Raw genomic sequence first — 44,375 nt, forward strand, 5'->3', positions numbered from 1 at the left:
ATCCGTAGCATCATCGTGCGGGCGTGGAAGCACTACCGGTGGGACACCCGACCCCGCAGCCCTCGCATCCGATGACCTACTGGCGGACGCTCTAACGATGAAGTCGTCCACGATTCGTTGATCCTCGGGCGCGAACGCCGCCCGCGGCACCGGAATTTGGCTCATGCCGTACTTCAGCAGCCAGGTGTGGCGTCGCCGCCGAATCCGGGTGATGCCGGACCAGTCGATCTGTGTCCGGCTGCTCGCGGTCTGGATGTCGACGCCCGACGTGCTCACCTCGTACCGGAACGGCTCGACGAAGAGGCTGCGCTGCAGCAACCAACTCAGTACCGGAAGGAGTTCGGTCACGGCGAACGCGGCACACAACATCAGCACGACGTAGAGCAGCCGACCGTTGAACCCCGTCAGTGTCGCGAGCAGCGTGGCCAACAGCACAGCCAGTGCCGCGAGGGCGAGCAGGAGCGTCCGCATAACCCGTTGCCAGCGGCCCAGTGCGTCTTGGCTCATCCGCCGCAGCAGGCCGTACGTCATCTGCACTTCCCCGGTCACGTGCACGTGCCGCAGTATGGCACGGCATCGCCGCAAGCCGCCGTCGCCCAAGCGTGACAGCGATGGCCGCCCAAAGCGTCGGGAACCTGCCGAGTGAACACCATGGTCCACCACGTCAGACAGCTATCCGCCATCTGGGTTGCACCCGCGGAGTAGACAGGCTTCCTGCCCCTACTACGGCGACTCAATATCCGGATCTGCCGCGATCAGAGCGTCGACCTCCGTCCGCGCGACGACCGGATCTGCCGATGTGCGTACGTCGGATTCTGGTTTCATGGCTCACATTGGGTGGCGTGTCACCTTAGACTGGAGCACCGGTCTGTCGGTCAGCTCAGGCAGGGTGATCAACGCTGCCGTCGCAGAGTGGGTCATCATCCGCCGCCCCGGAGTGCGACCGGCACGGCGAGCAGAAGCCGCGGGGGTGAGGTCCTGACCATGCCGAACGACGCCCATGCACCCTTGCGCTACGAGCTCCGTATCCACGGACACCTCGACCAGCACTGGTCGACCTGGTTCGGCGGCCTCGCCCTCACCCACGAGGACGACGCCACTACACTTCGCGGCGCCGTGACGGACCAAGCCGAGCTGCACGGCCTGCTCACCAAGGTCCGCGACCTCGGCGTCACCCTCATCTCCCTCACCTCCATCGACGCCGCGCACGACCCTGATTCCCAGGAACAGCAACACCAGTAGACCCCCTGGGTTCACGCGACGAGGCTGACCCACACGCCCCGAACACGTACTGCCGCACGACCGCCACCATCCCATCTCGACCAGGAGTAAATCCCATGTCCACTACCACTGTCGCCGCACCCACTATCCATTCCGATCTGTCCCTGACCCGCCTGCACCTGATGCGCGCCGGCTACCTCCTGATGGGTGTCGGACTGGCCCTGGTGAAGTGGCCGCTCCTGCCCGACGTCGCCACCCTGCCGCTCTACGAGGGCGTGACGCTCTGCATGCTCACCGCCATGTCCCTCTTGGCGTTCCTCGGCCTGCGATACCCGGTCAAGCTGCTTCCCGTGCTGCTGTTCGAGTCGCTCTGGAAGCTCCTCTGGCTCGCACTGGTCGCCCTCCCCGGAGCCACCACCGGTGACCTCGACGCGGCCATGACCGAGACCGTGGTCAGTTGCTCCCTGGTTGTCGTCATCCTCGCCGTCACCCCATGGCGGTACGTGTGGCGGAACTACGTACGCGCCACCGGAAACCGGTGGCGGTGAGCAGCCCGATGTCCCTGAGCTCTCCGCTCGAACTCATCGCTTAGTACCTGACCGTGTACATCGATGTGCGGCCGCGATCGGGGGAGCAGGTTGGGAGCAGTTGGGTGCACTGAACGGCGTTGAACCGCATCCAACGGCACCGAGCGGCGCTGAACGGCACCCGCCTCGACGTGTAGTCTTCCGTTTCCGCAGGTCAGAGTCGGTTCAGCGTCCTGCTTCACACGGAGTGCTCAGCCATATTGAGCAGCAGTTGACAGCACTCTATGTCGCCTGGTAGCGGAGTATCCGCAGGTCAGGGCGGTAAGGAGCTGCTGGATGGCCTGGCCTTGGAGGTGGGCGCAGGTTGGCGAAGTGGTCACCGCGCCCGACGTGCTCACCGCAGCCGGACGCGGAACAGTGCGCTGACCGCGGTGATGCGGGGCGAGCGGGCCGACGTGACCTCCCAGAGAACACCGAAGTGGTCACGCTTCGCTGCTCCCCGCCTGGCTGGTGCCGGCTGTCGTCCCAGGCCCGCTGCCTCCAATCACGAAAGGCACGCTGCATCGGCGTATGGCTCTGGGTCTCACCGTGGTGGCGTCCTTATGGATCCCGGGTCCTGAGACTCGAATCCCACCGGTAACCCTCTGACCAGGGCCTTCTACTCGGTGACCTCTTCGGCGGATCCGAAGGTGTCGACCACGCGCGTGGAAAGATGATCATGTGCCGAGTACCAACCCCCCGGCCGGTTGCACCCGCGACGCTCGTGTTCGAAGGGGCTTGGGACATCACCGGCCGGCTCGGACCCCTCCATGAAGTCATGGAAATCGCCGATGTTCACCGGCTTGATCCGCCGGACAGCAACCCCGAGCCGTTGTGGCAAATCGAAGGCCAAAACTTCGAGTTCCGCCTTCGGGCCTCCGGCTACACCCAGTATCTCCGGTTGCCGCCGCAACTCGTCGCCCGGCAGATGCTCACATCGGCCCAGCGCGCCGGGATCAGCTTCGCTGAGCGATCCTTCGGATGACGAGGGTGCACGGATCTGCCGCGAACAGGGCGTCGACCTTGGCGGGTGGCAACGACCGGATCTGCCGAAAGTAGTGCGTCTGCGTTGCGGAGCACCGACGAGCTGGGTGGTGCGCGAGGCGAGTTCGTGATTCGCCAGTATGGTCGGGAGGTGACGACCGACCAGCCGGAGCAGCAGCGGTGGACGTGGAATCGGCGGGTCTCGCCGCGTTGGCTGCTTCGCGGACCCGCAGTTCCCGACGACGGGGATGTCCTAGCGTTGTGCGTCAACGTCGACGGGTTGTTCGTCGATCTGCCACCCCGGCCGCGGGAACGCTTCACCCTCCTGGGCTGCGTACCGGACGGGGCCGTCGCCTCGAGCCTCGACAGTGGCCCCGCTGCGATTGCCGTCGACGGCGGCCGCGACTGGTTGGGCAACCTGTGGGTGTCGGCGATGCCCGACGACCGAGCGACACGGGACGGCTGGTTCGGCGTGTATCTGCTCGACGTGACCGTCCTGGGCCAACGGCCGTCGACGACCTCGCCAGGGCGTGTCGACGTCGACCTGGAAGGCCTCGTCCACGTGGACGATCGCACGGACGCCGTCGACCACCCCGGCGACGTAACCGGGTTCGTGCTGCGCGGTACGGACGACACACCGTACGGTGCCTGCGCCGACATCACGGGCGTCTTCCGGGACCAGGCCGCGCCACCGGTACCGAACGTCGTCCTGGTCGGGTGCCAACCCGAGCCGCTACTGCAGGCCGCGATCGCCGCCATGCCGAAGTCGACAAAGACCGGCCTACGCCGTCGCCAGGTAACAGCCGACGAGGAAGCCATCGCCGCCGATGGCTCGGCGTCACCCCTGATAGGCGGCCTCGTGTACGGCACGATCGTGTCGAGCGTGCCGTCCTTGCTCGGTGACGGCCTCCTTGACGTCACCGTCGCCAGCGAGGGACACCAGCCGCACTCGACGGGAAAACGTCCATTCTGGAGCAGTGGCTTGCTGGCCGACCCGCTGAGCGCAACCTGTGGGCCGGCTACGACCGGACGCTACGGCACGAATGGTCCGGCATGGCACTGGCCTATCGCCGCTCCGATCTCCTGGACCAGTCGGCAGGGATCGTGTTTGACCTCGACGGCCGCTTCGTCACCGACATCGAGGGCTTCTACTGCGCCATCGGCGAGGCCATCAACGGCCCGGGCGGCTACTTCGGTTGGAACCTCGACGCCCTTAGCGACTGCCTGCATTCGAGGTGGGGTGCCCGCACACCGTTCCGGCTGGTCTGGCACAACTCGGCGGTAGCCCGCGAACACCTCGTCGCCGGCTACAACCGGCGTCGGTACGAGCCAGCGGTCACCCTCGACTACCTCCTGCAGATGCTCACCGAACACGGCGTCGAGGTCGAACTGCGCTGAGCACCTCGCCTCGCCCCCTCCTCCAGTCCGCACGTGCGCCGAAGATGCATCCTGTAATGCCGCCGAGCGCAGGCGGTGGTCAGCTGGCCGCGCGTTTCCATGGACGCTCGATCCACGGATTGTTGTCGAGGTAGGCCGTGAGCTTGGGGAAACGCTGCCTCGTACGGGTCTCGTCGCGCAGATCGGCCGGCGTTCCGGAGGGCGTGTCGGGCCCGGTGGGGCCTCACCACCGCCGACGAGGACGCCGTGATCGACGCGATCGTCGCCGAGGTCGAGGAGAACGTCCGGCACGACATGATCGAGAGCGGCCTCAACGAGCGCTTCGACCTGCGGATCCGCAACAGCCGCGACCACGCCGACCCGTTCGGCGAGCCGAACGTGAGCCGGGTGATCGTCGGCGGCACGATCGCCGAGTCCGGGATCCCCACGATCGGCATCGCCCAATACATCAACCCCGGCAACTTCGGCACCGAGGACAGCGCCCTGGTGCTGCTCGACGTGCTGAGCGACCCGTCCGGCGAGGCCTCGCTAAACACGTACATGACGGCGGCCAGTGACCGGATCGCCTTCGTCGGGCAGGCGGTCGGCAACGTCACCGCGCACGAGGCGGGTCACTTCTTCGGCAACTGGCACGTCGACCAGTTCAACGAACAGGCCAACATCATGGACCAGGGCGGCAACCCTGCGCTCATGTTCGGCGTCGGCGCCGACAACATCGGCGGCACCGCCGACGATCCCGACGTCGACTTCGGCGAGGACCTGCTCAACCCCGGTGAGGGCTTCACCGGCATCGAGGACACCGCGACCCGGATCGAGTTCGCGGTAACCCGGTAACGGTCGCGGACCGGGGGCCTGCCACGGCGGGCTCCCGGGTCCCGCTACGGCCGTCTGTCCCGTGGTGCGGCTGGCGGGTGCTTTCGCGCGTCCCGCGCATCGGAGAGGACGACGGCGGCGAGGACCGCGGCGATGGCGACAGCGGCCAGCAGCGGTGGGGCGAGCAGCAGCGGTGCCGCCAGCGCGAGCAGGGTGAGCAGGGCGATCAGTCGGTCTGGCGAAACCCGACCGAAGACCGTGTGTTCCAGGAGGGCCCGTCCCACGATGAACAGCGCGGGTCCGCCGACGAGGACGGCGACCCACGCCGGGTGACTGTGGCCGAACGGTTGGGCGATGACGAGTTCGTCGCCGACCGCGGTGACGACCACGCCGGCCACCATTGTCAGGTGGGCGAGTGCCATGGGGCGGGCCAGCCGTATCGGATCGGCGGCGGCGTCGATGGCTTCGGCAAGTAGTTCTCCGGCGCGGAAGACGTAGATCCTCCAGAGGAGCACGGTGGTGAGGATCGAGGCCGCGAAGGCGCCGGTCCGGTCGGCGGTGAAGTCCGTCCGGGTGAAGGTGAGCCCCGTGACGAGGATCAGTTCGCCGAGGGCGATGATGAAGAGTTGGCGGTGCCGCTCCGCCATATGCTCGGCGGCGACGGGCCACTCGGGTGCGGTTATCCGCCCGAGCCGTGGGGTGGGAAACCGGAGGGTGAACGCGGCGTAGTTGATCGCCGCGCCGAGGGTCCAGAGCACGGCGCGTGCGGCATCGCCGGTGACACTGCCCGCGATCCAGAGCACGCCGGTGCCGGTGGACCAGACGAGTAGCCGCCAGCCGGTGCGCCTTTCCGGTTGGGGCAGGGCGACGGCGAAGAAGAGCGCCATCGCGATCTGGAGTACGGCGTAAACGCTCGCGAATACAACGCTGCGCTCGTCGAAGGCGTCGGCCAGAACGGCTGCCATCGCGATACTGGCGATCATGGTGCCCAGGACAACCACCTGGACCGTGGTGCGGCGAGGGTCCAACCGGTTCGTCAGCCACGCCGTAAGGCTCCAGATCCACCACACCGAGAGGAGCAGCACGAGGGTCTGGTACGCCCCCGTCCAGGTCAGCTCCGAGATCAGCTTTCGGGAGAGTTGAGTGAAGGCGAAGACGAACGCCAGGTCGAAGAAAAGCTCCAGGAGCGCCACCGGCTGCCGTTCCCGGGGCGCCCTGAGTAGCCCGCCTGGCTGTTCGTCCCCCATTACCTGCGTCCTACCGATCCGGACTCCGCACCAAGGTCGAAACTCGGCAAACCACCCAAACGGGTGGAGCCGCACGTGCACCGGTCGACGAGTCGTCGCCGCACCCGCACCGTGGCCAGCCGGTTGAGATCGTTGGCGGGTGGTGGAGTCACTCGACCTGTATCTGGAGTTCGATCCGGGTGCGGGTTTTCCGGGCCGAATGCTGGAGAACGCGTTACGGGAGAGCATTCGGACCGGCCGGTTGCCGGCCGGGTCGCGCTTGCCCGGGAGCCGGAGCCACCGACCTGGGCCGGTCCCGGGGCACGGTGGTGCAGGCGTACGCGCAACTGGTGGCGGAAGGGTGGCTGGTGTCGGCGCCCGGCTCGGGCACCCGGGTCGCGGACGTACCTCACGAACCGCCCGACTCGCGCGAGAAGCCGCGGCCCGCGACGGCGACCGGGCCGGTGATCGAGCTGCGGCCGGGGATTCCCGATCTCGGTTCGTTCCCGCGTACGGTCTGGGCCGGCAGTGTTCGCCGCGTGCTGGCGACGGCGTCGCACGGCACGTTCGACCATCCCGACCCGACGGGACTGCCCGCGTTGCGGGCGGCGGTGGCCGTCTATCTCGCGCGTGCCCGTGGGGTGCGCTGCGACCCGGACGCGGTGGTGATCACCGCGGGCTTCACCCAAGGAAGGCCCATCGATAGCGAGGGGAGCCCCGGTTGCGGCGATGTGCGCCTCGAGTGGGAGGCCGCAGAACCAGTCAATCCGAGCGTTGCGCCGGTCACGCGCCAGCTCGACCGTCCTGGACACGCTGCATGGTTGGCCGCCCGTGCGACACGATCCAGTCCTGCACGCGGGAAAGTCATCCTCGCTCAAGGGACCAAGCAGCAGCGTCGCGGCGTCCCGGATTGACCAGTTGTAGAGCTTGTCCTGTGCCTGGAACCAAAGCTCCTCAAACTGTTCAATCTCGCTTGGGGCCAACGCGCGAAGGCGACGGAGGAGCGCCTGGGCGACGCGTTCGGTGTCACTACCCACCTCAGCCCGGGCACCTTCGACGATGCGCCAGAAGACCGCCCACTCCACTGCCAGACCGTACCAAGTCGGTCCTGTGCCGTCGGTCGGCGCGACGATCCTCGCCACCCCTTGTCGGTAGGTCTGAGCCGGCGTGATTCAAGATCGGGCACCCGGATCTGCCGCCGATCGTGCGCGTCGGCGTCGGAGCGCCCCGTCACCCTAGGTAGCCGCCAGAGGTGGTACGTCCGGGTGCGAGGACGTCCGGTCGTGCCGATGGGCGGGCGTCGGGTGATTGACCGACTACACCTCTGGTACCGGACGTCTCAGTAGTTGGTGTCTGGCGGGCCGATTTTTGGAGCTCCAAGGCCGCTGTGACGTGCCTAAACTTCCAAGATTTCGGGATGGGCCCCGGGCTTGCCCTTGGGTGCCGCTGACCAAACAAACGTACGTGATCATGGAAGTGGGCGGTCGGTGGGCCGTGATCACGTGAGTTCTGTGCGGCTGGGGCGCACTCTTTTATGGGATTTCATGGAGTGTGCCTGGGCAGGCGGCGTGATCACATGGAGTTGTTGCTCGCGGAGTCTGTCGCGTACGTCATCGGCCTCGTCGCCGAGTTGGAGATCTTTGTGCCGCCGTGGAGAAAGCTCGGATGCGCGCTGCCCCGGCGGCGCTGGTCGCCGCGGTTGAGCGAGTCACCGGCGTACTCAGTCGCCGCCGATCTGGCCCGCGCCGTTGAGGTAGGTGAGAACGGCGAGGACGCGGCGGTGGCCGCTGTCGGTGACGGCGAGGCCGAGCTTGTTGAAGATGTTGCCGATGTGCTTGTGCACGGCGTTGTCGGTGATGAAAAGCCGGTCAGCGATGGTGTTGTTGTCGTGTCCCTGTGCCATCAGCGCGAGTACCTCGCGTTCGCGAGGGGTGAGGACGGCGATCGGGTCGCCGCGGTTGGTGAGGAGTTGGGCGATGACTTCGGTGTCCATGGCGGTGCCACCGGCGGCCACTCGGCGCAGCGCGTCGACGAACTCATCCACCCGGCTGACGCGATCCTTGAGGAGGTAGCCGACGCCGCCGCCGGTGGTGGAGAGGAGTTCGGCGGCGTACTGCTGCTCGACGTACTGCGACAGCACCAGGACCGGCAGGCCAGGGTGCTCTCGACGGGCCTGCAGGGCGGCTCGGATGCCCTCGTCGCGAAATGACGGCGGCAGCCGGACGTCGACGATGGTGACGTCGGGCCGATGGTCCCGCACGGCGGTGAGGAAGCCCGTCGCGTCGCCCGCGATGGCGGCGATGTCGAACCCCACGCTGTTGAGCAGCAGTTCCAGTCCGGTGGCCAGCAGCACGTTGTCTTCGGCGATTACAACCCGCACGGCAGCTCCATGGTGATCGTCGTCGGCCCGCCGGCCGGACTATCGACGTCGACGGTGCCGTCGAGAGCGAGCACCCGGCGACGGATCCCGGCCAGGCCGGTGCCCAGCCGATCGTCGGCGCCGCCAGCGCCGTTGTCGGTGATCACCACCGATAACCGGTCTGCCGTGCGGCTCACCCGTACGCCGGCCGTAGTCGCTTGGCTGTGCTTGGCGACGTTGGTGAGTGCCTCGGCGACGGCGAAGTAGACGATAGACTCCACGGCCGCCGGTACCGTTTCGAGGTTGTCGATGTCCAGCCGGGTTGGCACGCCGCAGCGAGCCGTCACTGCGGTCAGTGCACCGGTGAGGCCGCGGTCGGCGAGGATCGGCGGGTAGACGGTTCGGATCACGTCGCGGAGTTCGGTCATCGCCTCCTCGGTTCCTTCGTGTGCGTCCCGAAGGAGTCCTTCCAGGAACTGCTCGTTTCGTGGATTGTTGGACAGTGCCCGCCGGGCCACGGCCAGCCGCATCGCGATGGCCACCAGCCGCGCCTGGGTGCCGTCGTGCAGGTCGCGCTCGATCCGGCGCAGCTCTGCGCCGTGTGCGTCGAGCACGTCTGCCCGGGTGCGGGTCAACACGGCGACCCGGTCGGCGAGCTGTTCGGCTGCCGAGTGCGACAGCACTACCAGGCAGATCCGGGCGTGTGCGCGAGCGATCGGCGCGAAGGCCAGGTACGCCAGCGCGGTGAGCAGGAGGATCTGCAGTGGACCGAGTGTGAGGGCTGTCGCCCAGCCGGTCACCGGAATATCGATGAACAGCCGTGGTCGATCCTGCGGTGCGAACGCCCACCACAGTGGTGTGGCGACCGCGGCGGTCAGGATGTTGCCGACGCACAGCAGCGCGAGCAGGCCGAGCGGCACTGCGGTGATGGCGTTCACCGGCAGCCAGAGCAGGTCGCGGGGCGTCGCCGGATCGGCCCATGCCCGGCGTGCCGTCGCGCGCAGGGCAGGACGCGATGCCAACGGCGTCTCGAGCAGTCGGCCGGCGCGGTCACGGTGCCAATTCGCCCATCGCCGGGCGAGCCTCGGATGGCACAGCAGCGGCAGCGCGAGCAGCGTGGCGATCCCAGTGGCCAGTGATTTCAGGAGGTAGGCCCCGCCACGCCACGCCTGCACCCACCGTCGACCCGACGTCACAGGATGCCCTTTCTGCGTACCCTCCTTGGGGCAGCGTCCCTTCGCGTTCCCGACACGGCGCCAAGTCTGCCCCGTGGCCGCCGCCCGCAGCACTACAGCCAGCTGTACCTCACATCGGGTGGTACGGGATATCGGTATCCGACGGCGCGGAATCTAGCGTCGGAACGCATGAGGTTCAACAGCAGAAACCTATCGAGACGACGCGGGGCGCTGGTCGAGGCCACCGCGATCCACTCGCTATACCCGGATGCAATGCCGACATTTGCGACACATCCGTACGCAGTGCAATTGGATTCGGTGTCAAAGGTATACGGGTCGGGGAGGAATGAGGTACGCGCTCTCGACGGGGTGACAGTCGGATTCCCGCGCGGTACGTTCACCGCCGTCATGGGCCCGTCCGGGTCCGGCAAGAGCACGTTTTTGAACTGTGCGGCCGGCCTGGACCGCCCGACATCGGGCCGGGTCGTGCTGGGTGACACGGAGCTGTCCGGCCGGTCGGAGACCGAGTTGACGGAGCTGCGCCGGGACCGGATCGGGTTCGTCTTTCAGGCGTACAACCTGCTCGGTGCGCTGAGCGTGGCGGACAACGTCACGTTGCCCGTCCGGTTGGCCGAGAAACCGGTCGATCCCGAGCAACTAGCGAGTGTCCTCGCCGCGGTCGGGCTCGCCGAGCATCACGACCGGCGCCCGAGCCAGCTCTCCGGTGGCCAGCGACAGCGGGTGGCGATCGCCAGAGCGCTCGTCAACCGGCCCGACCTGGTGTGCGCCGACGAGCCGACGGGCGCGCTGGACAGCGGCACCGGCCGCCAGGTCCTGGCACTGCTCAGGAAGATCGTCGACGACCTGGGGCAGACCGTGCTGATGGTCACGCACGATCCGGTGGCGGCCGCGCAGGCTGACACCGTGGTGTTCCTCGCAGACGGCCGGTTGGCCGGCGAGATGCCCCGGCCGTCCGCCGAGCAGATCGCCGAGCGGATGACTCACCTAGGCGAGCCGTGGGCCGCCGCGTGATGTCCAAGCGCATGCTGGCGTTGGCCTGGAGCACGGTCAAGGGACGAAAGGGCGGGTTCGTCGCGGCATTCGTGGCGGTGCTGTTCGGCTCGGCGGTGATCACGGCCTGCGGGATCCTGCTGGAGAGCAGCGAACGCTCGGGCGTGCCGACCGAGCGCTATCAGGCTGCCGACCTGGTGGTGGGCGCCCCGCAGGCACTGCTGGTGGCCGACGACGTGGATCCCAGGTTCGGCGAGCGGGCCACCCTGCCGGCCGACCGGGTCGGCGATATCGCGCGAGTGCCTGGCGTCCGGGCGGCGATCGCCGAGGTCAACGTCCCGGTCAGCCTCGTGATGGCCGACGCCGAGGTGCTCGCCGGGCCGGACGGCACCCCCGCGTTCGGGCATGGCTGGCAGTCGGCCACGCTCGGCCGGTTCACCACGAGCGCCGGCCGGGCCCCGACCGGGCCGGACGACGTGGTGCTGGACTCCGCGCTGGCCGAGCGGGCCGGCGTCACTGTCGGCGCGTCGGTTCGGCTCGTGGTCGGCTCGAACACGTCGACTTTCCGGGTGACGGGCATCGCGGGTCTGCCTGGAGGCAGTCTCGTCCGGCAGTCCGCACTGTTCTTCACCGATGACCGGGCCCGGGAACTGACCGGCCAACCAGACCGGGTGGACGCGATCGGCGTGCTGGCCGCGCCCGGTGTCGATGCCGACGAGTTGGCAAGCGCCATCAAGGCGGCGGCCTCCGATGTGGTCGTCTACACCGGCAGTGACCGCAGCGAGGTCGAGTTCCTCGACATCGGCAGCACGCGTTCGTTCATCAGCGAGCTGTCGCTGGCGTTCGGCGGCAGCATGGTCTTGGTGATCATGATCGTCGTGGCGAGCACACTCGCCCTGTCCGTTCGGCAGCGGCTGCGGGAACTGGCGCTGCTGAGGGCGATCGGCGCGACCCCGAAGCAGGTGCTCGGCATGATTGCCGCCGAGACCATGGTGGTGGGCACGCTCGGGGCAGTGCTCGGCGTGATTCCGGGCATCGGGCTGAGTTTCCTCTTCCACGAAGCCTTCACCCTGGTCGGCGCGGTACCGGACGACTTCGAACTGTCGATCAGCCCGCTTCCGGTACTCGTGGCGATGGTGCTGTGCCTGGTCGGCGCCCGTCTGGGCGGCTGGATAGCCGCCCGGCGAGCGGCCAAGCTCAGGCCGGTGGACGCGCTCGGCGAGGCCTCGGTGGAGCCGCCCAAACTCGGATGGCTTCGGTTGACCATCGGCTTGCTGCTGGTCCCCGTCGGTCTCGCCACCGCGGCCGTGCTGCCGCTGGTGCTACCCGGTGAAGGGGCCGTTGAAAGCGCGGCCTTCTCGGCGTTCCTGCTCGTCTTCGCTGTCGCGCTGCTGGGGCCGCGGTTGCTCGGCGGTGCCGTCACCGTGCTGGGCCCCTGGCTGAACCGCAGGTCGGGCGTCAGCGGGTTCCTCGCGACCGCGAACGCGCACGCCAACTCCCGGCGGCTCGCCGCGGCGACCACTCCTGTGATCATGGGCATCACCCTGGCCGCCGCGCAGCTCTTCAGCGCGACGACCTCGAGCTCGGCCGCGCAGGATCAGGCCGCGGACGGACTGCGCGCGGACTACGTCGTCACGTCCACGTCCGCTGGCGTCTCGCCCGAGGTCGCGGACGTGCTCCGGGACGTGCCCGGCGTCTCGGCGGTGACCCCGGTCGTCCGCACGCGGACGCTGGCGTTCACCTCGGGAGATGACCCTCAGATCAGGACCTACCCGGCGCAGGGGATCATCGGCGACCGGCTCGCCGAGACCATGGATCTCGCCGTTCTCCAAGGCGATGTCGCGGATGTGCGGGACAACGCGGTCGCGTTGAGCCGGATCGCGGCGGGCACCCTCGGCGCTGCTCTCGGCGACACCGTGGACCTACGTCTCGGTGACGGCACGCCGATCAGACCCACGGTGGTGGCGCTCTACGAGAGAGGACTCGGCTTCGGTGACGTCACGCTGCCGCACGACCTCGTCCTGGAGCACACCACCGACCGCCTGGACTTCGCGGTGCTGATCGCGGCGGCCACGGGAACCGACGTCGGGGCACTCGGCGATGCGTTGCGATCGGCCGTCCAACACCTCCCGAGCGTCCAGGTCAACAACCGCGAGTCGTTCGTCGCCGCGCAGCGCGATGCCGCCGCCGGCGAGTCTGCGGTCGGCCTCATCCTCAACGCGGTCATGCTCGGCTACCTCGCGATCGCCGTGGTGAACACCCTGGTGATGGCGACCGCCGCACGCTTTCGCGAATTCGCCCTGCTCCAACTGGTCGGCGCCACCCGTCGCCAGGTGTTCGCGATGATGCGCAGCGAGACGAGGATCGTCGTCGTCGCAGCCGTTCTTATCGGTACCCTGGCCGCGATCCCGTCGTTGATCGGCACGAGCATCGGGCTGACCAGGACGCTGATCCCGTCCATCCCACCGCTCATCTACCTGGGAATCGTCGCGGTCGCCGCGCTGCTCGGCTGGGCCGCCATCATGACCTCGACCCGGATCGCCATGCGGTCGCAGCCGGTCGACGCGATTGGCGTTCGCGAGTGACGCCGGCGACGCTACAGCGAGCTGTACCGCATCGGGTGGGACGAGGTATCGGTCCGCGTCAACGCCGCTCCTAACGTCAGTGCCATGAGACTGAACAGCAGAAACCGAGGCAGCGGGTCGCGCTGGGTGCGGCGGCGCAGCTTGTCGCCCTCACGTTCACGGCCACCGGGCTCGACCCGGGCCGAAGGATCGGTGACCGGCTCCGGCCACGCCGCCGGCCGGTTGCAACGGGACACCGACGCGATCCACGCCCTCGGTGTGACCGGCGTTCAAGCCCGAGTGACCACCTCCGACGGCCGGCACCTCGTCGCCACCAGCGGGGTCGCCGATCGTGACACCAGGCGCCCGGTGTCACCCAACGGACGCTTGCGGATCGCTAGTACCCGCAAGGCGTTCGAAGCCACCGTCGTCCTGCAACGTGCCTCGGTGATCTGGATCAATGACCTCACCCGAACCAGAGCCCAGAGCCGCGCAGGTCATCGAGGGGCGTAGCTTGTCGGGATCCCAGTTGTGGGCTCTCAGCGGCAGCTGCATTCCCGGATGTCGGGCACGCTGCCGCCCGGCGGAGGGGGGATTGTGCGCCGCGTGCGCGGTGTCGGCCCGCGGGCTCAGGTGAGGGCGGTGACCAGCAGGGCGAAGGCGGCGATGATGACGGCGACGCGGACGTAGTGCAAGCGGTCCCAGCGGTTCATCTGCTGCTTCCAGTCGGCGGGCCGGTTGTCAGGGGTCCACGTCTTGCCCCGGTTGTTGATCGGGACGAGCAGCAGGATCGACATGATCACGCTGAGGATCAGCAGCGCGCCGGCCGTGACGACGAGGCCGGTGCCGTGGTGGTGCCATCCGGCGATGGCCCAGACCGCGACGAGGACGAGCGAGCCGATGTACCAGACCGGCATCACGGCGCCGAGCATCCGGCCCCCGTGGGCGCGGCCGAGTTGGCCACTGTCCTCCGGGAGGGCGTTGAGGATCGGGTTGATGACGAAGGCGACGGAGAACTCCACCCCCACCATCACGCCGACGACCACGGTGGTGAACACCTCGAGTGCGTTGAGCATGAAGACCCCTCCTGGGATCTAGCGTTGATAGCTGGCGTGGCAACGCTAGCACTGCTGCCGCTCGATCGTCTAGCGGTGCTAGGATCGAATCATGTCGGTACAGGAACGCAAGGAGCGCGAACGGGCGGACCGCGAACGCCTCATCGTGGCCACGGCCCGCGAACTCGCCGAGCAGCAGGGCTGGGACGCGGTCACCACCCGCCGGCTCGCCGAGCGCATCGAATACAGCCAGCCCGTCCTCTACAGCCACTTCCGCGGCAAACGGGAGATCATCGGCGCCGTCGCCCTCGAAGGCGCCGCCGAGATGGCCGCGGCGGTGCGGGCCGCGACCGCCGCCGCCGACGGCCCTCGTAGCCGGGTCACCGCCCTCGCCCGCGCCTACCTCGACTTCGCCGCACGCAACCCGGCGGTCTACGACGCCATCTTCCAGCTCGACGGCGGCCTGGCGTTCGCGCACGAGGACACCCCGGCACCTCTCAAGGACGCCTTCGCCGCGCTACTGGAGAGCCTCGGCGAGGTCGCCGGGGACGGCGTCGACCCGGGGCTGTTCACCGAGACATTCTGGGCGGCCCTGCACGGGCTGGCCACCCTGACCCGGGCCGGACGGCTGCCGCCGGAGCACACCGAGCAGAGGGTGGAACTGCTGGTGGACCGGCTCGCCATGCTCTGACGCACCGTCCCGGCGGGCACACAGCCGGGGTCCCCGCTGCCTGCCTGGCGGCATCGCTTCCGGTCACGCGCGCCCACACGGCGCAGCCGCAGATCGCCGGGCCCCGGACCCCCGACGGGGCACCCGCCCCGGAACCTGCGGTGCTCGCGCCCTAGTGGACCCGGACTCCATGGTCTCCAGCACCCGGAACCTCGACCGGTTCTTCCATGCGCTGCTGGGCGGCCCGCTGCTGCGCCCCGCGCAACTGGCCGACATGAAACGAACGGTCGAGATCAACGAGGACATCGAGGCGATCTGGCCGCGCGGCTTCCACGGGCTCGGCCTGGTCAGCCGCCCGCTGCCCTGCGGCGGCGTCTACCAGGGCCACGACGGCGGCTACATCACGGTCACCGGCGTCACCGACGACGGCCGGCGCAGCGCCGTGGTGTCCATGTCCACCTCGCTCGGCGATTCGCTGAACAGCCTCCTAGAGCAGCAACGCGACGCCGACACGCTGATCAAAACGCTCTATGCAACCGCGATGCGCACGCTTGCACCGGTGGCGCAGGGATCGGGTGTAGCCGATCGCAGTGGTCAGCTCGGTAACGAGAACAGCCCCGGAGCAGCCGCATTGATCGCGTCGGAAAGTAAGTCCTTGTAGGTCACGGCGTACCTACCGATGTACTCAGGCTGTATGCCCACAGGGCGGTGTTGTCAGGCCGCCATGGCGGCTTCGTGGCAGCCGGACGAGCGGCTCGGGCCGGACAGGTCGCCCCGCGTGACTGCGGCGGCCACGACGCGTTCGGCGCGGCGGCGGCGCATCCGCAGGACCGACGCGGTGACGCCCTTCTCGGCGGCCAACTGCTCAATCAGCGCGTCACCGAAGCGGGTGGCGCTGATCAGCTCAGCGGCCTCGGCGGTGATCAGGCCCGCGGCGGCCGCCCGGCCGAGCAGCAGATCCGGATGCCCGTAGGGCATCCTCGGCGAACGCGAGCCGGTGGGCAGGTCCAGCGGCAGTTCCTCGCCGTCGTCGGCCTTGACGACCGCGGCCCCGGCGCGCCAGGCCGCCCAGCACAGCCGCAGCCATAACCGGGGCGGGGTGAGGTCCGCCGCACGCAGTGCCTGAAGGAACCCGGCGAGGACTGCGGAGTCGACGTCGTCGGCGTGCCGGGCGTAGCCGCGGCTGATCTTCGCTGCGAGGTGTGTCAGGGCGGGCAGGGCCACGCCGATCGCGCCGACGACCCAGGCCGGTCCCCATTCGCGGGCGTGGTGGGCCAACTGCCGCCACAGCTCATCGGTGGTGTCGCTGTCGTAGCGTCCGTCCATCAGCAGTTCGCGTAGCTCGTCCAGCGGCATCGTCGTGTCCGGCAGACCTGGTACCGGGCGAGCGTCGAACACCAGCGGAGCCGGTTCGCAGGTCAGTAGCTCGAAGGCTGTCTCGGCAGTGGTCAGCGCCGTGTCGCCTGTCCTCGTGCGGGGGGTTGTGGCCATGGTGATGCCTCCTCCACGGGAGCGCTTCGCCCTGCGCGAACGCTTCGAGACCCCCGATTGGGACAGCCCGACCTGACACCACGAGCGAGTGTCAGACCAGGACAGGTCGTGTCCGCTCGTGTCAGGTTCGCCGGTGCGCCGCCCGCCCGCGGGGCTGTCTGGCGGCCGAGCTGACCGTTTCTGTCAGGGGAGGGGCGGGTTCGATCGGCCTGTCAGCGGCGCACTGGGGATCGTCAGTACGCCCGCCGGTCCGGGGGCCACCGTGCCCATGACCGATAGAAACGTCCACCGCGCACCGGTCCCCGTGGGGGACGTGGTGCCCGGCGACCCGCCCGTGCCGATCACCGTCTGGCCGGTCCCTGCTCCGCAGGAGGGCGAGACCATGTCCAACGCGATGGGCGTGCGGCTGGTCCACAACCTCACCCACCCGTGCGACCTCATCATCGACCTGGCCGAGGGGCCGCAGTTGGCCCGCGCGGTCATCGCGGCACACCGCCGCAGCCACCTGCAGGCGGCCCGCCCGTTTGCCTGGGGGCGTGAGGCGGCGACGCTGATCGTCACCGGCTGGCCCGTCGCCGACGCCTGCCCGGTCGAGTTCTTTCTCCGCTGCCGCGCCCGCCTCGCGCCGGGCGGCTGCGTGGCGGTGCTGCTGCCGCACGGCAACGTCACCCTGCCGGTCGACGTCGTCGTCGCCGCGAAGCGGGCCGGGCTGGCGTACCTGCAGCACATCGTGGCGGCCGACCGGCCGCCCCGGCGTGGCCAGCAGGCGCAGCTGGTGATCCACACCGACGTGCTGATCCTGACCCGCAGCGCGACGGAGGGCGGAGGCGCCGATGGCTGAGATGTTGCCGGTCACCTCGGTGTGGCTGACCTGCCAGATACCCGCGCGTGACCAGCGGCGAGGGCGCTACGTCCGGGGGACCTCCAGCCATCCGGCCAAGATGTTGCCTCACCTGGCCGCGCACGCGATCAGCGCGTATACCGCGCCGGGCGATGTGGTGTTCGACCCGATGTGCGGGTGCGGCACCACGTTGGTGGAGGCCATGCACCTCGGCCGGCAGGGCATCGGGATCGACATTGAGCCCCGCTACACCGCACTGGCCGAGGCCAACGTCGCCCTCGCCGCGTCGCAGGGCGCCGCCGGAACGGCGACGGTATTGACCGGGGACGCCACCGGTCTGCTCGACCTGCTGCCCGCGTCCGCGGTCGGCCGGGTGAGCCTTGTACTCACCTCGCCGCCGTACGGGCGCGGAACGCATGGCCTCGTGCAGACCACGAGTACCGGGGTACGCAAGCGAAACCACCTGTATGGGGACCGCGAGCGTGGCAATCTCGCCTATGCGGGGTGGTCCCGCCTGCTTGGCGGGTTCGCCGCGATCCTGGCCGCCAGCTATCAGCTGCTGCGTCCCGGCGGCACCGTGGTGATCACCTCCCGACCGGTACGCCGCCAACGCGATGACCTGATCGACCTGCCCGGCGAGCTGCTCGCCGTCGCGCAGTCAGCCGGGCTGGCCCCGGTGCAGCGGACGGCGGCGATGCTCGCCGCCGTCCGTGACGGGCAGGTCGTGCACCGGGCCAGCATGTTCGGCCTGATGGCGGTCCGGCGGACCCGCGACGAAGGCATCCCGGTGCACCTGGTGGCGCACGAGGACGTGCTGGTCCTTCGCCGCCGTTGAGAGCTTTGCCAGGTTCAGGAGTTCTGAACCTGGCAAGGCAGACGCCGGGAAACTTGACCAACCGTGCGGTCGTGGTCGATGGCGAGACAGCCGCTAGCCAAGCCGATCGGTAGTAGTGACCGACGGCCAGGACGAAGACCTCGGGGCTCCGCCCCGAACCCCCGGCTCTCCTCGGAGATCAGCCGGGAGATCACCTCGCCGGGCACCACAAGGGCTACCAACCTCCCCGACGGGGACAAGGTGGAGCGCTTTACCGGACGTACGATCGTGGCCCCGTCCGGGGAGGCTGGACGGTCTGGCGACTGCCCGACGAGGAGATCCGCCGCAACAAATGGGTCAGTGTCCGTCAGCCTCCGGATGTTCGGCGGCAGTTGGAGGAGCGGAAGCGGCCATGACCCTCATCAGGGCGCGTCAAGAGGCCGCTGTCTCTGTCGTCGTTCCAGGTCACTGCTTCCACGAGCCTGTTGTTCTCGTCGGCGACACCCCGGATGCCGTGGGTAAAGCGTTCCGCCTGGCGGATGTCTTACGTCCTGAGCGGTCCACGCTCGCGGTACCTAACCTAGACCGCGGCCATGCTCGTCACGGGTCTGCGCGTGGAAGTCAGGACCGTAGTCCCTCTCGTTGCGAGAGACGCTGACCCCAGCGGCCTGTAGCGCCACCCCGACTTTGGAGGCGTAGAGCTCGCTTCGATAGACGGCCGGTACTCGGCACCGAACCACGCCCAACGCATGCGCCCCCACCTGCGGTCTCGCGTCTCCGCAGGTCAGAGTCGGTGTAGCGTCCTGCTTCACACCGTAGAGGTCACTGGCTCGATCCCAGTTTCGCCCACAATGAATATTTGCAGGTAGCGAGCCCGTCACCGGAACCACCGGTAACGGGCTTTCGCGCTGTTGCCCTTAAATTGGGGGCAGATTGGGAGCACGCAGCTTCCTGGCGGCACCGGCCTACGCCCAGCCGGCCTCACGATGAACCGCTTTGCCGTTGAGAGATGGGCGGGTTCAGCCAGTGGAAGCATTTGCCTCGACGAGCTCGGTGAATATCTCGGAGGGCTTCTTCCAACCGTGGATCTTACGGGGTCGGTCGTTGATCTCGGAAGCCACCATCGCCAGATATTTGGGGTCGGAGGTGATCGGGAAGCCCTTGGGGAAGTACTCGCGCAGGATCCGGTTGGCGTTCTCGTTGCTGCCGCGTTGCCAGGGTGAGTGCGGGCGGGCGAAGTACACCGGCAGTCCGGCGGCGGTGATCCGGGCGTGTCCGGCCATCTCCGACCCGCAGTCCCAGGTCAACGAGCGGGCCAGCTGCGGTGGGAGGGTCCCGGCGGCGGCGATGATCGCGTCGCCGACGGTGAGGGCGTCCCGGCCGGTAAGTGGGACCAGGACCACGAACCGGGAGGTGCGTTCGACCAGCGTCGCCACGGCGCTCTTGCCTGCCTTGCCGATGACCAGGTCACCTTCCCAGTGCCCGGGGACCTGCCGGCCCTGCACCTCGGCGGGGCGTTCGTCCAGGTAGCGGGGCTCGCGGATGCGTGGTGCCGGAGCCGGCCGGGCCCCGCCACGACGGGCCGTGCGGCCGGTACGCAGACCGATCAGCTCCCGAGCCAGAGTGGACACCGGCTGGGCGTACACCCACTGGTAGATCGCCTCGTGAGGCACCCGGTAAGCCTGATCGTCGGGGTAGTCAAACGCCAACCGACCCGCGATCGACGCCGGCGACCAACCCAGCCGCAGCCGCTCGCGGACCACCTCAACCAGGCCCGGTGCCCGCTGCACCGCCCACGTCTTCGGCCGCCGCCGCGCCACCGCCGCACCGGTGTCGGCGGCCGCGGCCCGGTAGGCGGTCCGGCCACCGTGCCGGGCGACCTCCCGCGACACCACCGACGGGTCACGGCCGATCAGGACCGCGATCTGCTTGTACTCCAAGCCTTCGGCCAGGCCACGGGATATCTCTTCCCGATCATCCAAGGTCAACAACGCACGCACGGCAGAACATCCTGTCCCACCGAACCGCCAAGATCAAATGCTACGACCGACTGAACCTGCCGACCGCAAGTTGCGCTCGCCTTCACAGTCGGCCTAGCCCCGGTCTTTCATTTGAGCGCTGGTTCATAGCTGTTGCTCGATGAGATGGGTTCCAGGGATTTGCGCTGGAATGCAGGCATGCTGACGGCCCGGCGCTGGGCCGGGTTCCTCCGTGGAGCTGGTCGGGGCGTGAGGTTGCTGGGTCAGCCAGCGGGTTGGGGTAGCGTGGCGAGGCGGTTGAACGCGCTGGTCAGGGCGTTGGTCCAGGGCCAGTCGGCGGCGATGGCGAGCCGGGTCCGGCGGGCGGTGCGGGTGATCCGGGCGGCGACGTGCAACAGCCGGTAGCGCAGCTTCTTGGGTTCAGCTCGGGCGAGGTCATCGTCCAGGAGCAGGGTTTGGGTCCAGGCGAGTAGGTCGATGCCGGTCAGGGCGAGTTGCAGCCAGGCCTGGTTGATCGCGAAGTGTCGGGACGGGAACCGGCCGAAGCCGGTGTCCTTGCCGGTGCGGATGCGGTCCTCGACGCGGGCGTGGGCGCGGTGCCGGGCCTCCAAGTGCTGGATGCCGCCGTTGCCGGCAGGGGTGTCAGTGGCGACGACCTGATGCCGCCAGCCTTCGACGGTGTCGAACAGCGACAGCTGAGCGCCGGGGTGCGGGCGTTCCCGGCGGACCAGGAACCGGGCCCCTTCGGGCCAACCGGCCGCGTCGAACAGGCCGGTGATCTCGCAGACCTCGGCGTTGTCACGCAGATCACCGCTGGTGTCGACGGCGGGGACCCAGCCGGTCGCGGCGCGGATCGCCTCCCGGACCGGCTCGGTGATCGCGGCGCCGACGGAGAACCGGATGTCCACGTGCTGCTCCCGCAGGGACCGGATGTGGGCGAGGAAGCCGTGACTACTGCCGGCCGAATCGCTGCGGAGCAGGATCGGGGTGCCGTGCCGATGCGCATCGGGGATCTGAGCGAGGGCCTGGTCGAGGACGGTGACATGGTCGGCGGTGGTGTTCGACCCGGCCCGACCCTCGCGCAGCAGCCCGGCAAGGGCTTCACCGGTGTTGTCCAGGAAGCAGAGCAACGGGTGATAGCCGAACGTCTTCTTCCAGGTGCGGGTAGCTGCCTCCTTCTCGGAGTGACAGATCACGATCGACGCGTCGATGTCCAGGACCAGGCCGTCGACCTGCCGGCCGGCCACGCTCACCTGCGGCAGGTCGCCGCGGACTTCGGCGTGCTGGGCCCAGGCGACCTCACGGGCCCGGGCCCGCGCGGCACGTAGTTCGGCCAGCATCGGCTCGTCCAGCTGCGACAACAGCCGCCATGCCGTCGGGTCGGAGGCGACCCGCCCGAACAAGGCGGGCTGGTCACGCAGCACAGCCAGATCGGCGATGGCCTCGCCGCCGTCGGCGAGCATCACCGCCACATCCACGGCGATCCGGCCCGGGTCGTGCCCGCCCTGCCGTTGCCGCAAACCGGCGAGAGCATCACTGAACGCGCTGCTCAGCCCGGTCGTATCGGCCAGATCAGCCAGCAGGCGGGCGCCGGCATGACCGACCACGCCCCGCCCGTCACCGGTCACCGGTCACCGGTCACCATGATCTTCGGACGTGTTGCGGTAGCCTTCACCCAGCAAGTGCCTTCCGTGACAGGAACATGGGACCTTCGACAAGCCCTATTTTCCCTGATCAGAAGGCACTTCTTTGTTTCTTGCCCACCCTGTGGACCGCCCCTAACGAAGGGCCGAGGCTAGCACAGGAGGCGCCCGCGGCGAGCACCCGGGCCAGCTCCGGTTCGACGTCCGCGGAAAAGATCTGGCCCGGCTGGTACAGAGGGGGCGCCGGATTTAGACGGGCTCCGCCGAACGCACTTCAACCGTCCCCAACGTCTCTGGGCAGAACACATAGCCGCGCCTTCGGTGGTTCGGATCTCAGGATAACGGCATTTCAGCGGCCATCCTGATCACGTATTTGGGGTTCAACTCGCCCCACCGACACGAACCCCCTTGCCTGCGCTTTGCTGGGTGGCAGATCACCAGGATCACTGCCCGGGCCCGGGCTCGTCGCGCCACCGTTCGATGGTCTGCGCCATCCAGAACACGGCAAAGAACGCGGCGACGACGATCTCGAGCAGGAAGAGGCTGATCCAGTCGACAAGCCACAACAGCGTGCCCACGGCGGCAGCCCCTAGCAGGATCCGCGCGTACCATGCGTAGAAATCCCTGGATCGGGCTAGCGCGCCGGGAACGGCGTTCAGAGTCTCCTGCCGTCCCTGGTCGCGTCGAAGTGCGTTGGCCACCGCCACGACGATGATGCATGCAAGCAGACCAACGGCGGCGATGTAGTGGGCGTTATCAATGAACCACGCCCTGGACGCCGCGAAAGCACCGGCAGATCCGCCGTACACCACCAACGCCGCTGCGTATGCCCACCGAGGGAACTTTGCCCCAGGCGTCCTCCGGTCTTTCAACGAGTAGAAGAGTATGGCGGCGAGGAGAGCCAGCGCGCCCACAAACAGCAGAGCAACGGTGCTGTTCTCGACGTTCGCTTTGGTGGCCTCGGCCAACGTCCGGACCGTGGGGCAGTCCAGCTCTTCGAGCGCCGGACTGTCCGCCTGCTCGCAAGCGCGAACCGCCGTCCTATAGTCAGAGCCGCGCGACGTGGGAACGATTGCGACCACGGCCGCAAACATCCCGCCGAGGTTGAGAAATACGTCTTCGACCTCGTTCGTCCCTTTCAAGGCGATCATGCAGGCCCCGAGGGCGATGAGGGCGCCGACGAAGATCGCCTGCGCAGGCGTGTAGTAGTAGGCACTAACGGATGCCAGGAAAGCGCCCGCTTGTAGGCTGTGGTACATCACCGCTGCTCCAAGGCCGAGCAGCAAGGCGACCATCGCCGTTCGCAGGTACCGGTAGGATTTCACCTCGACGTCGGACATTTCGATGCTCCTCGACCGCGGTGAGCGCGCCTTTGTATACGCATCGTGCACTGTGAAAGTGCGCCTGGTGGGCACCGGCGTCCAGCGTGGTGTCGTCAAGCCGACAGCCAACGAAATGCGAGTGGATACTAGCGGGATCAGTGTTGCCGGCCCGGCTGGCGGTTGTTGGGTGAGTCAGGCGGCCAGCGGTCCACGCCGTCGGGGGCATCGCATGCTGTTCCGCGTCGCGGAGTTGCTGGCCGGTGGCGTCGATGAAGTGGTGAAAGTTGCCAGATCGACGGCGAGGCGGAGTGCAGCTGCGCCAGCTGTCGCCGTCGAAAATCTCGCGCAGCTTGCGCGCGGACACACCGCCGAGCTTGATCAGTGCCGGGCCAAGCTCGCCGCACTGGAGCGCAAGCAGCCGGCAATCGATGCGCTTCTGCACACGTTGTGCGCCCATGGCCACCGGGCCCACGGCGGGCGGTAGGTGGCGCGGGCCACCCGGCTCAGTCGCCGGCCAGAGTGAGCAGCCCGTCGGCGGCGACCTCGAAACGGGTGCCGAGGCGGCTGAGCAGATCGGCGAGCCAGCGCGCCTCGTCGGGGCTCGCGGTCTCCAGACGCATCCGGCGGATCCGCACGGGGGCGGCCCGCAGGCCGCGCAGCCGGCCGGTGTCCGGGTCGAGGGCGGGCAGCCAGAGCAGCCGCAGTTCAGGCCGGTACACCTCCTGCCCGCTGATGCCCTCGTAGTCGTCGACCAGGTCCCCGCAGCCGTAGAGGATCAGCCGGTCCCGGTAGACCTCGACCGGTCGGAGGTGGTGCGACGAGTGACCCTGCACCACGTCCACGCCGGCGTCGAGCAGGCGGTGCGCGAACTCGACGTGCTCGGCCGGCACCTCGTACCCCCAGTTGGTGCCCCAGTGCACGGAGACCAGCACCCGGTCGGCAGGCTCGGCCTCGGCGGCGATCCGCCGCGCCATCTGCTCGGCGGTGGCGGCGGAGGTCTCCGGCAGGTACGCCACCCCGGGCCCGTCGGCGGTGGCCGCCCAGTACGGGGGCACCCCGCTGGACGGGGCGGCCACCGAGAAGACCAGCATCCGGCGACCTCGGCCGAGGTCCACCCGGGCCGGCTCCCACGCCGCCGCGGCGTCCCGGCCGGCGCCGGCGGCGGCGATCCCGGCCCCGGCCAGCGCGTCGAGGGTGTCGGTGAGGCCCACCGGGCCGAAGTCGAGCACGTGGTTGTTGGCCAACGCGCAGACGTCGAGCCGGGCGGCGGCCAGGCAGGACAAGTTGTCCGGGTGCATCCGGTAGTGCACCGACTTGGCCGGCGCGTGCTCGCCCCGGCCGGTCACCGCGGTCTCCAGGTTCACGATCCGCGCGTCCGGCCGCAGCTGGTCCAGCAGTGACAGGGCGACGCCCCAGGGCCACCGCGGTGGCACCGGCCGGGGAATCGGCCCGATGACCGACTCGGCCAGCCTGACGTAGGTCTCCGCGTCGCGGACCGCGCCTTCGCGCAGGTCGGACGGGCCCGGCCGGGGCAGGATCCGGTCCACCCCACGGCCGGTCATCACGTCGCCCGCGAGGAAGAGGGTCAGCGCATCGTCGGCCATCCGGCCGCTTTCCCCGCTGCGCCCGACCCTCACCTGCCAACGAGCGGCGACGCGCGGCGAGCCGGTCGGGCCGCTTCGCGGCGGTGGTGTCTGCGGCGATCCGGCCCAGCGCGGCGCCCGGATCGTTATTGTGGGCGCCCGAGCGCCCGAGTCAACGGGCGCTGCCCAGTCAGCGACACCCCGCCCCCGCCTACAGTGACAGACCCTTTCGCCCCGCTGCCGCCGCAGCGTTCGCGGTGTCGTTCACCACCACCGTGCTGCTATTTCGGATCTACCTCTACCGGGCCGGTCGGCTACTGCCCGCCGCGATCACGGCGGCTCCCGAGCCCAGCCGCCTCATCCGAGAGGCGTTCCTCGCTCACGCGCTCATGGTGTCCGGCATCGTCGCCGTCGCTGTCGGCTACGAGCTTGTCATCAAACACCCGACAGGGCACACCGACCGGGCCTGGATCCTCGTCATCCTCGGCGGGCCCATCTTGTTCCTAGCCGGACGCGCCCTCTTCGAACACGCGGTATTCGCCCGAGTCTCCCGCTCCCGCCTGATCGGTGCACTAGTGCTCGCCGGCACCTCGCCCGCCATGATCCTCCTGCCGGCACTGGCCGCGGCCACCACCGCTGCTCTCGTCCTAGCCGGCATCGCCACCTTCGACACACTCCGCACCAGAAAACAGCCACCCGAGCCGCCGTTACCACCCGCTAGACAAGCAGAACGGCCCCCAGCTTGAGACCCGCAAACACCACGCGATCAATCAGCCGAATATCGAGCATGTCAAGCATCTGGCGGGACGCTGTCACGCGGGTTCCGAGACCAGACAGCCTGCTGCCGGCCTGCTGCCGGCCGAGTGGACGCTCCCATTTCTGTCAAGTTGAGGTCGGGGGCTTAGCGTCGCGCCCGGCTCTCGGCCGGTTCGCAGCTGTTCTGAACCTGGGTCCACCGCCACTTGTGAGGGTGCCGTGCCCGCCAACAGGTTCTAACGCGTCCGGCGGACGATGGATCATGAGCGGCGGCAGTCTAAGGTCGGCCTTTCGTGCAGTCCGGTGGACCTGGAGGTGAGGGTGTCGTTCATCCCAGGTTGTAACCTCGTCGCCTGCTGGCGCAAGTCCGGTCCGGGTAGGTGCCAGGAGGCCCGGTAGCAGGCTGGCGGCCTGGTCTGGAAGGGGTCTGCCGCGGTTGGCGAGTAGCAGGAGATGCTGCCCGCCGCCGGCACCTTACCGGCGCAGCCCGCCACGCCGCAGTCCACGGAGGGCGCGCGACTGGGGCAGCGACGGCATTGTGGCCATCACGGCCGTCGGTTGATGCCCGCAGTGCGTGGCCTGCTCACCCTGATCCACCCGCCCTCGAACGAATGGACTCACTGTCTCTGGCATCGACACAGGTTGCCTTCGGTCGTGAGCTCAACGCCGACGTGCGCAGCTGGTCTGCGGTCAGTTCGGCTCGCTTGACGGCGGGCGGGTTCGGCCGCGCTTGCCCGACTTGTACGCAGCGTCCATCGAGGAGTACTTCGCTGCTCGGGCGATCATTCCATGTTCGGTCTGGTCGGAGAGGTAGGCCAGGGCGGTTGCCTCTTCGGTCAGGTCGTCGTGCAGGTGGGCCGGCGCTGCGGGCAGGGCGTCGGAGAGGGCGTCCTGCGCGTGACGGATCTCGGCGAGCGCTGCGTCGGGGGCACCGGCGCTGAGGTGGCCGGAGGCGCGTCGTTTGGCCTGCTGTACCTGCAGGTAGATCAGTTCGGTGCGTACGGTCGGGTCAGGTACCCGTCCCGCGCCCTGGTCACCGGGGACGACGTTGACGTGCAGGGGCACGGTGATGGTGTGCTGGGCCAGCGTGGGTAACTCGACCCAGGTGAACTGGCAGGTGGCGACCTGGGCCAGGCCGAGGGTGGCGATGGCGGGGATGTCGAAGGTCAGCAGCAGTTTGCGGGTCTCGTCGGCGTAGAAGTTGCCGAGTTCGGCGAGTAGCCCGTCACCGGTGGTGGTCGCGGGCATGTCATTGACGATGTGGACCGCGCGTACGTGCGGTGAGGGCTGGATCAGCAGCGACGCTGCTTGGACGGTCTGGGAGAGCAAGCCCTCGACCTCGCCGGCGATGAGCGCGCCGGCGGTGTCGGCTTCCTCGGCGAAGAGTTCGTTGCCGGCCCCGCCGCGGGCGATCGCCGACATGAGCCGTTCGTCGTAGCCGAGTCCGTAGCCCAGCGTCGAGGTGGTGATGTTGTCAGCGTGGGCCTTGGCGGCGATGGCGCCCAGAGTGTCAGCGTCGGTGACGCCGGCGTTGGCGTGGCCGTCGGAGATGAGCAGCACGTTCGCTCCGGCCGGCCCGGCGATGCGGGCGGCTTCCTGCAGTCCGCGCAGGTAGCCGGCGGACAGGTCGGTGCTGCCGCAAGCGTCGAGCTTGGCGATCGCGCGTTTCACCGCCTGCTTGTCCGAGAGGGGCCGGCTGCGACCGCTACCTCGACTCGGTCGTCGAAGGCGACCAGCCCGAAGTTGTCGCCGGGATCGAGTTTGTCGATCAGGCCGAGCAGTGCGGTCTTCGCGCCGTCGAGGCGGCCACGGGCCATCGAGCCGCTGCGGTCGAGCACCACCTGCAGCGTGGATGCCGGGCGGGCGGCGGCGCGGGCCGACGCCGTGGGTGCGGTCAGTTCGACGAGCACGGACAGTTGGTCGTCGGTCTCGAGTGCCAGCAGGTCGACATCCAGATGTGCGGAGATTGCATGTTGCCTCCTTGGTGGCACGGCAGGGGTACCGAGCAGGGCTTGCCTTGCGGGACGGTAGTGAATCATCGCGGTGCGACATTCCGGCGGCCGCTGCTAGCCTCCGCTTCGCCAGGCGAACGATCGGCGGCGTGAGCGTGATAACCGCGCAGTGCCGATCCGGCGGGCGGCAAACCCGGCCGGGGTGAGGATGTTTCCAGCCGCGCCGTCGCAGTATGGTCGCCGGACTGGCCCAGGCCGATGAGGGTGTGAGGAGTTGGCGAGGGTGGGGGAGTTGATGGCAGCGACTGTGCCGCTGGACGCGATCCAGAGACCGGGCTGCCGGGGTTCTCCTCGGGGCGGCATGCCGTACGAGTTCCAGCTGCCGCTCGCGGTCGGCGAGCAGCCGGTGATGCGCGGTGGGGGGCTCGGCCCGTACGCGCCTGGTGAGTACAGCGATGACACCCAGATGGCAGTGTGTATCGCAGAGGTATCCGCCACCGGGGCGGACCTGCGCACCAGCGACTCCCTCGACCGGATCGCCGGCAACTTTCTGCGATGGAGACGGGAGGGCGCCAGCGACATCGGGGTGCAGACCCGGCAGGTCCTCGACGCGGTCTCCCACCTGAGCGGAGCGGGCATCGCCGCCGCGATGCGAGACGCAGCCGCAGAGCTGCACCGGAGAACCGGCCGCAGCGCGGGTAACGGGTCCCTGATGCGCAACCGCGCCGGTTGCGCTGGCCTATCTCGGCGAGCCGGAGGCGCTCGCCGAGGCCGCCCGGGCGGTCAGTGAGCTGACCCATCACGATCCCCTGGCCGCGGACGCGTGTGTGCTGTGGTGCGCGGGGATTCGCCGGGCGGTTCTCGACGGGACGTTCGACGGCGTACGCGAGGGTCTGGACCTGCTGCCCGCAGGGCGGCGTGACCAGTGGTCGGGCTGGTTGGCTGAGGCGGAGTCCAAGCCGCCGGAGCAGTTCCGTCCCAACGGGTTCGTGGTCGCGGCGTTGCAGGCCGCCTGGTCGGCGATCACCCACACCGACGTGCCGGAGCACAATCCGGGCCACGGGAGTTTTCCCTGCCAGCATCTCGAACGCGCTCTGGCGGCGGCGGTGCGTGTCGGCGACGACACCGACACGGTCGCGGCGATCGCCGGGGCGCTGCTGGGCGCACGGTGGGGCTCTTCCGCGGTGCCCCAGGCCTGGCAGCGCGTCGTTCACGGCTGGCCGAACAAGCGTGCGGCGGACCTGATCCGCCTGGCCTTGTTGACGGCCCACGGCGGCCAGGCCGGCCAGGGCGGTTGGCCGGGCTGCGCTCACGCGCCGCGACCTGCGGTTGCACCGTTGATGCTGGCGCATCCGCACGATCCCGGGGTGATCCTTGGCAACCTTCACACCGATGCGGCCTCGGCGGGCGCCAGCGCGGTGGTCTCCCTGTGCCGCGTCGGCTGCGACGACTTCGACGACGTGGCTGACGGCAACTGGGTGTCGGTGTGGCTTGTCGACCAGCCCGGCGCCAATGCGCAGCCGCACTTCGTGGTCGATCAGGCCGCCCGGATGGTGCTCGAGTTGCGTAAGGAGGGGCATGTGGTGCTGCTGCACTGCGCCGCCGGTCAGAGTCGCACGCCGGCGGTCGCCGCCCGCTACACGACCTTGACCACCGGCATACCGGCGCGCTCCGCGCTGGCCGAGCTGCGCGGGCTGCTCGACACGCATGGCTGGACACTCAACCCGGAACTGCGGCAGGTCGTCGAACAGCTGTAACCGGCACGCCGCGGCTGCGCTTGCCGGACCCGGTGCCGTCGCGGCACCGTGCATGCAATGGGTGAGTTAACGCTCCAGTGGGAAGCGGCCAAATGTGCGGGGCGCACCGGGATACAGCTCGTGGCGCGTGGCCTACTTGGTACATTGCCAGCAGAGAAGCAGGATCAGCGCGTGGCAGCGCGGTCTACGGCGACTGACGGGCGTTCAGTGCGCTGGTGACCGGTTCAGGTGGTTCAGCCTGCTGGTGTCGTCGGTGAGAACGGAAGCTTGACCACGGCTCAGGGCTGGAAGCTGGTTCAGCCTGAGCAGTCCGATCTGCGCGAGGACCGATGCCTGGTCCGTCTCCGCGCCAGGAACGTCAACGGCAGTGGAAGGGCCGGGTTGCCCAGGAGAACACTGTCACCAGTTGGCAAGGGGGTCGCAGAGTGTACATGGATCCCGAGCTGGCAGCAGCCCTGCCCACGCTGCCGGACCTGCACATCCACGACCTCGCCGGGGCCCGCGCCCGGATGCGGGAGCTCGCTGCGGGCGCGCAACGACCCTCACGGGGCGAGGTCATCGTTGCCGACCACGAGGTGCTTGGTATGGATGGCAACTGCGTGCCAGTCAGGGTCTGCACGCCGCCCAACGTCACTTGCCCACTTCCCGCTCTGCTCCTGCTGCACGGCGGCGGATTCGTTATGGGCGACCTGGAGACGGCCACCGCACAGGCCATGGACTTGTGCACCCAAGTGCACGCAGTCGTCGTGGGGGTCGGCTACCGGCTGGCCCCCGAGCATCCGTACCCGGCTGCCCTGCATGACTGCGAGGCCGTGTTGCGCTGGATCGCCTCCGAATACGATGGACTCGGCGTCGATGCCGCACGGATCGGCGTGTACGGCATGAGCGCCGGCGGCGGCCTCGCCGCAGCACTGACGCTGCTCACCCGCGACCGCGGCGGACCACCTCTGTGCTTCCAGCTGCTCGACGCCCCCGAGGTTGATGACCGGCTGGGCACAACCTCGATGCGTACGTTCGGCGACACCCCGCTGTGGAACCAAGGTGACGCGGTGCTGAGCTGGCGGCACTACCTGGGGGGGCGTGACGGGGTCGTTCCTCCCTACGCGGCACCGGCCCGCGCCGACGATCTCTCCGGCCTCCCCCCGGCGTACGTATCGGTTTACGAGAATGACCCGCTGCGTGACGAGGGCTTGGCCTACGCATCTAGCCTGCTGAATGCCGGCGTGTCGGTTGAGTTGCACCTGTTCCCCGGCACCTTCCACCGATCGGCCACCATCACGGGCGCGGCCGTATCTCGGCGCCAGGCCGCCGAAACAGTCGATGCGCTCCGACGCGGCCTCAACCCAGTCAGGTAACCGACGCCAACCGCCTGTGCCCCGGCCCCAGTATCGCGCGAGTTGCCCCGCTGGCTGCTCCTCTCGATGGGGGGTGTCGGACTGGTGCTGATGGTGGCCTACCTGCGCCGGGCCGGGCCCATCACCCGGGGTAGATTCACGGAGGCGTGGACCCGCGGCTACATCGGGCGGGGAGCCTAGCGGCTGCGCGAGCAGCCAGGAAAGCAGCCAAGCCAGCGATAACCGGCGGACGATCGCGGACTGGAACGGCGCGTGGAGCACGAGAACCAGGCGGCGGACCAGGAGCCTCGTGATCTCGAAGGTCAGGTCGGTGATGGTCTTGCACTCGCTGTGCAACCGGGCGTACTCGTCGCGTCAGAGCCATCCGGTTGGCTTACGCCGGCAGCGACGGGCCATCGGCGTGCGGCTCAGCAGGGCGAGCTGGCTCCGCCGCTGACATGAACGGCGCGAATGCGGGAAGAAGCGGTGTTCGGTGCAGGTGGTGGCCGCGTGCCCTTGACGGTCGCGCTCGAGCGGCTGCCGCCTCAGGGCTACGTATCCGCTCGTCCGCGCGGTCGCGAACGCGGGCGGCCATACACGCTTTCCCATTTGTCGTTCACTCCAGCTCCGTAGGCACCGCCTTCGGGCGGCAGCGATCGTGGTCTCTCGTTCGATTAGAGGCCCTCCCGCCGGTGTACGGATCTGACAAGGCGTGCTGGCTGCTCGCGCTACCGTCACAGTCCGTTCGCCGTCACTGCCCGTCCGACGCGCGCGCATGCCGAGGACCCGGCCGGCCCGGTCAGAGGAACTTGAGGCCCGTCGGCGTGTTCCGGTAGCGGGGCTTGTGGCGGAGGTTGTCGGCTTCGGCTCTGTTGCATTGAACGTCGGCAAGATCGAGGCAGGCTTGAGCAGTGGAGTCATCGACCCGACCTGGACCGTGGCTGCCTCCGACGTCCGCGTTCGCCGGGTTCCGGTTCCCACCGGAGGTGATCGTGGTCGCGGTTCGTTGGTATCTACGCTTCAACCTGTCGTATCGCGACGTTGAGGAACTGCTGGTCGAACGTGGCGTGGAGGTCGATCACGTCACCGCCTACCGGTGGGTGCAGCGGTTCACCCCACTGCTGGCCGACGCCGCCCGCTTCAGCCGCCACTCGCCAGGTGACCGCTGGTTCGTCGATGAGACGTTCGTGAAGGTCAACGGCGTGTGGCGGTACGTGTACCGAGCGGTCGACCAGGACGGGCATGTCATCGACGTGCTGGTCTCGGCCCGCCGGGACGCCGAAGCGGCCCGCAGGTTCTTTCGCCGGGCGCTGTCGACATTGAAGGTGACACACAGCGAGGTCGTCACCGACGCCGCGCCGGTCTACCCCGGGGTGCTGGATGAGCTGGTCCCGTCCGCGTGGCACCATGTCGAGCCGTACGCCAATAACCCGATCGAGGCTGATCACAGCCAGCTCAACACCGGTTGAGACCGATGCGCGGGCTACGAACAGACAAGACAGCACAGGTGATCATCGCCGGCCACGCGTTCATGCAGAACCTGCGCCGCGGCCACTACGAACTCGCCATCGACACCCCGCCCGCTCTGCGGGTCGCCGCCGCGTTCACCGAACTCGCCCAAGCGATCTGACCACGGGGGCCGACACGGGTTCAACGCGTCCACCGATCCGACAATGCAACAGCGCCAGTCCGACCATGACCGAGCCGTTGATCGGTTCGGGCGGTTAAGCCCTCGGCGATGGCGAAGAGTCCGTACCGGCCACCTCGGCGATCGCTCCCGACGGCACGTGTCTGGCCCGGCCGGGCACCCGGTGGCTTGTTGATCGCGCTACCGCCGCGTTGCTGCGCGCTGCCCAGATGCAGCCAAGGTCATGGACCAGCGGGGGACTTCCATCCACAAATCTAAAAGTTCCGTTTAATCAATGCAAAGTGTTAACGTCAGCGATCGATCTTTTGTCTTCCGAGACCGTACTGGCCGGTCCAGGGGGAGAAAGTTCCACGGCTCCTGCCTCGGCCAGGACCCGCACCCACCGGGAGGAAGCATGACCGCACCGAACCGATGGCGCCGACGCCGTCGTGTCAGGCTCGTGGCCGCAGGTGCCGCTCTATCGACCCTGCTCGCCGCGGTCACCATCACCCCAGCCAGGGCCGCACCCGTCACTGTCGATGTCCCGCCGCAGGAACCCGGCGTCACCCTGCGTTCGTACGACATGGGAACTCCGCTGTCGACGTTGTGCACCCTCAAGCCGGCACAGACACCGAACGTCGACAAGCTCATGCCGAAGATCAACTGGACCACCACAGACGAGTTCGGACTCTCGGACCGGTTCATCAGCCACGTCATCGCCAATCTCGCCGCGCCCGTCGATGGCGACTACACATTCCGGCTGACCAGCGACGACGGGTCACGGCTGACGATCGGCGATCAGCGTGTCGTCGACCACGACGGTCTGCACGGCGAAACCTCCAAGGAAGGGTCGACCACCCTCAGCGCCGGCCTGCACCCAATTCGCCTCGAGTTCTTCGACAATGGCGGCGGCCAGGTGTTGCGGCTCGAATGGCGCCGCCCGGGTGCAGCCGACTTCGAGCTCATACCGAACTCCGCGTTGAGCACCGACGCCGGTGTCGTACGCGTCACCGCCCCGGGATGGAAGTACTGCGAGGGGGCGACCGACTCGGCCGGCGACGGCCTGCCGCTCGACCGGGTGCACCCGGGCTACACCCTCACCGACCTGCGCCCCGAAGGGCTCCAGCCGCAGGTCACCGGCATGGCGTTCCTGCCCGAGGGCGACCTGATGATCTCCACCTGGGGCGGCACCGACACCGCGACCGGCGAGGTCTACGTGGTCGAGGGCGTCACCGGCCAGACCAGCCCCGAGCAGGTGACATACCGCAAGTTCGCAGACGGGCTGCGCGAACCCCAGGGCGTTGCGGTGGTCGACGGCACCGTCTACGTCAGCCAGAAACACGAGCTGACGGCCCTGCGCGACACCGACGGCGACGGCCTCGCCGACGACCGCCGCACCGTTGCCACCTGGCCATGGGGCGGCAACTTCCATGAGTTCGCGTTCGGCCTGCTCCACCGGGACGGGTACTTCTACCTCAACCTGTCAGTCGCCATCAACCAGGGCGGCGCCACCACCGTGCCCCAGCCCGCCCCGAATCGCGGAACCTCGATCAGGGTGAACGCCAAGACCGGCGAAATCACGTATGTCGCCGGAGGGCTGCGCACCCCCAACGGGATCGGGTGGGGCCCCCGCGGCGAGGTCTTCGTCACCGACAACCAGGGCGGCTGGCTGCCAGCATCCAAGCTGGTCCAGATCCAGCAGGAGGCGTTCTACAACCACTACACGACGCCCGCGGGTCCGTTCGACGACAAGCCCGTGACGCGTCCCATCGTCTGGATCCCGCAGAACGAAATCGGCAACTCACCGTCCACTCCCGTGCTGTTGAAGCAGGGGCCGTACGCGGGACAACTGGTCGTCGGCGACGTGACCTACGGCGGCCTGCAGCGCGTCTTTCTTGAAAAGATCGAGGGGCAGTACCAGGGCGCGGTGTTCCGGCACACGCAGGGCCTGGAGGCCGGCGTCAACGAGGTCACCCTCGGCCCCGACAGCGCGCTCTACACCGGTGGCCTGGGCGCCGGCGGCAACTGGGGCCAGGAGGGCAAGCTCACCTACGGCCTGCAGAAGCTCACACCCAACGGCACCTCGGTCTTCGAGGTCAAGCAGATGCGCGCGTCGCACGTCGGGTTCGAACTGGAGTACACCAAGCCGCTGTCGGCCGAGACCGCGCAGGAACTCCCCGACGCGTACCAGGTGACGCAGTGGCGCTACGGCGCGACGAGCCAGTACGGCGGTCCCAAGCTCGAGCTGGAGACGCTCAAGGTGGCCAAGGCCGAGCTGTCGGCCGACGGCCGCACCGTCAAGCTCCAGATCCCGGGCCTGAAGGAGAACCGCGTGGTGCACGTGCGCTCCCCGCGTCCGTTCTCATCCGCCGGCGGCGAGGAGCTGTGGAACACTGAGGCCTGGTACACGCTCAACGAGATCCCGGGCCGGGTGGTGCAGCCGCAAACCTTCTTCGAGGCCGAGGAGGGCCGTACGGCCGGCGTCGGCATGGCGACCGACCACGCCGCCTACTCCGGCGCCGGCTTCGCCGCCGGGTTCGCTGGCGACGGCGCGTCGACCCGTATGTCCGTCGATGTCCGCGAGGCCGGGACGTACGACCTGGCGATGCGCTACAGCAACGGCCCGAATCCCTACTCCGGCGAGAAGCAGCTGAGCCTGTACGTCAACGGCGAACGGGTCGAGCAGACGGTCTTCCCCTCCACCGTGACCTGGGAGGAGTGGGGCACCGTCAGCACCACGGTGCGCCTGAACAAGGGTCGCAACCTGGTCGAGTACCGCAAGGAGGCTGCGGACTCCGGGCACGTGAACCTGGACGTGCTCGCCGTTCGGACGCAAGGCAAGCGCATCACGCTGTTCGACGGTGGCGAGCTCACCGAGTGGCAGCACAGCGACGGGCGCGAACCGGAGTGGGCGATCGCCGACGGCGCCATGACTGTGCGCAACGGGGACCTGCGCACGGTGCAGGCCTTCGGCGACTTCCGGCTGCACGTGGAGTTCAACCTGCCGCTGTACCCGCCGGACGTGACCGGCCAGGCGCGCGCCAACAGTGGGGTGTACCTGCAGGACCGCTACGAGATCCAGGTGCTGGACTCCTTCGGCATCGACCCGCCGCAGACCAACGACGCCGCGGCCATCTACACCCAGAAGGCCCCCGACGTGAACGCGGCGCTGCCGCCGCAGGCCTGGCAGACGTACGACATCGTGTACCGGCAGGCCCGCTACGACGCATCCGGAAACAAGGTCGACAACCCCCGCGTCACCGTGGTGTGGAACGGCGTCAGGGTGCACGACGACGTCGAGATCCTCGGCCCGACTGGCGGCAGCCGGCCCGAGGGCCCGGCGACGGGTGCCATCCGACTGCAGGACCACGGCAATCCGGTCCAGTACCGCAACATCTGGATCGAGCCGCTGGACCAGTAGCTTCGCCAGCTGCCAGAACGCGGACGGCCGGGTACCGGTTCACCGGCCCGGCCGTCCGCAGCAGAGCCTCGGCCCAGGCATGCTGGGCCGAGGCTTGGACATGTTCGAGGAGGCTCTGCTCGCCATCGCCGGGCTCGACGTCCACTCCTTCGGATCGCAGGGCAGGCCCGTCGGCCACCGATCGTCGTCGCTACCAAGATGCGGGCCTGTGCTGCGCCCTTTAGGGCGGGGGTGGGGGCCCGCGCGGGAGGGCCGCCAGGCCCGAGCGTGCTCTAACCGGGACGGTTTTGCTGCTCGATGTACTGGCGCAGGACGGTCAAGGGTGCGCCGCCGACGGAGCCGGCGAAGTACGAGGCTGACCACAGCTTGTTGCCTCGGTAGTAGTGGCGGGTCAGGTCGGGGAACTCTTGTCGCATCCGCCGCGAGGACACGCCCTTAAGGCTGTTGACCAGCTTCGACATAGACTGTCCCATGTGCAGCTTCGGTACAACTACCGCGTCTACCCGACGCCTGCTCAGCAGGTTTTGCTGGCGCGGGCGTTCGGGTGCGCGCGGGTGGTGTTCAACGACGGGCTGCGCGCACGCCAGCAGGCGCGCGAGGCAGGCGAGGCGTACCTGTCCGATGGTGACCTGTCGAAGCGGGTCATCACCCAGGCCAAGCAGACGCCTGAACGGCAGTGGCTGGGCGAGGTGTCGGCGGTGGTACTCCAGCAGGCCCTGGCGGACCTTAACGTCGCGTACCGGAACTTCTTCACCTCGATCAGCGGCAAGCGCCAGGGCCGCAAGGTCGCCCCGCCGAGGTTCCGGTCCCGCAAGGACAACCGGCAGGCGATCCGGTTCACCGCGAACGCCCGGTTCAAGGTGCTCGACACCAGCCGCCTCAGGTTGCCGAAGATCGGCGACGTTGCGGTGCGTTGGTCCCGGCATCTGCCGGCCGCACCAACCTCGGTCACGGTCATCCGGGACGCGGCTGGTCGGTACTTCGCCTCGTTCGTTGTGGTCGCCGCCGACGACCCGCTGCCTGCGGTCGACGCCGAGGTGGGCATCGACCTCGGGTTGACCCACTTCGCCGTCCTGTCCAACGGCAAGAAGGTCGCCGCACCGAAGTTCTTGCCTCGGGCGGCCCGCAAACTGCGCCGGTTGCAGCAGGACCTGTCCCGAAAGCAGCGGGGCAGCAACAACCGCAAGAAGGCCGTCGTCAAGGTCGCCCGCGCGCACGCTCGGGTGGCCGACAGCCGGCGGGACTGGCAGCACCAGCTCTCGACACGGATCATCCGCGACAACCAAGCGGTGTACGTCGAGGACCTATGCGTCGTCGGTCTCGGCCGGACCCGGCTGGCCAAATCGGTGCACGACGCGGGCTGGGCGCAGTTCGTGCAGATGTTGGAGTACAAGGCCGCCCGACGCGGGCGGACGTTTGCAAAGACCAACCGGTTCCTGCCCACGTCGCAGACATGCTCGACGTGCGGCCGGATCGACGGACCCAAGCCGCTGTCCGTCCGGTCGTGGACCTGCCCGTGCGGGGCCGTGCACGACCGGGACGTCAACGCGGCCAGAAACATACTCGCGGCGGGACGCGCCGAGAGCCTAAACGCCTGTGGAGCGCAGGTAAGACCGGCACCCGTGCCGGCACCGCGCCGAGAAGCAGGAATCCGCCCCGACGCTGTGCGTTCCGCGCGCGGCGTGGAGGGAATCTCCGTCCTTTAGGGCGGAGAGATCGTCAAGACACGTCCGCTTGCGGCGGCCAGGGCTGACCGTCCAGAAACGACCCACGGCGCGGCGCAATGCCTCAAGGCATGCTCAAATCCGGGTCGCGTGACCCATCGATGCCAGGAATGCACATAAGCTCGCCGCACCTGCATCCAGCTTGCTCACGGCCCTCATGATTCTTCACGACAGAGGCCATCGCCGTACCCAGGCTCACGGCTCGCGAACTCAGGACGACCGTCCTGAACGCCTCGAGCCGCACGAGGGCTGGCCACCGCGCTAGTCGGCGGATTTGCGGACGATCTCGTTGGTGGTGCGCAGGATGTCGCGGGCCCAGTCGGCGAGTCGTCCGGCGGCGGTCTTGGCACCGTCGCGGTCCTGCCAACTCCCCGCCAAGACGGTCACGGTGAACAGCAGGCCCGCGGTGTCGGTGACGATGAACCGCTTGTCCGTCAGGACGCGGTCGGGTCGGCACCGGGGTCGCCCGCCGTCTGGGCGGGGCACCCGGATACCGCCTAGGACCGGGATGAACTGCGGGAGTGGACGGACGAGCGTGGCCGGCTCGGTCGAACCGGCTCCGTCGAACGATCGGCTGCGGCAGGCGGTCGACGAGTTGAACCAAGGCATCGCCTACGCACGCCCGTTACACCCGTTGCCCGCGCAGGTCGCCGACCCGAACAAAATCGCCCGCCTCGCCATACGAAGACACGACCGTCTCGGCGGTGTTCTCCACGAATACAAGCATGCTGCGTCAAGTGCAGGGTGGCTGGTCGGCGGCCATCGAAGGAGGTCTTGCACAAATCTTCGTATACAACATACGCTCCCCAGAGTCGCCGACTCGAGGAGCTGCCATCGAACCCCTTCCCGAGCGAAACGAGCCCAGCCCACGCGAGCTCCGTCCACTCCGGACAGCGGTGGTGACGGTCGCCCTTGCCTGCACCGTCGCAGCCTGCTCGCCGGTGTCGAACAGCGGGGACGGCACCACATCTGGCGAGTACCAGGCGGCCCTACAGCATGGCCGCCGACGACTCGATCGACGCACTGCTCGACGAGGCCCGCGCGGTCGTGGACTTCGACGCGCGGAAGGCGCTACCAGCAGGCCATCGGGGAGTTTCTCGAACGCCGCAGCACGATCTACGACTACCACCCGAACGTCTTCGTGGCGGGCACCTCGGCCATCACCGGCTTCGAGTTCCTCGGCGACTGGCTGCCCCGCCTGACAACCGCCCGCTTCACCGACTCGTCGGTGGTCCCAACACGTCATGCCCATGCCCTGCGCACCGAAGGAGCCCGTTACCATGCATCTCCGCGTCCATCGACAGCGACGATCACGACCACGAAACTGGCTGCCCGGCGCCGTAGCGCTGGCGCTCGTTGCCTCGATTGGGTTCGCCGCCCCGGCGGCCGGCGCCCAGGAGCAGCCGACCGGGCAGCGTCCTGTGTTCGAGAACGGCCGAGCCCAGCCGGTGTACGCCGGTGAAGAGATCATCACCCAGAATGTCTGGGTCGAGGTCGAGGGCATGGACACCGACCGGGACGGTGCCGATGACCGCATCCGGGTGCAGATCCGGCGGCCGGCGTCGACCGACAAGGGCATCCAGCTTCCGATCATCATGCAGGCGAGCCCTTACTGGGGTGACGGAGGGGAGTTCCTGAACAACGAGGTCCACGTTCCGCTCTACGCTCCCCAGCGGCCGGGCTACGCGCCGCCGCCGGATCCCGGCCCGTTCCCGTACTTCCCGCTGCCGGACAAGCCGTACGACGGCACCGAGCCGCCGCACCAGACAATCAACGGCGGGACGTACCAGAACGAGTTCCTCTCACGCGGCTTCATCTTCGCCCACGCACAGATGCTCGGTACGGGCAGCTCGACCGGGTGCACTACTGGGGGCGGTCCCGAGGAGCACGATTCGCTCAAGGCGGTCATCGATTGGTTCAACGGCCGGGCCGACGCCTATGACATCGACGGCAACCCGGTCAAGGCCAACTGGACCACCGGTCTGGTGGGGATGATCGGCACCTCCTATGACGGCACGCTACCGATCGGGGTGGCCACGACCGGTGTGAAGGAACTGCGGGCAATCGTGCCCATCGCGGCGATCTCCAGCTACTACGACTACCGCCGGATGAACGGCACGCCGATCTCGACCAACACCAACGTTGGGGGCGACCAGAACTCCAACCACAACTCCAACATCTCGCGGAAGTACCCGGAGGTGTGTGACTACACCAAGGAAGAGGTCCGGCGGGGTCAGGACCGGCTCACCGGTGAGTACAACCAATGGTGGCACGAGCGCAACTACCTGCCGAACATCGGCAACATCGCCGGCGGCGTCCTGGTGCAGCATGGCCTGAACGACCAAAACGTGAAGTTCCGCAACGCCGCCCAGCTCGTTGACGCCCTCGAAGAGAACGGCATCCCTCATCAGGTGTGGCTGCACCAGGGCGGGCACGGCGACCGGGCGCTCTCGAACAACCGGGCAGCCTGGCTGGACCTGCTCAACCGCTGGTGGACCTACTGGCTGCACGGGGTGAACAACGATGTGCTGGACGAGCCCCCAGCAGTGGTCGAGCGCGAAGACGGCACCTGGACGCCGTACGACAGCTGGCCGGCGCCCGGCTCCGCCTCCACACCTCTCTTCCTAGGAGCCAGTGGCGACAACACCACCGGCAGGCTCACGCTGACACGCAACGCCGCAGACAGGCCGGTCACCGAGACCTTCACCGACGACATGACGATCGACGCGACGTCCTTCGCCCGCGCCGAGCAGTCGCCGAACCGCCTCGCCTACCGCACCGCGCCGCTCACCGAGCCCGTCCATCTCAGCGGGACGGTGCATGTCTCGACTCGGATGTCGATCAACGCCCGGGCCGGGATCGTCAGCGCGATGCTGGTCGAGTACCCGGAGTCGGGCAACCCGAAGATCATCGCGCGGGGCTGGTCGGACCCGCTGAAGAGGTTCGGCTTGGATCGCAGCTACGGCATCATGCCGGGAGCCCCGTTCACTCACAACTTCGACCTGCAGCCGCACGACTACGTGTTCAACGAAGGTAGCCAGATCGGGCTCGTCGTGTACTCCAGCGACCGGGTCTTCACCCTCCGGCCGCCGCCAGGCACGCAGCTGAGCCTGTACACGCACCACAGCCAAACCAGAGTCGACCTCCCGCTCGTCGGGGGCGCGTCCGCACTCGCGTCCGCCCTCGGCGGCGAGTAAGACCAATTGCTTCGGCCCGGTCCGGGTGGCGGGTTTCCGCCCACTCGGACCGGGCCGGGCATTTTTGAAGGAGCCCGGATGCTCACGGCGTTCGAGGTCGGCGGTGAACTGGCGGGCGAGCTGGGTGGCCCATGCCGCGGTCGGGTGGGCGGTGATGCCGAGGAGGTGTACCCGACGGCTCTTGGCCTCGATCACGAAGGCGACGTAGAGGCGTTGGAGGGTGACCGCACAATCCACGTGGAAGAAGTCCGTGGCCAAGATGGTGCCGGCGTGGGCGCGAAGAAACGTGCGCCAGGCGTCGTCGTGCTGTCGTGGCGGCGGTATGCGGTGGGAACGTAGGATCCGGCGGATCGTGGACGCGCCGACCCGGTGGCCCAGGCGGTGCAGTTTGCCCTGGACGCGGACCACGCCCCACGTCCGGTTCTCTCTTGCCAGGCGGATGATGAGCGCGGCCAGCTCATCGCTGATCGGTGGGCGGCCCGGTGGTCTGGGCTGGCGCCATTTCGCGGTGAGCAGGCGACGGTGCCAGCGCAGGAGCGTCGCAGGCGCGACGATCCGGTGAGCTCGCAGTACCTTCGGCAGGATCCGCGCGAGCGCGGCAAGGACGGCACGGTCGGTCCAGTCGAGACGCGGTTTCGGGTTGCCGCGGCGAAGCATCGCGACCTCGTGACGCAGCACGAGTATCTCCGCGTCCTTTGACGCCGACGACTGCGCCAGCAAGGCCAGCCACGAGATGACTTGGATGAGGAGCTGGTAGATCAGTCGCACGGCCACGAACCCGATCATGAGGGCTAGGACTCCGAACACCGGGCGACGTCAGCGCCGCGAGACACAGCCCGACCCTCGAAACCGCAGCTCACGAGCCGCGACCGAGTATTGGAGTAGGACAGGCGTAGAGGTAGTCGTCGCCGTCGCGGGAGGACTCGAGGAACATCCGTGCCTGTTCGCTCGTCCACGAGCTGCCCTTGCGCTTGCGCAGTGGTGGCAGCTTCGTCAACGCGGCCACGTTGGGCGAAGGCCTGGCCAGCCAGGCTCAGGCGAACCTGAGCCTGGCTGGCCAGGCCACGTGCGGCTAGACGCCGCCGGACCCTGCCCCGGGCAGCGTCCGCACGACGGTCAGCGTCACATCGCCGTCCTGGTAGGACACCCTGAACATGTGGTGGCCCGCGTTCAGGATCCGCCGTTCCGGCAGGGAACGGAAGTTGCCCTTGATCGAGTCGCCGCTCATGATCGTCAGTACCGTGCCTGGAGTGAGGGGCGCGCGAATGTCCAGGGCGAGTTCGCCGTCCAGCACCAGGTCACCCGCGGCCCGCACGCTCGTGTAGTCGTGGTCGCCGGAGATGGTGATGGCGAGGCGACCCGCTCGGCTGACGGTCACGTCGCCGCCGACGTTCAGGACGTTGCCGGGCGCGACGTCGGTGAGGGTGATGGACGCCGCGGACGCCGCTTCCCCGGACGACAGACCGGGCTGCAGCACGCCGCTGTCGACGTCGATGCTGCCTGCCACGAAACCGCTGCCGCCGAGCGTGCCGCCCTTGACGTCGATCGAGCTTGCGTGCGAGCCGGTGATCGAAAGCTTACCGCCTTCAACCGTCGTGCCGCCCTCGTAGGTGTCGTCGCCCGTCATGATCAGTGTCCCGGGGCCTTGCTTGGTCAGAGAAGCCGTGTAGAGGTTGTTGTCGATGTTGTTCTGAATGTAGGCCGCGCGCTCGTCCATCCATTCCTTGCGCCACTTGACGGCGTCCTCATAGGTGATCTTGTCGTACAACTCGGGATGGCCGTTAGTGATAGCTTGGATGTAAGGATCAGCCAAAATGCCCTGAAGCATGAAGGCCTGTTCGTTAAGCGCGCCGTCCGGGTTCAGCACGTTGGGGCTGAATTCACCGGCGTAGGCAATGCCTTGCTCCTTGTTGCCCGCCAGCCACTCCAGATCTTCCCTTTCCCTTTCCTTGATCGCGATCTGGCTGATGTCGTTCGACCAGACGTCCAGGGGCGCTTTATCCATGTTGTAGGTCATGGGGCTCAGGATCTGGCCGGGGCCGTACATGCCCTTGGCCAGATCGGGAATCCCCCAGCCCCAGCGTTCGTCCGGAAGACCGTCGGGAGCGGTCCAGGCGATGGATGCCCCGGAGGGGGAGGTTTGCCCGGTGCCGAGGAATCTCACGCCGTCGGACATCTTGTTGTTCGCCGTGGTGAACATCAGCTCACGCACCTGCTTGGCGTCCATGTTCGGATAGCGGGAGAGCAGAACCCCCATTACCGCTGTCGCAACGGGCGTTGCCGGTGACGTGCCGCTTGAGTTTGAATAGTTAGTGTCACCACCGCTGTTCGTGGTCCGAACGCTGTTTGAAGGGGTAGACACGGTCCACCATTTGGCGAGCCCCGCCTCGTTATACCCGAACTGCTTTGTGTATTCGGGATTGGCCGCAGTGGGCGGTTGCACCCCGCTGACGGCTATCCACTGCTTTTCCGCCAAGGGATTGAAGAAGGGATACGCTGGGCGAAAATACGGGTTGCTCCAGTCGTTGTTGCCGGACGACCTTACGTTGACGGTACCGCTGTCCTTGATGGCGTCCCAGATGGCGTCCATAAAGGAACGTCCGGGGTGGTTCGGATTGTATTGAATGCCGCCTTCCGAATAGCTTTTCTTGAAGAAGAAATACTGGTACTCCAGATCCTTCAGGTACTCGTTGGGGATAATGGTCGCCATTGCCGTGGCGCTGGCGCTGTCTTTGCCAGGCAGTTGGTAAGCGTTGGCGAGGTTGCCGTTGACTCCAAGGTCGTTTCCTAAGCCGTCAAAGCGGGTTCTGTCAATAGTCTGGACATAAGAGCCCCAACTGCTGTTGATGACCTGGGCGCCTGCGTCGACCAGGGCTTTATTGGCTGTATGCCAGTACACGTAATCGTGGAAGGGACCGTGGGACTGGGTATCGGAACCGCCGGTCTTGGCAACATACATCTTCGATCCAAAGGCGATGCCGTGCTGGTCTTTACCATCGCGCATGCCGGAGGTAACCCCAAGCATACCGGTCCCGTGCGAGTAGTCACTTGTTCTCGCCTGATCACCGGCCACAGTGAACGGCTCGCCCGCAGTAAAAGGGTTCGACGGGGTCGCGCCACGATAGCCGTAGCCGGACGTGCCGTAGACACCCTCCGCTCTCACCGAAGCGATCAGCCCGGTCTGAAATGCTTCGTGTGTAGCCCTGTAGCCCGAATCCATCATGCCCAGCGTGACGCCCTGCCCGCAGTACCCTAGGGCGTAGGCGGTGGACGCGTTTACCGCGACGAGCTGCCATGGGGAATTGACCGCTGTGCCGGGAGTAGAAGGATTATGGCCGGTATAATAACCATATTCCGGCGTTTCCCAACTGGCTTTAGCGGCATCTAGTTCCCCTGGACTCGTGGCGACAAAGCCGGGGTCTCCCGGGTACGCCGGCCCGCCGCCCGTATGGCCAGGGGTCGATGTCGGACCGGTCTTGGACGATGCCGAGGCGAACCCGGCCGGAAAAAACGCGATGCCTACTCCGGCAGCAAGGGTGCCTCCCAGCCGCCGCAGCAACTGCCGCCGACTCACGGACCTCATGCTCATCTCCGACTCCTTCTCGATGGGTCGATATCTCTAACGGACCGGGGCGGCCTGTTGCGTCCCAGCCCCATGATCTACACGCGCTGGTCGAGACAAAATGATGTGCCGTTCTGCCGCTTCTACCAGGCGGCGGATGTCGACGGCTTTGTTCGGGATCCCGACTGCGGCGACTCGGCCATCGCCGTCGATCACGACGCCATACGGCGTTCCTTGAAGTGATCTCAACAAGATTCGGGTAGGTAGCGGTACTCGAAGTGCGTGAGATGAAGTGCGGCGCGGACGGTCGCGCCCATTCTGCCGGGGCTG

General features: G+C 68.1%; 38 protein-coding genes and 4 pseudogenes. 24 read left to right on the plus strand and 18 right to left on the minus strand.

The window, feature by feature from the left end; translation table 11 throughout:
- Positions 1-531: YcxB family protein (locus ACWD6N_RS28870; protein ID WP_450005352.1), on the minus strand; the 531-nt coding region annotated here is incomplete at its 3' end.
- A gap of 453 nt (positions 532-984) precedes the next feature.
- On the opposite strand from ACWD6N_RS28870, the gene ACWD6N_RS28875 reads away from it, so the two are divergent.
- The 5 genes from ACWD6N_RS28875 to ACWD6N_RS28895 all read left to right on the plus strand — a co-directional run bounded on the left by ACWD6N_RS28875 (position 985) and on the right by ACWD6N_RS28895 (position 5,003).
- On the plus strand, positions 985-1,242 hold the full coding sequence (locus ACWD6N_RS28875; protein ID WP_354968589.1) for a hypothetical protein: 258 nt from the start codon (positions 985-987) through the stop codon (positions 1,240-1,242).
- A 95-nt stretch (positions 1,243-1,337) separates the two neighbouring features.
- Positions 1,338-1,769: a hypothetical protein gene (locus ACWD6N_RS28880; protein WP_387329542.1), complete on the plus strand. Its 432-nt coding sequence runs from the start codon at positions 1,338-1,340 to the stop codon at positions 1,767-1,769.
- Positions 1,770-2,565: 796 nt separating this feature from the next.
- Entirely contained in the window at positions 2,566-2,772 is a 207-nt protein-coding gene (locus tag ACWD6N_RS28885; protein WP_354968591.1) for a hypothetical protein, read from the plus strand.
- A 1,052-nt stretch (positions 2,773-3,824) separates the two neighbouring features.
- Positions 3,825-4,169, plus strand: coding sequence for a barstar family protein (locus ACWD6N_RS28890; protein WP_354968592.1), 345 nt, complete (start codon positions 3,825-3,827; stop codon positions 4,167-4,169).
- 246 nt (positions 4,170-4,415) lie between these two features.
- Positions 4,416-5,003, plus strand: coding sequence for a hypothetical protein (locus ACWD6N_RS28895; protein WP_354968593.1), 588 nt, complete (start codon positions 4,416-4,418; stop codon positions 5,001-5,003).
- A gap of 44 nt (positions 5,004-5,047) precedes the next feature.
- Here the strand turns inward: ACWD6N_RS28895 and ACWD6N_RS28900 are convergent, their stop codons facing one another.
- The 4 genes from ACWD6N_RS28900 to ACWD6N_RS28915 all read right to left on the minus strand — a co-directional run bounded on the left by ACWD6N_RS28900 (position 5,048) and on the right by ACWD6N_RS28915 (position 9,763).
- Positions 5,048-6,229, minus strand: coding sequence for a low temperature requirement protein A (locus ACWD6N_RS28900; protein WP_354968594.1), 1,182 nt, complete (start codon positions 6,227-6,229; stop codon positions 5,048-5,050).
- Positions 6,229-7,350, minus strand: a complete 1,122-nt coding sequence (locus ACWD6N_RS28905; RefSeq protein WP_354968595.1) for a DUF4240 domain-containing protein — start codon at positions 7,348-7,350, stop codon at positions 6,229-6,231. Before ACWD6N_RS28905 ends, ACWD6N_RS28900 begins: the two co-directional genes overlap by 1 nt.
- Positions 7,351-7,928: 578 nt before the next feature.
- Positions 7,929-8,588, minus strand: a complete 660-nt coding sequence (locus ACWD6N_RS28910; RefSeq protein ID WP_354968596.1) for a response regulator transcription factor — start codon at positions 8,586-8,588, stop codon at positions 7,929-7,931.
- The gene (locus tag ACWD6N_RS28915) at positions 8,576-9,763 is read right to left on the minus strand and encodes a histidine kinase (protein ID WP_450005355.1); all 1,188 of its coding nucleotides are present in this window, start codon (positions 9,761-9,763) and stop codon (positions 8,576-8,578) included. Before ACWD6N_RS28915 ends, ACWD6N_RS28910 begins: the two co-directional genes overlap by 13 nt.
- 252 nt (positions 9,764-10,015) lie before the next feature.
- Between ACWD6N_RS28915 and ACWD6N_RS28920 the strand changes: the two genes are divergently transcribed.
- From ACWD6N_RS28920 to ACWD6N_RS28930, 3 genes are all read left to right on the plus strand, one after another.
- Complete coding sequence (locus ACWD6N_RS28920) at positions 10,016-10,774, plus strand: ABC transporter ATP-binding protein (protein ID WP_450005357.1); 759 nt, start codon at positions 10,016-10,018, stop codon at positions 10,772-10,774.
- Positions 10,774-13,338 carry an ABC transporter permease gene (locus ACWD6N_RS28925; RefSeq protein WP_450005359.1) on the plus strand — a complete coding sequence of 855 codons (2,565 nt, stop codon included), beginning with the start codon at positions 10,774-10,776 and terminating at the stop codon, positions 13,336-13,338. Before ACWD6N_RS28920 ends, ACWD6N_RS28925 begins: the two co-directional genes overlap by 1 nt.
- 84 nt (positions 13,339-13,422) lie before the next feature.
- Positions 13,423-13,830: a serine hydrolase gene (locus ACWD6N_RS28930; protein ID WP_354968600.1), complete on the plus strand. Its 408-nt coding sequence runs from the start codon at positions 13,423-13,425 to the stop codon at positions 13,828-13,830.
- Between the two features lie 116 nt (positions 13,831-13,946).
- Here the strand turns inward: ACWD6N_RS28930 and ACWD6N_RS28935 are convergent, their stop codons facing one another.
- Positions 13,947-14,393: an anthrone oxygenase family protein gene (locus ACWD6N_RS28935; RefSeq protein WP_387329531.1), complete on the minus strand. Its 447-nt coding sequence runs from the start codon at positions 14,391-14,393 to the stop codon at positions 13,947-13,949.
- Positions 14,394-14,484: 91 nt separating this feature from the next.
- On the opposite strand from ACWD6N_RS28935, the gene ACWD6N_RS28940 reads away from it, so the two are divergent.
- Together ACWD6N_RS28940 and ACWD6N_RS28945 are read left to right on the plus strand one after the other, a co-directional pair.
- The gene (locus ACWD6N_RS28940; RefSeq protein ID WP_450005361.1) at positions 14,485-15,063 is read left to right on the plus strand and encodes a TetR/AcrR family transcriptional regulator; all 579 of its coding nucleotides are present in this window, start codon (positions 14,485-14,487) and stop codon (positions 15,061-15,063) included.
- Between the two features lie 52 nt (positions 15,064-15,115).
- On the plus strand, positions 15,116-15,703 hold the full coding sequence (locus ACWD6N_RS28945) for a serine hydrolase (protein ID WP_450005392.1): 588 nt from the start codon (positions 15,116-15,118) through the stop codon (positions 15,701-15,703).
- A gap of 53 nt (positions 15,704-15,756) precedes the next feature.
- Here the strand turns inward: ACWD6N_RS28945 and ACWD6N_RS28950 are convergent, their stop codons facing one another.
- A complete protein-coding gene (locus ACWD6N_RS28950) occupies positions 15,757-16,533 on the minus strand; it encodes a hypothetical protein (RefSeq protein WP_450005363.1) in 777 nt (258 codons plus the stop codon).
- Between the two features lie 268 nt (positions 16,534-16,801).
- On the opposite strand from ACWD6N_RS28950, the gene ACWD6N_RS28955 reads away from it, so the two are divergent.
- Both ACWD6N_RS28955 and ACWD6N_RS28960 read left to right on the plus strand, forming a co-directional pair.
- Complete coding sequence (locus tag ACWD6N_RS28955) at positions 16,802-17,374, plus strand: hypothetical protein (RefSeq protein WP_450005365.1); 573 nt, start codon at positions 16,802-16,804, stop codon at positions 17,372-17,374.
- Entirely contained in the window at positions 17,367-18,209 is an 843-nt protein-coding gene (locus ACWD6N_RS28960) for a TRM11 family SAM-dependent methyltransferase (protein ID WP_450005367.1), read from the plus strand. The genes ACWD6N_RS28955 and ACWD6N_RS28960 overlap by 8 nt, the downstream gene beginning before the upstream one ends.
- A 998-nt stretch (positions 18,210-19,207) precedes the next feature.
- On the opposite strand, the gene ACWD6N_RS28965 is transcribed toward ACWD6N_RS28960, so the two are convergent.
- The 3 genes and pseudogenes from ACWD6N_RS28965 to ACWD6N_RS28975 form a co-directional block, all read right to left on the minus strand.
- Positions 19,208-20,179, minus strand: a complete 972-nt coding sequence (locus ACWD6N_RS28965) for an IS30 family transposase (protein WP_450005394.1) — start codon at positions 20,177-20,179, stop codon at positions 19,208-19,210.
- 251 nt (positions 20,180-20,430) lie between these two features.
- Positions 20,431-21,812: pseudogene (locus ACWD6N_RS28970) on the minus strand (IS1380 family transposase).
- Positions 21,813-22,253: 441 nt separating this feature from the next.
- Entirely contained in the window at positions 22,254-23,150 is an 897-nt protein-coding gene (locus ACWD6N_RS28975; RefSeq protein WP_450005369.1) for a hypothetical protein, read from the minus strand.
- A 211-nt stretch (positions 23,151-23,361) separates the two neighbouring features.
- Between ACWD6N_RS28975 and ACWD6N_RS28980 the strand changes: the two genes are divergently transcribed.
- Positions 23,362-23,616 (plus strand): hypothetical protein, encoded by a 255-nt coding sequence (locus ACWD6N_RS28980; protein WP_354968608.1) that lies wholly within the window; start codon positions 23,362-23,364, stop codon positions 23,614-23,616.
- A gap of 19 nt (positions 23,617-23,635) precedes the next feature.
- On the opposite strand, the gene ACWD6N_RS28985 is transcribed toward ACWD6N_RS28980, so the two are convergent.
- Positions 23,636-24,736, minus strand: coding sequence for a CapA family protein (locus ACWD6N_RS28985; RefSeq protein ID WP_354968609.1), 1,101 nt, complete (start codon positions 24,734-24,736; stop codon positions 23,636-23,638).
- Positions 24,737-24,822: 86 nt separating this feature from the next.
- On the opposite strand from ACWD6N_RS28985, the gene ACWD6N_RS28990 reads away from it, so the two are divergent.
- Positions 24,823-25,461 carry a low temperature requirement protein A gene (locus ACWD6N_RS28990; RefSeq protein WP_450005372.1) on the plus strand — a complete coding sequence of 213 codons (639 nt, stop codon included), beginning with the start codon at positions 24,823-24,825 and terminating at the stop codon, positions 25,459-25,461.
- Between the two features lie 700 nt (positions 25,462-26,161).
- Here ACWD6N_RS28990 and ACWD6N_RS28995 read toward each other — a convergent pair.
- Together ACWD6N_RS28995 and ACWD6N_RS29000 are read right to left on the minus strand one after the other, a co-directional pair.
- A complete protein-coding gene (locus tag ACWD6N_RS28995; RefSeq protein ID WP_450005374.1) occupies positions 26,162-27,142 on the minus strand; it encodes a hypothetical protein in 981 nt (326 codons plus the stop codon).
- The gene (locus ACWD6N_RS29000; protein ID WP_354968832.1) at positions 27,139-27,381 is read right to left on the minus strand and encodes a VWA domain-containing protein; all 243 of its coding nucleotides are present in this window, start codon (positions 27,379-27,381) and stop codon (positions 27,139-27,141) included. The genes ACWD6N_RS28995 and ACWD6N_RS29000 overlap by 4 nt, the downstream gene beginning before the upstream one ends.
- A gap of 337 nt (positions 27,382-27,718) precedes the next feature.
- On the opposite strand from ACWD6N_RS29000, the gene ACWD6N_RS29005 reads away from it, so the two are divergent.
- From ACWD6N_RS29005 to ACWD6N_RS29025, 5 genes and pseudogenes are all read left to right on the plus strand, one after another.
- Positions 27,719-28,213: an ADP-ribosylglycohydrolase family protein gene (locus ACWD6N_RS29005; protein WP_450005376.1), complete on the plus strand. Its 495-nt coding sequence runs from the start codon at positions 27,719-27,721 to the stop codon at positions 28,211-28,213.
- Positions 28,158-29,180, plus strand: a complete 1,023-nt coding sequence (locus tag ACWD6N_RS29010) for an ADP-ribosylglycohydrolase family protein (protein ID WP_354968836.1) — start codon at positions 28,158-28,160, stop codon at positions 29,178-29,180. The genes ACWD6N_RS29005 and ACWD6N_RS29010 overlap by 56 nt, the downstream gene beginning before the upstream one ends.
- Positions 29,181-29,611: 431 nt before the next feature.
- On the plus strand, positions 29,612-30,535 hold the full coding sequence (locus ACWD6N_RS29015; RefSeq protein ID WP_387330297.1) for an alpha/beta hydrolase: 924 nt from the start codon (positions 29,612-29,614) through the stop codon (positions 30,533-30,535).
- A 920-nt stretch (positions 30,536-31,455) separates the two neighbouring features.
- Positions 31,456-32,144: pseudogene (locus ACWD6N_RS29020) on the plus strand (IS6 family transposase).
- Positions 32,145-32,601: 457 nt separating this feature from the next.
- On the plus strand, positions 32,602-35,562 hold the full coding sequence (locus ACWD6N_RS29025; protein WP_450005378.1) for a family 16 glycoside hydrolase: 2,961 nt from the start codon (positions 32,602-32,604) through the stop codon (positions 35,560-35,562).
- A 272-nt stretch (positions 35,563-35,834) separates the two neighbouring features.
- Here ACWD6N_RS29025 and tnpA read toward each other — a convergent pair.
- A pseudogene (gene tnpA, locus ACWD6N_RS29030) lies at positions 35,835-36,023 on the minus strand (IS200/IS605 family transposase); the annotation flags it as partial.
- Positions 36,024-36,035: 12 nt separating this feature from the next.
- On the opposite strand from tnpA, the gene ACWD6N_RS29035 reads away from it, so the two are divergent.
- Entirely contained in the window at positions 36,036-37,268 is a 1,233-nt protein-coding gene (locus ACWD6N_RS29035) for an RNA-guided endonuclease InsQ/TnpB family protein (RefSeq protein ID WP_450005380.1), read from the plus strand.
- Positions 37,269-37,547: 279 nt separating this feature from the next.
- On the opposite strand, the gene ACWD6N_RS29040 is transcribed toward ACWD6N_RS29035, so the two are convergent.
- A complete protein-coding gene (locus tag ACWD6N_RS29040; RefSeq protein WP_450005382.1) occupies positions 37,548-37,772 on the minus strand; it encodes a hypothetical protein in 225 nt (74 codons plus the stop codon).
- Positions 37,773-38,707: 935 nt separating this feature from the next.
- On the opposite strand from ACWD6N_RS29040, the gene ACWD6N_RS29045 reads away from it, so the two are divergent.
- Positions 38,708-40,483, plus strand: a complete 1,776-nt coding sequence (locus ACWD6N_RS29045; RefSeq protein WP_450005384.1) for a CocE/NonD family hydrolase — start codon at positions 38,708-38,710, stop codon at positions 40,481-40,483.
- Positions 40,484-40,561: 78 nt separating this feature from the next.
- Positions 40,562-40,822 (plus strand): hypothetical protein, encoded by a 261-nt coding sequence (locus ACWD6N_RS29050; protein WP_450005386.1) that lies wholly within the window; start codon positions 40,562-40,564, stop codon positions 40,820-40,822.
- Between the two features lie 57 nt (positions 40,823-40,879).
- Here the strand turns inward: ACWD6N_RS29050 and ACWD6N_RS29055 are convergent.
- Positions 40,880-41,068: pseudogene (locus ACWD6N_RS29055) on the minus strand (hypothetical protein); the annotation flags it as partial.
- Here ACWD6N_RS29055 and ACWD6N_RS29060 point away from each other — a divergent pair.
- Positions 41,006-41,182 (plus strand): hypothetical protein, encoded by a 177-nt coding sequence (locus tag ACWD6N_RS29060; RefSeq protein ID WP_354968408.1) that lies wholly within the window; start codon positions 41,006-41,008, stop codon positions 41,180-41,182. The pseudogene ACWD6N_RS29055 and the gene ACWD6N_RS29060 sit on opposite strands and share 63 nt — an antisense overlap.
- Before the next feature lie 157 nt (positions 41,183-41,339).
- Here ACWD6N_RS29060 and ACWD6N_RS29065 read toward each other — a convergent pair whose 3' ends face one another.
- Both ACWD6N_RS29065 and ACWD6N_RS29070 read right to left on the minus strand, forming a co-directional pair.
- A complete protein-coding gene (locus ACWD6N_RS29065; RefSeq protein ID WP_244298838.1) occupies positions 41,340-41,480 on the minus strand; it encodes a hypothetical protein in 141 nt (46 codons plus the stop codon).
- 75 nt (positions 41,481-41,555) lie between these two features.
- Positions 41,556-44,072: a S8 family serine peptidase gene (locus tag ACWD6N_RS29070; protein ID WP_450005388.1), complete on the minus strand. Its 2,517-nt coding sequence runs from the start codon at positions 44,070-44,072 to the stop codon at positions 41,556-41,558.
- Between the two features lie 66 nt (positions 44,073-44,138).
- On the opposite strand from ACWD6N_RS29070, the gene ACWD6N_RS29075 reads away from it, so the two are divergent.
- Entirely contained in the window at positions 44,139-44,288 is a 150-nt protein-coding gene (locus ACWD6N_RS29075) for a hypothetical protein (RefSeq protein ID WP_450005390.1), read from the plus strand.
- Positions 44,289-44,375 lie beyond the last annotated feature (87 nt).

The sequence above is a fragment of the Micromonospora sp. NPDC005163 genome (assembly GCF_053599835.1).

What these genes read in the sequence shown, in the direction of transcription:
- ACWD6N_RS29015 (WP_387330297.1), top strand. Translation starts at nt 29,612, where the DNA reads ATGGATCCCGAGCTGGCAGCAGCCCTGCCCACGCTGCCGGACCTGCAC.
- ACWD6N_RS29075 (WP_450005390.1), top strand. Translation starts at nt 44,139, where the DNA reads ATGATCTACACGCGCTGGTCGAGACAAAATGATGTGCCGTTCTGCCGC.
- ACWD6N_RS28930 (WP_354968600.1), top strand. Translation starts at nt 13,423, where the DNA reads ATGAGACTGAACAGCAGAAACCGAGGCAGCGGGTCGCGCTGGGTGCGG.
- ACWD6N_RS28900 (WP_354968594.1), bottom strand. Translation starts at nt 6,229, where the DNA reads ATGGGGGACGAACAGCCAGGCGGGCTACTCAGGGCGCCCCGGGAACGG.
- ACWD6N_RS28940 (WP_450005361.1), top strand. Translation starts at nt 14,485, where the DNA reads ATGTCGGTACAGGAACGCAAGGAGCGCGAACGGGCGGACCGCGAACGC.
- ACWD6N_RS28975 (WP_450005369.1), bottom strand. Translation starts at nt 23,150, where the DNA reads ATGTCCGACGTCGAGGTGAAATCCTACCGGTACCTGCGAACGGCGATG.
- ACWD6N_RS28955 (WP_450005365.1), top strand. Translation starts at nt 16,802, where the DNA reads ATGACCGATAGAAACGTCCACCGCGCACCGGTCCCCGTGGGGGACGTG.
- ACWD6N_RS29070 (WP_450005388.1), bottom strand. Translation starts at nt 44,072, where the DNA reads ATGAGCATGAGGTCCGTGAGTCGGCGGCAGTTGCTGCGGCGGCTGGGA.
- ACWD6N_RS28890 (WP_354968592.1), top strand. Translation starts at nt 3,825, where the DNA reads ATGGCACTGGCCTATCGCCGCTCCGATCTCCTGGACCAGTCGGCAGGG.
- ACWD6N_RS28980 (WP_354968608.1), top strand. Translation starts at nt 23,362, where the DNA reads ATGCTGTTCCGCGTCGCGGAGTTGCTGGCCGGTGGCGTCGATGAAGTG.
- ACWD6N_RS29005 (WP_450005376.1), top strand. Translation starts at nt 27,719, where the DNA reads ATGGCAGCGACTGTGCCGCTGGACGCGATCCAGAGACCGGGCTGCCGG.
- ACWD6N_RS28885 (WP_354968591.1), top strand. Translation starts at nt 2,566, where the DNA reads ATGGAAATCGCCGATGTTCACCGGCTTGATCCGCCGGACAGCAACCCC.
- ACWD6N_RS28950 (WP_450005363.1), bottom strand. Translation starts at nt 16,533, where the DNA reads ATGGCCACAACCCCCCGCACGAGGACAGGCGACACGGCGCTGACCACT.
- ACWD6N_RS28880 (WP_387329542.1), top strand. Translation starts at nt 1,338, where the DNA reads ATGTCCACTACCACTGTCGCCGCACCCACTATCCATTCCGATCTGTCC.
- ACWD6N_RS28925 (WP_450005359.1), top strand. Translation starts at nt 10,774, where the DNA reads ATGTCCAAGCGCATGCTGGCGTTGGCCTGGAGCACGGTCAAGGGACGA.
- ACWD6N_RS28935 (WP_387329531.1), bottom strand. Translation starts at nt 14,393, where the DNA reads ATGCTCAACGCACTCGAGGTGTTCACCACCGTGGTCGTCGGCGTGATG.
- ACWD6N_RS28960 (WP_450005367.1), top strand. Translation starts at nt 17,367, where the DNA reads ATGGCTGAGATGTTGCCGGTCACCTCGGTGTGGCTGACCTGCCAGATA.
- ACWD6N_RS28875 (WP_354968589.1), top strand. Translation starts at nt 985, where the DNA reads ATGCCGAACGACGCCCATGCACCCTTGCGCTACGAGCTCCGTATCCAC.
- ACWD6N_RS28920 (WP_450005357.1), top strand. Translation starts at nt 10,016, where the DNA reads ATGCCGACATTTGCGACACATCCGTACGCAGTGCAATTGGATTCGGTG.
- ACWD6N_RS28985 (WP_354968609.1), bottom strand. Translation starts at nt 24,736, where the DNA reads ATGGCCGACGATGCGCTGACCCTCTTCCTCGCGGGCGACGTGATGACC.
- ACWD6N_RS29050 (WP_450005386.1), top strand. Translation starts at nt 40,562, where the DNA reads ATGCTCACGGCGTTCGAGGTCGGCGGTGAACTGGCGGGCGAGCTGGGT.